Annotated in this window: 52 protein-coding genes (2 of these 52 cut by a window edge); 30 read left to right on the top strand and 22 right to left on the bottom strand. The window is 67.4% G+C overall.

Features of this window, described 5'->3' with window-relative positions; translation table 11 throughout:
- The 3 genes from polA to ASC92_RS03350 form a co-directional block, all read left to right on the top strand.
- A protein-coding gene (polA, locus tag ASC92_RS03340; protein ID WP_056510273.1) for a DNA polymerase I crosses the window boundary here: on the top strand, positions 1-2153 show its 3' portion. The gene continues 664 nt to the left of window position 1, outside the view; 2153 of the gene's 2817 nt are visible here — the last part of the coding sequence; its start codon lies beyond the left edge, outside the window; the stop codon is at positions 2151-2153.
- A 37-nt stretch (positions 2154-2190) separates the two neighbouring features.
- Positions 2191-3468: a M20/M25/M40 family metallo-hydrolase gene (locus ASC92_RS03345; protein WP_414820390.1), complete on the top strand. Its 1278-nt coding sequence runs from the start codon at positions 2191-2193 to the stop codon at positions 3466-3468.
- A gap of 125 nt (positions 3469-3593) precedes the next feature.
- Positions 3594-4496 carry a LysR family transcriptional regulator gene (locus tag ASC92_RS03350; protein ID WP_056510276.1) on the top strand — a complete coding sequence of 301 codons (903 nt, stop codon included), beginning with the start codon at positions 3594-3596 and terminating at the stop codon, positions 4494-4496.
- 54 nt (positions 4497-4550) lie between these two features.
- Here the strand turns inward: ASC92_RS03350 and ASC92_RS03355 are convergent, their stop codons facing one another.
- Complete coding sequence (locus tag ASC92_RS03355; protein WP_056510277.1) at positions 4551-5762, bottom strand: D-amino acid dehydrogenase; 1212 nt, start codon at positions 5760-5762, stop codon at positions 4551-4553.
- A 186-nt stretch (positions 5763-5948) separates the two neighbouring features.
- Here ASC92_RS03355 and ASC92_RS03360 point away from each other — a divergent pair, with 186 nt between their 5' ends.
- From ASC92_RS03360 to ASC92_RS03380, 5 genes are all read left to right on the top strand, one after another.
- Complete coding sequence (locus ASC92_RS03360) at positions 5949-6839, top strand: transporter substrate-binding domain-containing protein (protein WP_056510278.1); 891 nt, start codon at positions 5949-5951, stop codon at positions 6837-6839.
- 113 nt (positions 6840-6952) lie between these two features.
- On the top strand, positions 6953-7702 hold the full coding sequence (locus ASC92_RS03365; protein ID WP_056510280.1) for an aspartate/glutamate racemase family protein: 750 nt from the start codon (positions 6953-6955) through the stop codon (positions 7700-7702).
- Positions 7703-7805: 103 nt separating this feature from the next.
- Complete coding sequence (locus ASC92_RS03370) at positions 7806-8702, top strand: dienelactone hydrolase family protein (RefSeq protein ID WP_056510282.1); 897 nt, start codon at positions 7806-7808, stop codon at positions 8700-8702.
- A gap of 108 nt (positions 8703-8810) precedes the next feature.
- Positions 8811-9710: a ZIP family metal transporter gene (locus tag ASC92_RS03375; RefSeq protein ID WP_056510283.1), complete on the top strand. Its 900-nt coding sequence runs from the start codon at positions 8811-8813 to the stop codon at positions 9708-9710.
- Positions 9711-9828: 118 nt separating this feature from the next.
- On the top strand, positions 9829-10041 hold the full coding sequence (locus ASC92_RS03380; protein ID WP_056510285.1) for a hypothetical protein: 213 nt from the start codon (positions 9829-9831) through the stop codon (positions 10039-10041).
- A 57-nt stretch (positions 10042-10098) separates the two neighbouring features.
- Here ASC92_RS03380 and ASC92_RS03385 read toward each other — a convergent pair whose 3' ends face one another.
- On the bottom strand, positions 10099-11268 hold the full coding sequence (locus ASC92_RS03385; RefSeq protein ID WP_056510287.1) for an NAD(P)/FAD-dependent oxidoreductase: 1170 nt from the start codon (positions 11266-11268) through the stop codon (positions 10099-10101).
- Positions 11269-11390: 122 nt separating this feature from the next.
- Between ASC92_RS03385 and ASC92_RS03390 the strand changes: the two genes are divergently transcribed.
- Positions 11391-12110: a helix-turn-helix domain-containing protein gene (locus ASC92_RS03390; protein ID WP_056510289.1), complete on the top strand. Its 720-nt coding sequence runs from the start codon at positions 11391-11393 to the stop codon at positions 12108-12110.
- Positions 12111-12120: 10 nt separating this feature from the next.
- Here the strand turns inward: ASC92_RS03390 and ASC92_RS03395 are convergent, their stop codons facing one another.
- From ASC92_RS03395 to ASC92_RS03430, 8 genes are all read right to left on the bottom strand, one after another.
- A complete protein-coding gene (locus ASC92_RS03395; RefSeq protein ID WP_056510291.1) occupies positions 12121-14133 on the bottom strand; it encodes a DUF3300 domain-containing protein in 2013 nt (670 codons plus the stop codon).
- A gap of 171 nt (positions 14134-14304) precedes the next feature.
- Complete coding sequence (locus ASC92_RS03400) at positions 14305-14937, bottom strand: DUF3299 domain-containing protein (RefSeq protein ID WP_056510293.1); 633 nt, start codon at positions 14935-14937, stop codon at positions 14305-14307.
- 3 nt (positions 14938-14940) lie between these two features.
- Positions 14941-16203 (bottom strand): ABC transporter permease, encoded by a 1263-nt coding sequence (locus ASC92_RS03405; protein WP_056510295.1) that lies wholly within the window; start codon positions 16201-16203, stop codon positions 14941-14943.
- A gap of 55 nt (positions 16204-16258) precedes the next feature.
- Positions 16259-17005 carry an ABC transporter ATP-binding protein gene (locus tag ASC92_RS03410; RefSeq protein ID WP_056510297.1) on the bottom strand — a complete coding sequence of 249 codons (747 nt, stop codon included), beginning with the start codon at positions 17003-17005 and terminating at the stop codon, positions 16259-16261.
- 4 nt (positions 17006-17009) lie between these two features.
- Positions 17010-17609, bottom strand: coding sequence for a DUF2796 domain-containing protein (locus tag ASC92_RS03415; protein ID WP_157608970.1), 600 nt, complete (start codon positions 17607-17609; stop codon positions 17010-17012).
- A complete protein-coding gene (locus ASC92_RS03420) occupies positions 17606-18514 on the bottom strand; it encodes a sulfurtransferase (RefSeq protein ID WP_056510300.1) in 909 nt (302 codons plus the stop codon). The genes ASC92_RS03415 and ASC92_RS03420 overlap by 4 nt, the downstream gene beginning before the upstream one ends.
- A 40-nt stretch (positions 18515-18554) precedes the next feature.
- A complete protein-coding gene (locus ASC92_RS03425) occupies positions 18555-19472 on the bottom strand; it encodes a DMT family transporter (RefSeq protein ID WP_056510302.1) in 918 nt (305 codons plus the stop codon).
- Positions 19473-19495: 23 nt separating this feature from the next.
- Entirely contained in the window at positions 19496-20635 is a 1140-nt protein-coding gene (locus ASC92_RS03430; protein WP_056510304.1) for an aromatic ring-hydroxylating oxygenase subunit alpha, read from the bottom strand.
- Positions 20636-20910: 275 nt separating this feature from the next.
- On the opposite strand from ASC92_RS03430, the gene xseB reads away from it, so the two are divergent.
- From xseB to ASC92_RS03450, 4 genes are all read left to right on the top strand, one after another.
- Positions 20911-21177, top strand: a complete 267-nt coding sequence (gene xseB / locus ASC92_RS03435; protein ID WP_007829283.1) for an exodeoxyribonuclease VII small subunit — start codon at positions 20911-20913, stop codon at positions 21175-21177.
- Positions 21174-22094: a polyprenyl synthetase family protein gene (locus tag ASC92_RS03440; protein WP_056510306.1), complete on the top strand. Its 921-nt coding sequence runs from the start codon at positions 21174-21176 to the stop codon at positions 22092-22094. The genes xseB and ASC92_RS03440 overlap by 4 nt, the downstream gene beginning before the upstream one ends.
- A gap of 180 nt (positions 22095-22274) precedes the next feature.
- Positions 22275-24134, top strand: a complete 1860-nt coding sequence (gene dxs, locus ASC92_RS03445; RefSeq protein WP_056510308.1) for a 1-deoxy-D-xylulose-5-phosphate synthase — start codon at positions 22275-22277, stop codon at positions 24132-24134.
- Between the two features lie 109 nt (positions 24135-24243).
- Positions 24244-25326, top strand: coding sequence for a TRAP transporter substrate-binding protein (locus ASC92_RS03450; protein WP_056510310.1), 1083 nt, complete (start codon positions 24244-24246; stop codon positions 25324-25326).
- A gap of 117 nt (positions 25327-25443) precedes the next feature.
- Here ASC92_RS03450 and ASC92_RS03455 read toward each other — a convergent pair whose 3' ends face one another.
- Positions 25444-27276 carry a TRAP transporter large permease gene (locus ASC92_RS03455; protein WP_056510311.1) on the bottom strand — a complete coding sequence of 611 codons (1833 nt, stop codon included), beginning with the start codon at positions 27274-27276 and terminating at the stop codon, positions 25444-25446.
- 21 nt (positions 27277-27297) lie between these two features.
- Positions 27298-27912: a TRAP transporter small permease subunit gene (locus ASC92_RS03460; RefSeq protein WP_056510313.1), complete on the bottom strand. Its 615-nt coding sequence runs from the start codon at positions 27910-27912 to the stop codon at positions 27298-27300.
- A gap of 164 nt (positions 27913-28076) precedes the next feature.
- Here ASC92_RS03460 and ASC92_RS03465 point away from each other — a divergent pair, with 164 nt between their 5' ends.
- On the top strand, positions 28077-29363 hold the full coding sequence (locus tag ASC92_RS03465; protein WP_056510315.1) for an SUMF1/EgtB/PvdO family nonheme iron enzyme: 1287 nt from the start codon (positions 28077-28079) through the stop codon (positions 29361-29363).
- Between the two features lie 7 nt (positions 29364-29370).
- Here the strand turns inward: ASC92_RS03465 and ASC92_RS03470 are convergent, their stop codons facing one another.
- Positions 29371-30810 carry an MFS transporter gene (locus tag ASC92_RS03470; protein ID WP_056510318.1) on the bottom strand — a complete coding sequence of 480 codons (1440 nt, stop codon included), beginning with the start codon at positions 30808-30810 and terminating at the stop codon, positions 29371-29373.
- Positions 30811-30864: 54 nt separating this feature from the next.
- A complete protein-coding gene (locus ASC92_RS03475; RefSeq protein ID WP_056510320.1) occupies positions 30865-32220 on the bottom strand; it encodes an aspartate aminotransferase family protein in 1356 nt (451 codons plus the stop codon).
- 106 nt (positions 32221-32326) lie between these two features.
- Here ASC92_RS03475 and ASC92_RS03480 point away from each other — a divergent pair, with 106 nt between their 5' ends.
- On the top strand, positions 32327-33283 hold the full coding sequence (locus ASC92_RS03480; RefSeq protein WP_056510322.1) for a LysR family transcriptional regulator: 957 nt from the start codon (positions 32327-32329) through the stop codon (positions 33281-33283).
- Positions 33284-33434: 151 nt separating this feature from the next.
- On the opposite strand, the gene ASC92_RS03485 is transcribed toward ASC92_RS03480, so the two are convergent.
- A complete protein-coding gene (locus tag ASC92_RS03485; RefSeq protein ID WP_056510324.1) occupies positions 33435-34199 on the bottom strand; it encodes a FadR/GntR family transcriptional regulator in 765 nt (254 codons plus the stop codon).
- Between the two features lie 210 nt (positions 34200-34409).
- Here ASC92_RS03485 and ASC92_RS03490 point away from each other — a divergent pair, with 210 nt between their 5' ends.
- From ASC92_RS03490 to ASC92_RS03525, 8 genes are all read left to right on the top strand, one after another.
- The gene (locus tag ASC92_RS03490; protein ID WP_056510326.1) at positions 34410-35618 is read left to right on the top strand and encodes an ABC transporter substrate-binding protein; all 1209 of its coding nucleotides are present in this window, start codon (positions 34410-34412) and stop codon (positions 35616-35618) included.
- Between the two features lie 22 nt (positions 35619-35640).
- Positions 35641-36501 (top strand): branched-chain amino acid ABC transporter permease, encoded by an 861-nt coding sequence (locus tag ASC92_RS03495; RefSeq protein ID WP_056510327.1) that lies wholly within the window; start codon positions 35641-35643, stop codon positions 36499-36501.
- A 5-nt stretch (positions 36502-36506) separates the two neighbouring features.
- Positions 36507-37466, top strand: coding sequence for a branched-chain amino acid ABC transporter permease (locus tag ASC92_RS03500; RefSeq protein WP_056510329.1), 960 nt, complete (start codon positions 36507-36509; stop codon positions 37464-37466).
- On the top strand, positions 37463-38230 hold the full coding sequence (locus tag ASC92_RS03505) for an ABC transporter ATP-binding protein (RefSeq protein ID WP_056510331.1): 768 nt from the start codon (positions 37463-37465) through the stop codon (positions 38228-38230). The genes ASC92_RS03500 and ASC92_RS03505 overlap by 4 nt, the downstream gene beginning before the upstream one ends.
- Before the next feature lie 172 nt (positions 38231-38402).
- Entirely contained in the window at positions 38403-39113 is a 711-nt protein-coding gene (locus ASC92_RS03510) for an ABC transporter ATP-binding protein (protein ID WP_056510333.1), read from the top strand.
- Between the two features lie 34 nt (positions 39114-39147).
- Complete coding sequence (locus tag ASC92_RS03515; RefSeq protein ID WP_056510335.1) at positions 39148-40404, top strand: Zn-dependent hydrolase; 1257 nt, start codon at positions 39148-39150, stop codon at positions 40402-40404.
- Complete coding sequence (locus ASC92_RS03520) at positions 40401-41897, top strand: M81 family metallopeptidase (protein ID WP_056510337.1); 1497 nt, start codon at positions 40401-40403, stop codon at positions 41895-41897. The genes ASC92_RS03515 and ASC92_RS03520 overlap by 4 nt, the downstream gene beginning before the upstream one ends.
- Positions 41898-41989: 92 nt before the next feature.
- Positions 41990-42367, top strand: a complete 378-nt coding sequence (locus ASC92_RS03525; protein WP_056510339.1) for a nuclear transport factor 2 family protein — start codon at positions 41990-41992, stop codon at positions 42365-42367.
- 32 nt (positions 42368-42399) lie between these two features.
- On the opposite strand, the gene ASC92_RS03530 is transcribed toward ASC92_RS03525, so the two are convergent.
- Positions 42400-43542 carry a helix-turn-helix domain-containing protein gene (locus ASC92_RS03530; protein ID WP_056510341.1) on the bottom strand — a complete coding sequence of 381 codons (1143 nt, stop codon included), beginning with the start codon at positions 43540-43542 and terminating at the stop codon, positions 42400-42402.
- Positions 43543-43722: 180 nt separating this feature from the next.
- Between ASC92_RS03530 and ASC92_RS03535 the strand changes: the two genes are divergently transcribed.
- From ASC92_RS03535 to ASC92_RS03565, 7 genes are all read left to right on the top strand, one after another.
- On the top strand, positions 43723-44220 hold the full coding sequence (locus tag ASC92_RS03535) for a (2Fe-2S)-binding protein (RefSeq protein WP_056510343.1): 498 nt from the start codon (positions 43723-43725) through the stop codon (positions 44218-44220).
- A gap of 13 nt (positions 44221-44233) precedes the next feature.
- A complete protein-coding gene (locus ASC92_RS03540; protein ID WP_056510345.1) occupies positions 44234-46684 on the top strand; it encodes a xanthine dehydrogenase family protein molybdopterin-binding subunit in 2451 nt (816 codons plus the stop codon).
- Between the two features lie 24 nt (positions 46685-46708).
- Positions 46709-47500: an FAD binding domain-containing protein gene (locus tag ASC92_RS03545; protein WP_056510347.1), complete on the top strand. Its 792-nt coding sequence runs from the start codon at positions 46709-46711 to the stop codon at positions 47498-47500.
- Between the two features lie 67 nt (positions 47501-47567).
- On the top strand, positions 47568-48470 hold the full coding sequence (locus ASC92_RS03550) for an AAA family ATPase (RefSeq protein WP_056510348.1): 903 nt from the start codon (positions 47568-47570) through the stop codon (positions 48468-48470).
- 30 nt (positions 48471-48500) lie between these two features.
- On the top strand, positions 48501-49715 hold the full coding sequence (locus ASC92_RS03555; protein ID WP_056510350.1) for a vWA domain-containing protein: 1215 nt from the start codon (positions 48501-48503) through the stop codon (positions 49713-49715).
- Positions 49716-49748: 33 nt separating this feature from the next.
- Positions 49749-50357: a CoxG family protein gene (locus ASC92_RS03560; protein ID WP_056510352.1), complete on the top strand. Its 609-nt coding sequence runs from the start codon at positions 49749-49751 to the stop codon at positions 50355-50357.
- A 16-nt stretch (positions 50358-50373) separates the two neighbouring features.
- A complete protein-coding gene (locus ASC92_RS03565) occupies positions 50374-51396 on the top strand; it encodes an XdhC family protein (RefSeq protein WP_056510354.1) in 1023 nt (340 codons plus the stop codon).
- 220 nt (positions 51397-51616) lie between these two features.
- Here the strand turns inward: ASC92_RS03565 and mnhG are convergent, their stop codons facing one another.
- The 6 genes in view from mnhG to ASC92_RS03595 are tightly spaced (at most 41 nt apart) and all read right to left on the bottom strand, a layout consistent with a single transcriptional unit that may run on beyond the window.
- The gene (gene mnhG, locus ASC92_RS03570) at positions 51617-51973 is read right to left on the bottom strand and encodes a monovalent cation/H(+) antiporter subunit G (RefSeq protein WP_007829341.1); all 357 of its coding nucleotides are present in this window, start codon (positions 51971-51973) and stop codon (positions 51617-51619) included.
- On the bottom strand, positions 51970-52248 hold the full coding sequence (locus ASC92_RS03575) for a K+/H+ antiporter subunit F (RefSeq protein ID WP_007829342.1): 279 nt from the start codon (positions 52246-52248) through the stop codon (positions 51970-51972). Before ASC92_RS03575 ends, mnhG begins: the two co-directional genes overlap by 4 nt.
- A complete protein-coding gene (locus ASC92_RS03580) occupies positions 52245-52736 on the bottom strand; it encodes a Na+/H+ antiporter subunit E (protein ID WP_056510357.1) in 492 nt (163 codons plus the stop codon). Before ASC92_RS03580 ends, ASC92_RS03575 begins: the two co-directional genes overlap by 4 nt.
- Positions 52733-54391, bottom strand: coding sequence for a monovalent cation/H+ antiporter subunit D (locus ASC92_RS03585; protein WP_056511829.1), 1659 nt, complete (start codon positions 54389-54391; stop codon positions 52733-52735). The genes ASC92_RS03580 and ASC92_RS03585 overlap by 4 nt, the downstream gene beginning before the upstream one ends.
- A gap of 41 nt (positions 54392-54432) precedes the next feature.
- Entirely contained in the window at positions 54433-54783 is a 351-nt protein-coding gene (locus ASC92_RS03590; RefSeq protein WP_056510360.1) for a Na+/H+ antiporter subunit C, read from the bottom strand.
- Positions 54783-55982, bottom strand: the 3' end of a protein-coding gene (locus ASC92_RS03595; protein ID WP_056510362.1) for a monovalent cation/H+ antiporter subunit A. The gene runs 1740 nt beyond the window's last position; 1200 of the gene's 2940 nt are visible here — the last part of the coding sequence; its start codon lies beyond the right edge, outside the window; the stop codon is at positions 54783-54785. The genes ASC92_RS03590 and ASC92_RS03595 overlap by 1 nt, the downstream gene beginning before the upstream one ends.

Below are 55982 nucleotides of genomic sequence, written 5' to 3' on the forward strand. Positions count from 1 at the left end.
AGGTCAAGGGCGCGGCCGGTGAAAACTTGCGCAAGGCCCTCGACAAGCTGCCGATGAGCAAGCGCCTCGTCACCATCCGCACGGACTGCGATCTCGATGGCCACGTTGTCGGCCTGCCGTCGCTGGACGGCCTGCCCGTCGGCGCGCCGCAGACCGCTGAGCTCAAGCCCTTCTACGAGAAGTTCGGCTTCAAGAGCCTGGTCAAGGCGCTCGAAGCGCAGGAAGTTCCGCCCGAGCTGATCGAGGAGAGCCTCAAGAAGAAGGCCGCCTCCAGGGCCGATAGCGATCAGGGCGGCCTGTTCGACGAGCCCTCCGGGCTCGAAGCGCTGGAGGCCGCTTCCCCCGCGAGCAACCTCAAGTACGACACGATCACGACCTGGGCGCAGTTCGACGCCTGGCTCGCCAAGCTCGAGGCCGCCGAACTCGCGGCCATCGACACCGAAACCACCTCGCTCGACGAGATGGTCGCGCAGATCGTCGGCGTGAGCTTCAGCGTCACGCCTGGCGAAGCGGCCTACATCCCGCTGACCCACAACTACCCCGATGCGCCCGAGCAGTTGCCGATCGACGAAGTGCTCGCCAGGCTCAAGCCCTGGCTCGAGAACGGCGCCAAGAAGAAGCTCGGCCAGCACATCAAGTACGACCGCCACGTGCTCGCCAACCACGGCATCGAGGTGCAGGGCTACGCGCACGACACCATGCTGCAGAGCTACGTACTCGAAGTGCACCGGCCGCATGGCCTGTCGAGCCTGGCCGAGCGCCACCTCGGCCGCAGCGGCATCTCGTACGAAGACCTGTGCGGCAAGGGCGCGCACCAGATCCCGTTCAGCCAGGTCGACATTGCCAAGGCCGCCGAGTATTCGTGCGAGGACAGCGACCAGACGCTCGACGTGCACAACACGCTGTGGCCCCAGCTGGAGAAGAACGAAAAGCTGCGCTTCGTCTACCAGCTCGAAATGGATTCGAGCGAGGCGCTCTACCGCGTCGAGCGCAACGGCGTGCTGATCGACGCACCCACGCTCGCCGCGCAGAGCCACGAACTCGGCACGCGCATCATGGCGCTCGAGCAGGAGGCTTACGACATCGCCGGCCAGCCCTTCAACCTCGGTTCGCCCAAGCAGATCGGCGAGATCTTCTTCACCAAGCTCGGCCTGCCCGTGGTCAAGAAGACGCCGAGCGGCGCACCCAGCACCGACGAAGAGGTGCTCGAGAAACTGGCCGAGGACTATCCGCTGCCGGCCAAGATCCTCGAACACCGCGGCCTGTCGAAACTCAAGGGCACCTACACCGACAAGCTCGGCCAGCTCGCCAACCCGCGCACCGGCCGCGTGCACACACACTATGCGCAGGCCGTGGCCGTCACGGGGCGCTTGAGCAGCAACGATCCGAACCTGCAGAACATCCCGATCCGCACGCCCGAAGGCCGCCGCGTGCGCGAGGCCTTCGTGGCGCCGGCGGGCAGCGTGATCGCGAGCGCCGACTACTCGCAGATCGAGCTGCGCATCATGGCCCACATCAGTGGCGACGAGTCGTTGCTGCGCGCCTTCACCGAAGGCATCGACGTGCACCGCGCCACGGCTGCGGAGGTGTTCGGCTCCACGCCAGACCAGGTGTCGAGCGAGCAGCGCCGCTATGCCAAGGTCATCAACTTCGGGCTGATCTACGGCATGAGCAGCTTCGGCCTCGCGCGCAACCTCGGCATCGAAACCAAGGCCGCGGCTTCGTACATAGAGCGCTACTTCGCGCGCTACCCGGGGGTGAAGGCCTACATGGACGAGACCAAGGCGCTTGCCAAGGAGCAGGGCTATGTGGAGACCGTGTTCGGCCGCCGCCTGTACCTGCCCGAGATCAATTCGCCCAACGGCCCGCGCCGTGGCGGCGCCGAGCGCGCGGCCATCAACGCGCCGATGCAGGGCACGGCGGCCGACCTCATCAAGCTCAGCATGGTGAAGGTACAGAACGTGCTTGACGAAGAAAAGCGCGGCACCCGGATGATCATGCAGGTGCACGACGAACTGGTGTTCGAAGTGCCCGAGGCGGAGATCGAATGGGTGCGCACCGAGATCCCGCGCCTCATGGCCGGCGTGGCCGCGCTGAAGGTGCCGCTGCTGGCCGAGATCGGGGTCGGTCCCAACTGGGACAAGGCGCATTGAAGAAGACGAAACAACCACCCGGGAAGAACGCACGCACATGATCGAATTTCCACACCGCAGGATCCTGCTCGCCGTCGTCTGTGCCGCCTGCTTCGGCACGGCCTTTGCCGCACCGGATGCCGGCGTCGCATCGCTTGCCGCCAAGGAAAAGCCCGCGCTGCTCGACACGTTGAAGGAGCTGGTCTCCATCGAATCGGGCAGTCGCGACCTCGACGGGCTCGAAAAGATCTCCAACCTCGTTGCCGCGAAGTTCAAGGCGCTGGGCGGCGAGGTCGAACTGATCGATCCGAGCGCCGAGGCCTACCGCATGGAAGACACGCCCGAGAAGATCGGCCGCGTGGTGCGCGCCACCTTCAAGGGCACGGGCAAGAAGAAGATCCTGCTGATCGCGCACATGGACACGGTCTACACCGTGGGCATGCTCGACAAGCAGCCGTTCCGCATCGAAGGCGACAAGGCCTACGGCCTGGGCATTGCCGACGACAAGCAGGGCGTGGCGGTCATCACGCACATCGTGTCGATGCTGCAGGCGATGAAATTCAAGGAGTACGGCACGCTCACCGTGCTGATCAACGGCGACGAGGAAATCAGTTCGCCCGGCGCGCGCTCGCTCATCACGCGCATGGGCGGTGAGCACGATGCGGTGCTGTCCTTCGAGGGCGCCTACGTGAAGGAAGACAAGCTTTCGCTCGCCACGGCGGGCATCGCCTCGGTCACGCTGCACGTCACGGGCAAGGCCTCGCACGCGGGCTCGGCACCCGAGCTGGGCGTGAACGCACTGTACGAGCTGTCGCACCAGATCCTGCAGATGCGCGACCTGTCCGACCCGGCCACGGGCCTGAAGATGAACTGGACCATCTCCAAGTCGGGCAGCAACCGCAATGTGATTCCGGCCGGCGCCACCGCGGCCGCCGACGTGCGCGTGCTGAAGGTCAGCGACTACGACCGCATCGAGCAGCAGGTGAACGAGCGCGTGAAGAAGCAGCTCATTCCCGAGGCCAAGGTCGAGATGAAGTTCGAGCGCCGCCGTCCGCCGCTCGAAGCCACCGACGCTTCGCGCGCCCTGGCCCGCCATGCGCAGCAGATCTACAAGGACGAGCTTGGCCGGCCGCTGGGCGCCGACGACAAGGCCGCTGGCGGCGGCACCGACGCGGCCTTTGCGGCGCTGAAGACCAAGGCGCCCGTCATCGAGCGCTTCGGCCTGCAGGGCTTCGGCGCGCACTCGGCCGATGCCGAATACGTGCTGATCGATTCGATCGAGCCGCGCCTCTACCTCGGCACGCGCATGGTGATGGACATCGCGCGCGCGAAATGAACTCGCCCCCCGTCTTCGCGCACTTCGTGTCGCTTCGCCAACCCCCTACCGGGGGCAACACCGGTGGCCCGGCGAAGCCGGTTCCACGGTGTTCCGCGAAGAAGTCATCGAGCCGCTGATTCATCATGCGCCTGCGTCACATCGAGGTCTTCAACGCGATCATGCTCACGGGCAGCGTGAGCGCGGCGGCGCGGCTCATCAACATCACGCAGCCGGCGGTGAGCCGCACACTGCAGCATGCCGAGCTGCAACTGGGCTTTCCGCTGTTCCAGCGCGCCAAGGGCCGGCTCACGCCGACCACCGAGGCACTCACGCTGTACCCGCACATCGAGCGCCTGTTCGCGCAGCTCGACGAGGTGCAGCGGCTGGCCGCCAACCTGCGCACCGCGGGCGACACGGGCGAGCTGCGCATCCTCAGCGTGCTGGCGCTGAGCTACGACATCCTGCCGCGCGCGCTCAAGGCGTTTCGCGAAAAGCATCCGGGCTATGCGATCACCGTCGAGTCGCTGCACTCGCCGCAGATCATGTCGGCGCTGCTGCTGCAGGAGGCCGACGTGGGCTTTGCGTTCAGCCCCGCGGTGCACCCCTCGCTCACGCAGGAGACGCTGGCGGACAGCCGCATGGTCTGCATCGCGCCCAAGGGCATGCTGCCGCGCGCGCTGGTGCGCAACGGTTCGGTGGCGTTGCACGACCTCGTCAACCGGCCGGTGATCGGCCTCGACAGCCGCGACCCCGTCGGCACGAGCCTGAGCCAGGCCTGCCGGCAGGCGGGCGTGGGCTTCCAGCAGGCGGTGGTCACGGTGCAGACCTATCACGCGGCGCTGGCCATGGCGCACCACGGCATCGGCGTGGCGCTGGTCGATGGCTGCACGGCGCGCTCGGCGGACCGCGAGAAGGTCGACGTGCTGACGCTGGAGCCGCACATTCCGGTGCCGATCCGTGCGCTGCGCTTCGCGGCACGGCCCGATTCGGTGGCGGTGCGCGGCATCACCCGCTGCATGCAGCAGGCGATTCAGGAAAACATATAGGGCCTGTTCACACTATGCAACGTGACCCCTTGCATAGTGTGAACAGGCCCTAGCTCAGGCCTGCAAGTCCTGTGCGATCTGCAGCGCCGAGCCGAACGCCAGCGTGAACCCCAGCGCGCCGTGGCCCGTGTTGAACAGCATGTTCGACGGTGCGCCCGGCAGCCGCCCGATGATCGGCAGCCCCATCGGCGTGGCGGGCCGCATGCCGGTCCACGGATGCAGTTCTTCCAGCCGGCTCGCATGCGGGAAGAGAGCGCGCGTCGCGGCCGCCAGCGTCTCGATGCGCGTGGCCGGAATGCTCGCGTCGTGCCCCACGAGTTCGGCCATGCCCGCCACGCGCAGGCGCGAGCCGATGCGCGCGAACACCACCTTGCGCGCGCTGTCGGTCACGTTCACATGCGGCGCGGCGCCGGGCGCAGGATCGACGTCGACCGTGATGCTGTAGCCCTTGAGCGGATACACCGGCAGGTAGGCGCCCAGTGCGCGGCCGAGCTTGTGCGAGGCCGAGCCCAGCGCCATCACGAAAGCATCGGCTTCCACGTCGCCGTTGCTGGTTCGTGCCGCGGCGATGCGGTCTTCGCTGCGCGCAAAACCATTCACGTCGGCGCCGAGCATGAAGCGCACGCCGCGCGCACTCAGTGCGCGCATCAGTTCGGCGCACACCTTGAGGCAGTCGGCCGCACATTCGCTCGGCGTGTAGACGGCGCCCGCCATCTGGCCACGGTAGCCGGCGAGCGCGGGCTCGATGGCGATGCATTCGTCGGGCGTCACTAACCGCTGTTCGCTGCCCATGGCGCGCTGCAATTCGAGCTGCGCGCGCGCACCCTCGAGCGACGCCGAGTTGCCATACAGCACCAGTTTCCCAGTAGCCGAGAAATCGCAGTCGGGCGCGATGTCGGCCTGCATCGCCTCGAACCCGGTGCGGCTCGATGCGGCCAGCGCCAGCAGCCTGGCCGTCGTGTCGCGCGAAGTCTGCGCGTTGCAGGCGGCAAGAAAGGCCATGCCCCAGCGCCACTGCAGCGGATCGAGCTGCGGCCGCAGCTTGAGCGGCGAGGTGGGCGACAACAGCAGCTTGGGCAACTGCTTCCAGATTGACGGATCGGCCAGCGGCTGCACGTACGAATAGCTGAGCTGCGCGCCATTGCCGCCGCTTGCACCCGCGCCGGGGCCGGCACGGTCGATCACGGTGACCTGATGGCCCTGGCGTTCGAGCTGCCAGGCGGTGGCCAGGCCCACGATGCCGGCACCGAGCACACACACATGCATGGAGGCAACTTTCCGGAGGTTGAGATCAGAGCCAAGACTGTAGGAGGACGCGGCCCCGGCCGGAAATGCCAAAAGAAGCCTCGCCCATAACCTTTGGGCATGGGTCGGATTTCTATTGGAATTGTCGTTTTGCGTCACTCCTTCCTACACTGGCCGCCTGTTCAATCCAACCGAATGAGGGCACGAATGAAACTTTCCGTCCTGATGGCTTCGATGGCCGCCGCGGTGCTTTTCACCGCCACGGGCGCACAGGCCGCCGACACGCTCGCCAAGATCGCCGAGTCCGGCAAGATCACGCTCGCCTACCGCGAGTCGTCGGTGCCCTTCAGCTATCTCGATGGCCCCAACAAGCCGATCGGGTTCTCGGTGGAACTCTCCAACGCCGTGGTCGAAGCGGTGAAGAAGAAGCTGAACAAGCCGAACCTGCAGGTCGCGCTGATGGCGGTCACCTCGCAGAACCGCATTCCGCTGATCACCAACGGCACCGTCGACCTGGAGTGCGGCTCCACCACCAACAACAGCGCACGCGGCAAGGACGTGGCCTTCGCCATCAACCACTTCTATACCGGCACGCGCCTGCTGGTGAAGAAATCTTCAAAGATCAAGGACTACGCCGACCTCGCGAAGAAGACCGTGGCGAGCACCACCGGCACCACCAACGCGCTGGTCATGCGCAAGTACAACACCGAGAAGAACCTGGGCATGGACATCGTGCTCGGCAAGGATCACGCCGATGCGTTCCTGCTGGTGGAGAGCGACCGCGCCGTGGCCTTCGCCATGGACGACATCCTGCTGTTCGGCCTGATCGCCAACGCGAAGACGCCGGCCGACTTCGAGGTGGTGGGAGAGTCGCTGCAGGTCGAGCCCTATGCCTGCATGCTGCCCAAGGACGACCCGGCCTTCAAGAAGCTGGTGGACGACACCTTCGCCGGCATGATGAAGAGCGGCGAGTTCGAGAAGCTCTACACCAAGTGGTTCATGCAGCCGATCCCGCCGAAGAACGTGCCGCTGAACCTGCCGATGAGCGATCAGCTCAAGGAAAACCTCAAGGCAATGAGCGACAAACCCGCTACTTGAGCTCGCCCCCAGGCTGCGCGCACTTCGTGTCGCGCACGCCTTCCCCCTACCGGGGGCAATACCAGCGGCCCGGCAAAGCCGGTTCCGCGGTATTCCTGAAAAAGAGAAAGATCATGGCTTCGACGAACGTTGTAGGCATCTTGGGGGGCATGGGCCCCGCGGCGGGTGCCGACTTCGTGCGGCTCTTCGTGCAGGCCTGCGCGCAGCAGATGCGTGCGCGCGGCGAACCGGTGCGCGACCAGTCCTTTCCCGAGCACTGGCTCGCGCAGGTGCCGGTGCCCGACCGCACCGACGCGCTGGCTTCGGCCGAGCAGGGCGCGCATCAGCCGCTCGAACCGATGCTGCAGGCGCTGGGCCGCCTGGCCGCGCTTGGCAGCAGGGCCGTCGCCATTGCATGCAACACCGCGCATGCCTGGCACGCCAACCTGCAGGAGCGCTTTCCGCAGGTCGAATTGCTGCACATGGCGCGCGAGACGGCGCGCCACGTGGCCGAGCAGGGCGCGGCCGGCGTGGCGCTGATGGCCACCGAAGGCACCTACCGCGTGCGGCTCTATGAACAGGCGCTGGCCGAAGCGGGCCTGGGCTGCCACGTGCCGCTGCCCGAGGAGCGCCGGACCATCATGCGGGGCATCTTCGACGGCGTGAAGGCCGGCAACATGCCGCTCGCCGAGCAATGCTTCTCCGAGGTGGCGCTGCGGCTCGCCGAACGCCACGGCCCCGTCACCATCATCATGGGCTGCACCGAGGTGCCGCTGGGGCTGCAAGGCTCTGCGGCCGTGGCCGGGTTGGACCTTGTCGATCCCGCGCAGGTGCTGGCCGCTGCGCTGGCGCGCCGGGCGTACGCGTCGCACCAACCCCACTGAATTTCCGGGCTTGGAGGGGCAGGGCCGATTTCGCCTACATTGCGGCGTGCGTTTTCCGTGGCGCCACGCCCCATTGTTCGACGATTCAACTGGAGCCCTTCCCATGTCCCTCGACGACAGCCGTTCCGACTTCGACTCGCTTCGCCCCGGCGAGAGCACCGGCCAGGGTGCCACGCGCCGCACCGCGCTCAAGGCCGCCATTGGCGTGGGCTACGCGGCCGCCGTGTTGCCGGTGATGGCACAGACCGCCATCAACACCACGGCCGAAGGCCTGAAGGCCGGCCCCATCAAGTACACCGTCAACGGTTTCGAGGTTCCCGGCTACGCGGCCGCGCCCGAAGGCAAGACCGGCCTGCCGGTGGTCCTGGTGATCCAGGAAATCTTCGGCGTGCACGAGTACATCGCCGACACCTGCCGCCGCTTCGCCCAGCTCGGCTACCTGGCCATCGCCCCCGAGCTGTATGCGCGCCAGGGCGACCCGCGCGGCTACACCGACATTCCGAAGCTGCAGGCCGACGTCGTCAGCAAGGTGCCCGACGCGCAGGTCATGGCCGACCTCGACGGCGCGCTGGCCTATGCCAAGGCCAACGGCGGCGACACCGGCAAGGCCGGCATCACCGGCTTCTGCTGGGGCGGGCGCATCGTCTGGCTCTATGCCGCCACCGGCAAGGTCAAGGCGGGCGTGGCCTGGTACGGCCGGCTGGTCGGGCAGGCCAGCGGACTGACGCCGAAGCACCCGATCGACGTTGCCGCCGGCCTGCAGGCGCCGGTGCTCGGCCTGTACGGCGGAAAAGACCAAGGCATCCCTCTTGACACGGTTGATAAGATGAAAGCAGCTCTGGCCACCGGAACCCCGGCGGCCAAAGCGTCGAGCTTCGTCGTGTATCCCGAAGCAGGCCACGCATTCCATGCCGACTACCGCCCCAGCTATGTCAAGAGCGCGGCGGAAGACGGCTGGCAACGCGCCACAGCCTGGTTCAAAGCCAATGGCGTCGCCTGAAGACGGCGCCTTGTAGCCACCCCGCCGAAGGCCGTCCGCGTGACGGCCTTTCTCTTTTTATGAACGGTATGCGGCCCTGACGGCCGCTCTTCTTGCGCAAGCCCAGCTATGAATTTGATAGTCATCATCGCGGCGACCCTGGTTGCCGGTATCGGGAGCGTCTGGCTCGCGGCCCTGTTGTTGAAGGTGGGTGTGCGCAGCGGGTCGGGCGGCGTGAACCCGCAGCACCTGCTGAGCCTGGCGGCGGGCGCGCTGCTGGCCACCGCGTTCATGCACCTGCTGCCCGAAGCCTTCGAAAGCCGCATCGAGCCGGCGCTGCTGTTCGCCGTGCTGCTGTTTGGGCTGGTGTTTTTCTTCCTGCTCGACAAGGCCGAGCTGTGGCACCACGGGCACGAGCATCACCATGGCGAGGAGAAGGTCGGGCACGACGGGCACGACGGGCACGAACATGGCCACGAGCACTCGCACGCTCATGCGCACGACCACGGGCCCCGCACCGGCGGCTGGGCCGTGCTCACCGGGGACAGCGTGCACTGCTTTGGCGACGGCATCCTGATCGCCTCGGCCTTCACCGCCGACCTGCGCCTGGGCCTGGTCGCCGCCATCGCGGTGCTGGCGCACGAAGTTCCGCATCACATCGGCGACCTCGTCGTGCTGCGCCAGAGCTCGGCCAACCAGCGCGCGGCGCTGGTGAAGGTATCGCTCGCCGGCACCATGACCGCACTAGGCGGCATCGCGGGCTGGTGGCTGGTCGATCAACTGCACAGCTGGCTGCCGTACTTCCTGGTGCTGGCTGGTAGTAGCTTTGTCTACGTGGCGCTGGCCGACCTGATTCCGCAACTGCAAAAGCGCCTGCCGGCGCGCCAGACCGCCGCGCAGATCCTGTGGCTGGCCGCGGGCATCGTGCTGGTCACGCTGGTGAGCCGGCTGGCACACGGCGAGCATGGGCACGACCATGGCCACGACGACCCGGGCCACGGGGAGCACGGTCACGTGCACAAGGACTGACGGTCCGCCAGATCCTGCAGGAAACTTCCCGACACCGATGCTGCGCGCCGGATGAACCGCAACGGTCGAAACAGGCGCACCATAGGGGGGCTGTCAGAAATCTGCCGAGGAAACGATCATGAACACCATCGACGCCACCGCGCGATCCGCTGCGCCCGCCGAAGACGACGAGGACGACACGCCCGCCGATGACTTCGAGGAGCAGGATGACGACGTATCCGACGACCTGTCGGAGGAAACGGGCATCGACCTCACCGATGCGAGCGAGCTCGATGCCGACAACGTGCCGGCCGACGAGGAATTCGATCGCGTCATGAACGCGCCTGATTAGGCTCGACGCAAGGCTTCACTCACTCTTCATCCACCTTCTCGAGAGGGCGATACCGGATCAGGCAGTGGCCGCAGTGGCGGGGGCGCGCAGTCGCTGCGGGCCCAGCATCTCTGCCGTGAGGCCGAAGGACGCGATGCGCTCCGGCAGCGGCAGTCCGCGCGCCAGCGCGGCACAGGCTTCGCCCATCGCGGCCGAGGTCTGTATGCCGTAGCCGCCTTGCGCCGCCACCCAGAAGAAACCCGGCACGCCGGGCTCGAAGCCACCGACGAGGTTGCCGTCGGCCACGAAGGAGCGCAGGCCGGCCCAGGTGCGCGTGGGGCGGCGGATGGCGAGCGTGGTCGCTTCCTCGATGCGGTGCATGGCGATGGCGATGTCCAGTTCTTCGGGCTGAACGTCCTGCGGCTCGACCGGATCGGCATTGGCCGGCGAGCCGAGCAGCATGCCGGCGTCGGGCTTGATGTACCAGCCCTCGTCGGCGCCGAACACCAGGGGCCAGTGCGCGACGCTCTGGCCCTCGGGCGGCGCGAAGATGAAGGCCGAGCGCCGGCGCGGCTCGATGCCCAGCGGCGGCACGCCCGCCATGCGCGCGATGGTGTCGACCCATGCGCCCGCTGCGTTGAGCACCACGGGCGCTTCGTATACGGCGCCGCCGGCTTCCACGCGCCAGCGCTTGCCCACGCGCTCGATGGCCGTCACGCCGGCATCGCACACCAATTGGCCGCCGGCCCGCCGCATGCCGCGCAGGTAGCCCTGGTGGATGGCGTGCACGTCCATGTCGGCCGCATCGGGTTCGTACACCGCGCCCAGCACCTGTTCGGGCCGCAGCGCCGGCACCATCTCGCGGGCCTGCTCGCCGCTCAGGCGCGTGGCGCCCGTGTTCATAGCGCGCAGCACCCCCCAGTGGGCATCGAGCTCGGCCATATGCTCGGCGCCCGCGACCATCATGGCGCCGCGCGGCGTGAGCAGCGGGTGCTCGGCGAAGCCTTCGGGCGGATGTTCGAGGAAGGCGCGGCTCGCCATGGTGAGGGCGCGCACCTGCGCCGTGCCGTAGCTTTCCATGAAGAGGGCGGCAGAACGGCCAGTGGAGTGATAGCCGGGCTGCGACTCCCGTTCGAGAAGGATCACGCGGGCATGCGGTGCGAGCCAATGGGCTGCCGAAGCCCCGGCGATGCCGCCGCCGATCACCAGGAAGTCTGTCACGACGGGCGTTGGGGTGGTGGAAATCATGGCGAAAAGTGTAGATGGAAATTTGCGTATACGCAAATTCTGCGCCTCGCATGACGCGGCTTGGCAGGGGGGCGCGCGGACCGGCTGGCAAAATCCGTCCGCATCACCAGAGAAAGCCACGCGTGAAACCACACACAGGGACCAGGACGGGAACGAAGCCGAAGGCAGAGCCGCCCACGCTGGACCGCACCACTCTCGGCCATCGCCTGCGCACCGCGCGCAAACGCTTCGGCTGGACGCTGGCACAGCTGGCCGAGCGCTCGGGCGTGTCGATCACCACCATATCGCGCGCCGAGCGCGGCCAGCTCGCGCTGGGCTACGAGAACTTCACCGCACTGGGCCGCGCGCTCGAGATGGACATGAACGCGATGTTCGCGAGCACCGGCGTCAAGCCCGCGAAGCTCGACGGGCCAGTGGTCACGCGCGCGGGCAAGGGTGTGGTGTACCGGGGCCTGTCCATCGCCTACGAGTTCCTCGGCACCACGGCGGCGGGCAAGCAGATGAGCCCCATCGTCGGCACCGTGCACGCGCGGCGCATCCAGGGGCCGGAAGACTTCGTGCGGCATGCGGGAGAGGAGTTCGCCTATGTGCTGTCGGGCGAGATCGACGTGCACTTCGACAACGGCGAAGTGGTGCGCCTGGCGCGCGGCGACTCGCTGTATTTCGACAGCCGCCTCGGGCATGCGTATGTGAGCGTGAGCCGGCAGCTCGCGCGCATCGTGGGCATGACCATCGGTGAAAGCGGGCACATGCAGTCTGCGCGCGAGGCGCCGGCGCTGAAGGCGCCACGCAAGACAGCACCTGCGAAGAAGACGGCGGCTCGCGGTAACGGCTCGCGGTAAGCGCTGAACGCTACTGCTGCTGTCCAGGTTCGTTCGGCCGGCGCTTCGCCGCCGCCGCCGCGGCGGCAGCCATGCGCTGTTGCTGCTGGGCCTGTTGTTGCTGGTGCTGTTGCATTTGTTGCTGCCGCACCTGGGCCTGTTGCGCCTGCTGCTGTTGCGCTTGCTGTTGGCGCTGCATCTGCTGTTGTTGCTGCTGCGCCTGTTGTTGTGCGCGGGCTTGCTGTTGCTGCATCTGCTGCTGGCGTTGCTGTTGCATTGCCTGTTGCTGTTGCTGTTGCTGCTGCTGCTGTTGCTGTTGCTGTTGCTGTTGCTGTTGCTGTTGCTGTTGCTGTGCGCGCACGGCCTGCTGCTGTGCCTGTTGTTGAGCTTGCTGCTGTCGGCGTACCTGTTCCTGCTGGGCTTGTTGTTGCTGCTGCCGAGCCTGGTTCTGTGCCTGTTGCTGTTGTTGCTGCGTCGCTTGCTGGTGCTGGATCTGCTGTTGCTGTCGCTGGGCTTGTTGTTGCGCCCGGGCCTGTTGTTGTTCCTGCTGCTGCTGCATCTGCTGGCGCCGTGACTGCTCGAGTTGGGCCTGCTGCTGCTGTGCCTGCGGATTGCTGCCACGTGCCTGCGGTTGCGCTTGCTGTGCTTGCTGGCGGCGCATCTGGTCTTGCTGCTGTTGCTGCTGATGGGCTTGGCGTGCCTGCTGTTGTTGCTCGCGCGCCTGTTGGCGTTGCTGCCGCGCTTGCAACTGCTGTGCCTGCTGCTGCGAACGCTGCTGGGCTTGTTGCCGCTCCTGTTGCTGTTGCATCAGGGCTTGCTGCTGCCGGGCTTGTTGTTGCTGCTGTTGTTGTGCGAACGCGGCCTGTTGCTGTTGTTGTTGACGCTGCTGCTGTTGTTGTTGCTGCTGCGCAAGCAGGGCTTGCTGTTGCTGCTGTTGTGCGGGGCTCGGACCCGCCGCGAAGTTCGGCGGCGCCCCCGGCGGCAGTCCGCCGCGCGGCCCGCCATTGTTGTTGTAGACGCTGCGCACGTTGTTGACCACCGTGGTCGAGCGCGAGATGTAGGTGCTGTTGTTGTAGACCACGGCCGGCCGCGCAAAAGCTGGCTGCACCGCGGGCGCGCGGTCGCGGTCACGCCCGCGCGGCGCGCCCCAGTTCATGTTCCATGCGTGCCAGCCCCAGTCGTGCCGCTCCAGCGCGGCACCCACGACCACGCCGGTTCCGAACGCGATCGCGCCGGCGGCCGCCATCTGGCCGCGGCTGTAGCCCGGCGACACCACCTCGACCGGCGGCGCATAGGCATAGCCCGGATAGATCGGTTGCGGCGCGCCGTAGATGACCTGGGGGTCGTAAGCCGGCACGTACACCACGTCAGGCTGTACCGGCTCGATGGTGATGAACTCCTGCGGGGGCTCGATGACAGCGGGGCCTGCATACACGGGCTGCATGTCCGGTGCGGGCGCGTAGTTCGGCGGCGGCGCGGCGCTGGCCACGCGCAGCTTGTCGTTGTTCCTGAGCCGGCCCGCCTTCGATGCGCGCTGGCGCATGACCTGGATCGCGTTCATCACGTCGGCCGGGTCGTTGTAATAGGCCTGTCCGAGCGCCTGGGTCCACGGGATGTTGCCCGCCATCTGGTCGATGACGGGGCGGAATGCGGTGAGCGACTTCACGCTAGGATCCCAGGGCTGCTGGTTGGCCGCGTCGGCCAGCGGGCCGGCCTTGAGGTTGCGGTTCTGCGCGAGCCAATCGTGCGCGGCGGTGATCTGCTGGGGGTAGGTGGCGCCGGCAAGGATCTGCGCGACGAGCTTGTCGGGATAGAGCGCGATGGGCGCGACCATCTCGTAGAGCTGCTCGGCCGAAGGCGGCGTGTAGGCGGCCTGCACCGGCGCGGCGGCCGGCGTCTGCGGCACCGAGGGCGCCGGCATGGTGGTCGCCGGGTCGGCGGCGGCCGTGGGTGTTGGAGGGGTCTTGTCGCAACCTGCGAGGACGAGGGCGCCGATGCACAGCGAAATCGTCAGCAGACGCGGGGCGATGGGGTGATGTGTCATCTAAGGTTCCATGAAGCCCGCCCGTGGCGTGCCCGGAACTCTTTCAACGGTGCGCGGCAACAGGCGATGACAAAGCCTGCGCCCCGGATGCAACGGCGTGTGTCGGTTCCGTGCGGTCAAGCCTGTCGGCGCAGAACCACACGGCCAGGAGGCCGCTGCCTTGCGGCTCGGCTACTTGGCGCCGCCCGTGTACTTGGTGACGCTGGTGGCGCTCACGTGATAGCCGCTCACGCCCATCATCGAGTCGTTGCGCAGGGTCTGCAGCTTGCCTGTGACCCACACCGTGTCCATGGCGCGGAACTTGGCGCCCTTCTGCGGCACCACGTGCAGGATCTGGTTGGCCGGCGGCGGCGGTGTGTGGATGCAGGCGCCGAAGTAGGGCACCAGCAGGAACTCGGTGACTTCGCCCTTGGCTTCCTCGAGCGGCACGATGAAGCCGGGGATCCTGACTTCGGTGCCGTTCATCGCGGGATTGGTCGGCGCGTTGTTCGACACCTCCTGCATCTTCATGAGCAACTCGTTGGCGCGCGGGTCGCCGTCGTCGAGCGCGCTCAGGTCCATGCCCTTGAACTCCTTGGCCGGGTCCCAGTCCTTGGGCACCAGTTCTTCCCAGGTGATCTGGCGCGGCTGGCCCGCCGCGGCCTTGGCGGGCGCCGCGGCCTTGCCGCCCAGCGGGTTGGCGGCGGTGGTGTCCTTGGGCGCGGGCTCCGCGGCCCAGGCGGCAGCGGCAAGGCCGGCACCGGCGATCAGCATTGAAAGCCGGATGAAAGCCTGGCTTGTGGACGTCGTGTGTGCGATGGGCATGGTTCAGATCCTCGGTGAGAGGCCGTCGGCGAGAGAGAGGCGGTAGGCGCGAATGCCAGGCAAGAGGCTTGCCAGCCATCCGGCGGCCAGCAGGCTTGCCAACAGCAGCCATTCGTTCAGTGTAGGTTCCGAGAGGCTCAGTGTCAGTCCGAACTGCGACTGCAGCCATGGCGAGAGCAGGGCGATGCCGAGCACCGCCATCACCACGCCGAAGGCCACGCCCAGCACGGTGACCATCGCGCCCTCGAGCGCGAGCAGCGTCAGCACGTGGCGCAGGCCCGCGCCCACGGCGCGCAAGACCGCAAGCTCGCGGCGGCGTTCGTTGAGGCCGGCCATCACCACCGAGACCAGTCCCGCGAGGCTGACGAGCGCGACCAGCGCGGACATCAGCAGCAGCGCGTTCTCGCCGATGCCGATCACGCTCCACAGCTCGTCGAGCGCCACGCCGGGCAGGATGGCCATCAGCGGTTCGCCGGTGTAGGTGGAGATCCAGCGCTGCACGCCGAAGACCGCGGCGCGGTTCTTCAGGCCCACCAGCGCAGCCGTCACGTTCTTGGGCGTGAGGTCGAACTTGCGCACCTGCTCGGCCGGAATGTGCACGCCCGGCATCGGCGCGCCGCCCACCCATTCGAGGTGGATGGCTTCCATCGCCGCGAGGCCGATGTGCACCGTGCGGTCGACCGGCGTGCCGGTGCGCGCGAGCACGCCGACCACGGTGAAGGGCTTGTCCGCATGCTCGGCCACGTTAAGTTCGCCGCTGCCGTGGGCGAGGGTGATCTTCTGGCCCACGTGGTAGCCGAGCTTGTCGGCCACTTCGGCGCCAACCACTGCATCGAACAGCTCGCTGAAGGGCTTGCCTTCGCGCAGCTTCAGCGTTTGCCTGTCGCCGTAGCGGAAGTGCGTGAAGTAGTCGGTGGAGGTGGCCAGCACCGCGAAGCCTCGGTGCGAATCGCCGAGCGACAACGGCACCACCCAGTCGACACCCGGGTGCGCGGACAGCGCCTGCACGCTCTTCCACGAGATGTTGTTGGTGGCCGCGCCGATGCGGAACACCGAGTACAGCAGCAGCTGCGTCGAGCCGGTGCGCGCGCCGACGATCAGGTCGGTGCCCGAGACGGACGACGAGAAGTTCTCGCGCAGCTCGGTGCGGATGCGTTCGACACCCAGAAGAAGAAAGGTCGACAGCGCGATCGAGAACACCGTGAGCGCGAGCGTGAAGCGGCGGTTCCAGGCGCTGTGCCAGGCAATGGAGAAGAGTGCCTTCATTGGCAAACCTCCGCGCGTCGCGCTACGGTGTTCGCCTTGGGAGCGGCCCGGCGGCTCATGCGTCCGCCGCCATTGCGCTGGTGGCGGCGCGGTTGATTTCCGGCAGCAGCACGTGCCGCGCAAAGCGCTGCGCGATGCGCTGGTCGTGGCTCACGAACACGAGCGCGCTGTGGTGCTCGGCGCAGGCTGTCAGCAGCACGTCGAGGAAGGCTTCGCGCCGGTCTTCGTCGAGCGCGGAGGTGGGCTCGTCGGCAATCACCACCTCGGGCTGGCCGATGAGCGCGCGCGCGGCGGCCACGCGCTGCTGCTGCCCGACCGACAGCTGAACGGCCTGGCGCTTCCACAGGTTGCGGTCGAGGCCCATCTGCTCGAGCAGGTGCTCGGCCTCGTCGTGCGAGCTGCCGTTGCGCGACGCATTGGCCTCGCGCCGCTGCGAGAAGCGGCAGGGCAGCAGCACGTTGTCGATCACGCTCAGGTACGGCAGCAGGTTGAACTGCTGGAAGATGTAGCCCACATGGGCCACGCGGCTGCGGTCGCGTGCGGCGCCCGAGAGCTTCGACCAGTCGTGCCCGAGCAGCGTGACGCGGCCTTCGTCGGCGACCAGCACGCCGGCCAGCAGCGACAGCAGCGTGCTCTTGCCGCAGCCGCTCGGGCCGTGCAGGAACACCGATTCGCCCGCGGTGATGCGAAAGGCCTCGATGTCGATGCACGGTTTCTTCACGCCGGGCCATGCGAAGCGCAATGCTTCGGCTGCGAGCACGACGCGCAAGGGCGACGGCTCGGCCTGCAGGGAGGTACTCACAGCCTTACTTGCCCCAGCTCAGGCGGGCGGGCTGGGTGGCTTGCGCACCGGCAGGGCGCTTCAGCTGGCGCTTGAACTGTCCCTGCGCCGTGGCAATCTGCGAGTCGATCTGGCGCAGGCCCTTGAACGCGCCGAACAGGTTGAGGTCGATGAACTTCGCGGCAGCCGCATTGGTGCAGTTGAAGGAGAAGGTGGCATCGAGGTCGGCATGGCCGGCGGGCTCGTTGGGGTCGGGGTTGCCCAGGCCCAGCGCACCGGAGCGCAGGTCGACCGGACCGAGCTTGCAGTTGGCGGCGGGGTCGACGATGAAGAGCTTGTCGGCCGCGCGCAGCTGGGCGACAGCCTCTTGGACGAGCTTTTTCTCGGCATCGGTCTTGGGTGCGCGTTCGAAGCCGACGATGTTGTCGAGTGGGGACTCCATGTCGATCACCACCGTGGGGCCGTCGACGGCCACGTCGAGCTTGAGCTGGCCGTGCACGTGGGCGTGCTGCTGCTGGGCCTGCGCGGTGAGGAACGGGGCTGCCGCGAAGAGCGCGGCGGCGATTGCGAGTCCCGTGGTGCGTTGGAAGCTCCGGAAGCGTCGACTCGTCGTCATCAATGTCATGGTTCAGCGCCTTGCCGGGTCGGCAGCCCCGGCGTGTTGCTCCATTCGCTCCAGCTGCCGGCATAGAGCGCGGTCGTCCCGAACCCCGCGATCTGCATGGCGAGCAGATTCGGCACGGCGCTCACGCCGCTGCCGCAATGGTGGACGACGGTCGCCGCGTCGCGTCCCGCGAGCAGCGCTTCGAACTCGGCACGCAATTGCGATGCCGGCTTGAATTTGCCGTCGGGGCCGAGGTTGTCGGCGAAGGGCCGGTTGAGAGCCCCGGGGATGTGACCGGCAATCGGGTCCAGAGGTTCCACCTCGCCGCGGTAACGTGCGCCGGCGCGTGCGTCGATCAGGTTCTGGTCAGGCTGGCCGAGCCGGCGCACCACGGTGTCGGTGGTCACGAGCTTCGCGACGGGCTCGCCCACGACGAAGTTCGACTGGAAGCGCGCGGGCTCCTCGCGGCCGGTGACTTCGCCGCCCGCGGCCTGCCAGGCCTGCAGGCCGCCGTCGAGCACGGCCACGGCCTCGTGGCCCATCCACTTGAGCATCCACCACAGGCGGCCACAGTAGTTGGCGCCGTTGCGGTCGTACACCACGGCCTGCATGCCGTTGGCGAAGCCGATGCCCGACAGCCACGCCGCGAACTTCTCGCGGCTGGGCAGCGGGTGGCGCCCGCCCGATGCGGGCACCCCGTCTTCCTGCGCTACCACCACCTCGCCGTGTGCGCCCGGGGCGCCGTGCCTGGCACTGAGGTCGGTGTCGAGGTTGGCGTACAGCGCACCCGGAATGTGCGCGGTGGCGTACTGCTGTGCGCCGGCTTCGGGCTTCATGAGGTCGAAGCTGCAGTCGAACACCATCAAGGGCGTGTCGCCCGCTTGCAATTGCTGGAGTTGTTCGACGGAGATGAGGGTGGTGTACATGGCGTGTGCTCCTTCGAAATCGAGAATGTCGTTGTGCCGTTCAGTGCTCTTCGGCCGGCGCCTTGGGCACCGCCCGCTGTCGCAACACGGTTGCGGCAATGCCGCTCACGATGATGAGCGCCATCCCGGCCCAGCCAGTGGCATCGATGCGGTCGTTGAACAGCACCACGCTGTAGAACGCAGCGAACACGATGCCCGAATACTGCAGGTTGGCCACCACCAGCGTACCGGCAGCAGTCTTGGCGGTGGCGTAGGCGCGGGTCATGCAGAGTTGTCCGAGGGCGGCCAGCAAGCCGATGGGCAGCAGCCACAGCGCATGCTGCCACGTCCATGCACCGCCGTCCGAAAACCCGGTGGCCGCCGTGGCAATGCCACCGGCCACGGCGGAGCCGACCGCGAAGTAGAAGACCGTGCGCAGCTCCGGCTCGCCGATGCGCGACAGCGCCACCACCTGCATGTAGGCAAAGGCGGCCGTGAGGCCCGACAACAGGCCCAGCATGCCCGCAAAGCCTTCGTTGGCATTGACGCTGGGCTTGAGCATCAGCACCACGCCCGCGAAACCCGCCAGCACGGTCAGCACCAGCGCGCCCTGCAGCGGCGGGCGTTCCACGCGGCCATCGCGCCCGGGCACCGGCACCCAGGCCAGCAACGAGCCCCCGACGAGGAAGGCCGCGACCCACACGCTGCTCATGTAGTTGAGCGTAACGGCGGTGGCCAGCGGCATGTGGGCGATGGCATAGAACCACGCGCCCAGCGAGACCACGCCGATGGTGCTGCGCCAGGCGTGCATGCCGGGGTAGCTGGTGGCCAGGGAGACGCCGCGGTTGCGGGCCAGGAGCCAAAGGAAGACGATGCCGATGAGGCCACGGCCCAGCACCATCTCGCCGCTGTTGAACCACGCCGAGGCCACCTTGACGACCACGCTCATCGTGGCGAACAAAAAGGCGCCGAGCACCATCCAGAGTGCTTGCACTGTTCGGCTCAGGCGTTCTGCATCGCGCTGCGATACCACTCGTGGAACTGCTGCATGCCGTCTTCCATCGGGCTCTGGTAGGGGCCGGTCTCGTTGTCGCCGCGCAGCATCAGCGCACGGCGGCCGGCGTCCATGCGCTCGGCGATCTCGTCGTCTTCCACGCAGGTTTCCATGTAGGCGGCCTGCTGGGCCTCGACGAACTCGCGTTCGAACGCGACGATTTCCTCAGGGTAGAAGAATTCGACCATGTTGAGCGTCTTCGTCGGGCTCACCGGGTGCAGGGTCGACACCGTGAGCACGTGCGGATACCACTCGACCATCACGTGCGGGTAGTAGGTGAGCCAGATGGCGCCGTACTTCGGCGGCTTGCCGTCGCGGTACTTGAGCAGCTGCTCTTGCCACTTCTGGTAGATCGGGCTGCCCGCGCGGCCCAGGCGGTTGGCCACGCCCACCGTCTGCACCGAATAGCGGGGCTTGAACTCCCAGCGCAGGTCGTCGCAGGTGACGAAGCTGCCCAGTCCCGGATGGAACGGGCCGACGTGGTAGTCCTCGAGGTAGACCTCGATGAAGGTCTTCCAGTTGTAGTTGCACTCGTGCAGCTCGACGCGGTCGAGCGCATAGCCGCTGAAATCGAGATCGGCCTGCGGCCCGAGGCCGGCCATGTCGGCCGCCACGTCGGGACCCGAACCGTCCGGATTCTTCTCGAACAGAAGGCCGTTCCATTCGGTCAGCGGGTAATTGTGCAGGTTCAGGCAGGGGTCCTGCTCGAAATGCGGAGCGCCGATCAACGTGCCGGTGGTGCGCGAATCGCTTGCGGCGTAGGTCCAGCGGTGCAGCGGGCAGACGATGTTGCCGCCGGCCTGGTTGTCGAGCTGGCCCCGGCCCTGGAGGATCAGGGCCTGGCGGTGGCGGCAGACGTTGGAGATCAGTTCCACGCCCTTGGGCGTGTGAACCAGCGCGCGGCCCTGGTGCTCCTGCGGCAGCGTGTGGAAGTCGCCCATTTCGGGCACGGCCAGGCGATGGCCGACATAGCGGGGCCCTCGCGAAAAAAGGTTCTGCATTTCGCGGGCGTAGAGCGCCTCGTCAAAATACGCGGAAACTGGAAGTTGGCTCGCGGCCTGCTGCAGTTGAAGACTTAAATCAGACATGGAGGACCTGACCAAGCTCCCCACAGGGAGAAAAAAGAAAAGAACGGAAAGGTGCCGTCCGGGAGGCTCGACGGCCCGAAGAGTGTGTTGACGTCGCCAACGAGAGAAGTTCGCATTGTACCCGGGGCATCTTTTGTCTCCCCGGCTCTTCACCCGGCTTGGCTGTGTGCAATCGGGCTGCGCTCGAGGGCGGGCGCGACTCGTCCGGAGGGACGGCCGCCCGGTTGTTCTGCTCACAGTCCTAAAATGCCCGGTTTCACCCACGTTTCGCTTGCATGCCCAAGGTGCCTCCCCCTTCCTCGTCCAGCCCGGCGGCAACGCCCGATACGGGCCCGCTGCCTGCCAGTTACGAAGCCGGACTCCAGGAACTGGAGCAACTGGTGGCGGAGCTCGAGTCGGGCCAACTGCCCCTCGACCAGCTGCTCGTGAGCTACCAGCGCGGTGCGGCGCTGCTCGCCTTCTGCCGCGACAAGCTGCAGGCGGTCGAAGACCAGATCAAGGTGCTCGATTCGGGCAGCCTCAAGGTCTGGACGCCTGAATGAGCGCCGCCGCGCTGAACTCCAGCCATTGGGACGCCCGCACGCTCGCCGGCTGGAGCGACCCCCATCTGGTGAACGTCGAAGCGGCCTTGTCGCGCTGGGTCGGCGTGGATGCGCCCGTGCTGCTGGGCGATGCCATGCGCTACGCCGTGCTCGATGGCGGCAAGCGCCTGCGGCCGCTGCTGGTGCTCGCAGCCAGCGAGGCCGTTGGCGGCAACCAGGCCGCTGCCCTGCGTGCGGCCTGCGCCACCGAGCTGATCCACGCCTATTCGCTGGTGCACGACGACCTGCCGTGCATGGACAACGACGTGCTGCGCCGTGGCAAGCCCACCGTGCACGTGAAATTCGGCGAGGCCGACGCCCTGCTGGCCGGCGATGCACTGCAGGCCCTGGCCTTCGAGCTGCTCACGCCCGACGGCGACGAGATTCCCGCTGCCACGCAGGCCCAACTGTGCCGACTGCTCGCTCGCGCTGCGGGCAGCCAGGGCATGGCCGGCGGCCAGGCCATCGACCTGGCCAGCGTCGGCATTGCATTGAATGAAGCACAGCTGCGCGAAATGCACCGCCTGAAGACCGGCGCGCTGCTGCAGGGCAGCGTCGAGATGGGCGCTGCCTGCGGTTCCCTGACCACATCGGCACTGGCCGCGCTGCGCGACTATGGCGCGGCCATCGGCCTGGCGTTCCAGGTGGTCGACGACATCCTCGACGTCACGGCCGACTCGCACACCCTGGGCAAGACCGCCGGCAAGGACGCCGCGGCCGACAAGCCCACCTACGTGTCCTTGCTGGGCCTCGACGGCGCGCGCGCCCAGGCCCGCCAGCTGCTGGCTGACGCGCTGGCCGCGCTGGCACGCAGCGGCCTGCCCGACACCGCAGCGCTGCGCGCTTTGGCCCACATGGTGGTCGATCGCGATCGCTAGGATGAAACTTACCCCCAGTCTTCGCGCACTTCGTGTCGCTTCGCCAACCCCCTTCCAGGGGGCGACACCAGCGGCCCGGCAAAGCCGGTTCCGCGGTGTCTCCCGACTGAATCGCGGCAGTTTCGTGTGTCGCGGGCCGCACGAAGCGTGATCGAACACTGAGAAAAGAAAATACCTCCCATGGCTGCTCCGCTGCTTCCAACACTCCACGACCCTTCGCCGATCCGCAAATACGACCGGGCCCAGCTGCGCCAACTGTCCGACGAGGTGCGCGCCTGTGTGCTCGACAACGTCTCGCGCACCGGCGGCCACCTGAGCTCCAACCTCGGCACGGTCGAACTCACGGTCGCGCTGCACCACGTGTTCAACACGCCGCACGACCGCCTGGTGTGGGACGTGGGCCACCAGACCTATCCGCACAAGATCCTCACGGGCCGGCGCGAGCGCATGCCTACGCTGAGGCAGATCGGCGGCATCTCGGGCTTTCCGCAGCGCAGCGAGAGCGAGTTCGACACCTTCGGCACCGCCCATTCGTCGACCAGCATCTCGGCCGCGCTCGGCATGGCCATGGCCGCCAAGCAGAAGGGCGAAAACCGCCATGCCGTGGCCATCATCGGCGACGGCGCGCTCACGGCCGGCATGGCCTTCGAGGCGCTGAACAACGCGGGCGTGTGCGACTGCAAGCTGCTCGTCATCCTGAACGACAACGACATGTCGATCAGCCCGCCGGTGGGCGCGCTCAACCGCTACCTCGCGCAGTTGATGAGCGGCAACTTCTACGCCGCTGCCAAGAACGTCGGCAAGAGCATGCTGCGCAATGCGCCGCCGCTGTTCGAGCTGGCCAAGCGACTGGAACAGCATGCCAAGGGCATGGTCGTGCCGGCCACGCTGTTCGAGCAGTTCGGCTTCAACTACGTGGGCCCGATCGACGGCCATGACCTCGACTCGCTGGTGCCCACGCTCGAGAACCTCAAGCACCTCGAGGGCCCGCAGTTCCTGCACGTGGTCACGAAGAAGGGGCAGGGCTACAAGCTGGCCGAAGCCGATCCGGTGGCCTACCACGGCCCCGGCAAGTTCGATCCGCAGGTGGGGCTTGTCAAGTCCGCCGCGGTGGCGAGGCAGACTTTCACGCAGGTGTTCGGCCAGTGGCTCTGCGACACGGCCGCTGCCGATGGCCGCCTGGTGGGCATCACGCCCGCGATGCGCGAAGGCTCGGGGCTCGTGGAGTTCGAGAAGCGCTTTCCCGAGCGCTACTACGACGTCGGCATCGCCGAGCAGCACGCCGTGACCTTCGCAGCCGGCCTGGCCTGCGAGGGGCTGAAGCCGGTGGTCGCGATCTACTCGACCTTCCTGCAGCGCGCGTACGACCAACTGATCCACGACGTGGCGATCCAGAACCTGCCGGTGGTGTTCGCGCTCGACCGCGCGGGCCTCGTGGGTGCCGACGGCGCCACGCATGCGGGCGCGTACGACATTCCGTTCCTGCGCTGCATTCCGAACATGAGCATTGCGTGCCCGGCCGACGAGCGCGAATGCCGCCAGCTGCTGACCAGCGCCTACGAGCAGAACCACCCGGTCGCCGTGCGCTATCCGCGCGGCGCGGGCGCCGGCGTCACGCCGCACCTCGCGCTCGAGGCCTTGCCCTTCGGCAAGGGCGAGATCCGCCGCGAAGGCAGGCGCATTGCCATTCTCGCGTTCGGTACGCTGCTGTATCCCGCGCTCACCGCGGCCGAGCCGCTCAACGCCACGGTGGTCAACATGCGCTGGGCCAAACCGCTCGACGTCGAGCTGCTGTTGAAGGTCGCGGGCACGCACGACGCCATCGTCACACTGGAAGAGGGTGCCACCATGGGCGGCGCGGGCAGTGCGGTGCTCGAGGCGCTGCAGGCTGCCAACATCCAGAAGCCGGTGCTGCAGCTCGGCCTGCCCGACCGCTTCATCGAACACGGCGATCCGGCGAAGTTGCTGGCGAGCATCGGGCTCGATGCGCCCGGCATCGAAGCCTCGATCCGCGAGCGCTTCGTTTCGGGCGCAGGGTAAACCCCCGCCGAGCCCTGTAAGCGCGTTTTTACAATCAAGAAGACTTACACAGTCCCCAACGCGGTCACAAGCCGCGTTTTGTTTTTTCCAAGAACTCGGAGAGCTATCAATGGATCGTCGTTCCCTCATCAAAAACGCCGGCATCGCGGGCGTTCTGGCCGCTGGCATTGCGCCGGCCGTTCACGCGCAAGCCGCGATTCGCTGGCGCCTGGCGTCGAGCTTTCCCCGGTCCCTGGACACCATCTTCGGCAGCGCCGAGATGCTCTCGAAGACGGTCAAGGCGCTGTCGGGCGGCAAGTTCGAGATCTCGGTCCATCCCGCAGGTGAACTGATGCCCGCGTTCGGCGTGGTCGATGCGCTGCAGGCCGACACCCTCGAGATGGCGCAGACGGCGGCCTACTATTTCACCGGCAAGGACCCCATCTTCGCCTTCAGCTGCGCAGTGCCGTTCGGCCTGACCGCGCGCCAGACCGACTCCTGGAAGGAGTACGGCAACGGCCGCAAGCTGCTCGACGCCTTCTTCGCGCAATACAACTTCCGCACCGCCAGCGCCGGCAACACCGGCACGCAGATGGGCGGCTGGTACCGCAAGGAAATCAAGGCGGTCGAAGACCTCAAGGGCCTCAAGATGCGCATGGGCGGCGGCGTGTTCGGCGAGGCGATGGCCAAGCTGGGCGTGGTGTCGCAGAACATGCCCGCGGGCGACGTGTACCAGGCGCTCGAAAAGGGCACGCTGGATGCGGCCGAGTTCGTCGGCCCCTACGATGACGAGAAGCTGGGCTTCAACAAAGTCGCCCCGTACTACTACTACCCCGGCTGGTGGGAAGGCGGAGCCGATCTCGAGTTCTTCATCAACAACAAGGCGTTTGCCAAGCTGTCGGACGAGAACAAGGCCATCCTCGATGCGGCGACCAAGGTTGCCGCGCGCGACATGATCGCCAAGTACGACGCCTTCAACCCGGTCGCGCTCAAGCGCCTCGTGGCCGCCAAGACCCAACTGAAGCCGTTCCCCAAGGCCGTGATGGACGCGGGCTTCAAGGCCTCGATGGAAGTGTTCGCCGAGCATGAAGCCAAGTCGGCGGACTTCAAGAAGATCCACCAGGACATGCGTGCATTCCAGCGCGACCAGATCCTGTGGAACCGCTTCTCGGAGTACCCGTTCAACCAGTACATGAACTCGGTCAAGATCTGAGCATCCGCTGCGCGGCCGCCCTTCGCGGTCAGCCAGCAAAAAGGCCGGCCTGCTTTCGCAGGCCGGCCTTTTTTCATGAGCCTTCCGGGGCTTGGCGAGCCCCGGCTTCGCGCCACCTCAGGGCTTCTGCGGCTTCAGCGCGTCCTGCATGGCTTTCATGGGATCGCTTTCGCCGCTTTCGGCGGGCGGCTCCGGCGTGGCCGGCGCCGCACCGGTGCCCGCACTGGGCGTGCCCGGCTCGACCTTCGGAGCGGATTCTTCCGGCGTGCCGTAGGGGTCGGCGGGCGTGGCGTCGCCTTCCGGCTTGAGGCTGTCGCGCATCTGCGCGCCGATGTCGTCGAGGTTGACCTTGACTTCCTTGTCGAGGCTGCCCGTCACGATCTGCGGGAAGGCGATGAGTACGCCGACCATCGTGAGCTGGATCAGCACGAACGGGATCGCGCCCCTGTAGATCTGCATCGTCGTCACCGGCTCCATGACCTTCTGGGTCACGCGATCGACGTACTGTTTTTCAGGCGCCACCGAGCGCAGGAAGAACAGCGCGAATCCGAACGGCGGGTGCATGAACGAGGTCTGCATGTTCACCGCGAGCAGCACGCCGAACCAGATCAGGTCGATGCCAAGCTTGTGTGCCACCGGCGCCAGGAGCGGCACCACGATGAACGACAGCTCGAAGTAGTCCAGGAAGAATGCCAGGAAGAACACCAGCACGTTCACCGCGATCAGGAAGCCCACCGGTCCACCCGGCAGCGACGAGAGCAGGTGCTCGACCCAGATCGGGCCGTCGGCGGCCTGGAACACCAGGCTGAACACCGTAGCGCCGATCAGGATGAACATCACGAAGCTCGACAGCTTGGTGGTCGAGGCCAGCGCCTGCTTCAACAGCGAGAAGCTCATGCGCCGGCGCACCCAGGCCATGACCAGCGCGCCCATGGCGCCCATGGCGCCGCCTTCGGTGGGCGTTGCCACGCCCAGGAAGATGGTGCCCAGCACCAGGAAGATCAGCAGCAGCGGCGGGATCAGCACGAAGGTCACCCGTTCGGCCAGCCGCGACAGCAGGTTGAGCTTCAGGCCCTTGTTGATCAGCGCGATCACCAGCGCCACGAACACGCCGCCGCACATGGCGACCACCACTTTCTCGTCGGTGGCCACGAAGGTCACGGGCTCGCCCTGGAACCATGTGTGCACCGCTTCCATGTTGCGCGCCAGCCAGGCGGCCACCAGCGCCGACAGGGCGGTAAGGGCCACCAGCGACACGTAGCCGCCGCTGCCGTTGGGTTCGCGAAAGGTGCGCGCCTCGGCCGGCAGCGCGGGCACTTGCGCCGGCTTGAAGATCGCGAGGAACACGACGTAGAGCACGTACAGGCCCATCAGCATGAAGCCGGGAAGGAAGGCGCCCTTGTACATGTCGCCGACGCTGCGGCCGAGCTGGTCGGCCATGATGATCAGCACCAGCGAGGGCGGGATGATCTGCGCCAGCGTGCCGGAAGCCGCGATGACACCGCTGGAAAGCCGCCGGTCGTAGCCATAGCGCAGCATGATCGGCAGCGAGATCAGGCCCATCGAGATGACCGAGGCCGCGACCACGCCGGTGGTGGCCGCCAGCAGGGCGCCGACGAAGATCACCGCCAGCGCCAGGCCGCCGCGCATCGGGCCGAACACCTGGCCGACCGTGTCGAGCAGGTCTTCGGCCATGCCGCTTCGCTCGAGGACGAGCCCCATCAGCGTGAAGAAGGGCACCGCCAGCAGCGTGTCGTTGGCCATGATGCCGATCAACCGCTGGGGCAGCCATGCCATCACCGACGACTGGAACACGCCGAGCTCGATGCCGACGAGACCGAAGAACAGGCCGCAGGCCCCGAGGCTGAATGCCACGGGGAAGCCTAGCAGCAGGAAGCAGATCAGCCCCGCGAACATGATCGGGGCGAAATTGGCAACAATGAATTCCATGGTGTTTGTCTGCTTGGCCGTTCAGTGTTGCGGTTTTGCGGCCTTGGCGGCATCCGCCTCGGCTTGCAGGCGCAGGGCTTCGATGAGTTCGGCCTCGGCTGTCTTGTCCGTCAGCCGGCCCATCGGGTCAGGCCCTTCCCCGCGCAGGAATGCGATGCGTTTGATCAGTTCCGACCAGCCCTGCAGCAACAGCAGCACGAAGCCCACCGGCAGCGCCGCCCACACGGGCCAGCGGATCAGCCCGCCCGAGTTGCCGGACATCTCGCCCGACTGATACATCTGGATCACCACGGGCGTCGACAGCCACAGCACCGCGATGCAAAGCGGCGTCAGGAAGAAGGCGAAGCCGATGATGTCGATCCACACCTGCTTGCGCTTGGACAGGCGGCTGTTGACCACGTCGATGCGCACGTGCTCGCGGTGCAGCAGCGTGAAGCCTGCGGCGATCAGGAACGACCACGCGAACAGGTACCACTGCACTTCGAGGAACGCGTTGGAGCTGGTGTTGAACACCTTGCGCACGACCGCGTTGAGGGCGCTGATCGCCGTGGCGGCCAGGATCAGCCAGATGGCGTATTTGCCCACCTGGGCATTGAGCCAGTCGATGGCCCGGGACAGCTTGAGCAAGCCTTGCATTACATCTCCATTTTTGTATTGGATGCCTCCCGATACGACGGCACCCGACGCACTGGCCTTGTGTGCCAGCGGGTCGGGTGCGGGAGGCGGGACGAATTCTATCGATGTAATGGAAAGTGTCTTTCGGGGCGTACCCGGGGACCGGCGCGTGGCCATAATGGCCGATGGCCCAGACACCACGCCCACTTCCGGCTCCCGCCGCGGCGACGTCTCAGTCGATCGATTCTCCCGACATCTCTCGGGCGGGCCGCGACCTGCTTTCGCTGGCGCTGATCGATGCGCGCAACCATACCCTGCACCTGCTGTCGCTCTATGAGCAGACGCTCGGCGAGGGCATGCCGGTGCCCCCCGCGCCGGATGTCGTGCCGCCGGTCTGGCTGGCCGGCCACATCGGCTGGTTCGCCGAATGGTGGATCGGTCGCAACACCCAGCGCGCCTTCGGGGCCGACTGCCCGGTGCGGCCCACGCGCCTTGCTGCCATCGACCCTGGCGCCGACGGCTGGTGGAATCCGGCGCAGAGCGCGCCGCAGCGGCGCTGGACGCCCGACATGCCCGACCTCGCGCAGACCAAGGCCTACCTGCTCGAAACACTGGAGAGCACGCTCGAGCTGCTCGACAACGCGGCCGAGACCGACGCCGGCCTGTACTTCTATCGCCTCGCGCTGTTCCACGAAGACATGCGCGGCGAGCAGTTCGTGGTGATGGCGCAGACGCTGGGGCTGCCGCTGGGCTTCGAGCAGGTGCCCATCGCCGTCACGCGCGAGCCGCTGCTGCTGCCGGCCACGCGCTGGGAGCTGGGCATGCCCGAGAGCGGCTTCGCCTTCGCGCAGGAACGTGCGGCGCATCGCGTCGACGTGCCCGAGTTCGAGATCGACGCGCAGCCCGTCACCTGGAACCAGTACATCGAATTCGTCGACGACGGCGGCTACGACCGCGAGGAGCTGTGGTCCGGCGAAGGCTGGCGCTGGCTGGCCGCGCAGGTCGAGGGCCGCCGCGGGCCGCGCCACGTCGAGCAGATCGGCGCGGCGCGCAGCGGCACCGGCGGTTCGGTGCTGCAACAGCGCTTCGGCGCGACGGTGCGCGCCGCCGGCCATCACAGCGCGGTGCACCTGAGCTGGTGGGAGGCCGACGCCTGGGCACGCTGGGCCGGGCGGCGCATCGCGACCGAGGTCGAATGGGAGATCGCGGCGCACACGGCCGCGCGGCGCGGCTTCCGCTGGGCCGATGTGCATGAATGGACGGCGGGCACGCTGCAGCCGTGGCCCGGGTATCGGGCCGACCCGTGGAGCGCGGGCGGCGAGTTCGATCCGGCCGCCGCTTTCGGCCGCGCACGCGTGCTGCGCGGGGCTTCGTTCGCGACGCGTGCGCGCCTGCGTTCGCCGCGCCGCCGCGGCTTTGCGCTGCCGGAACGAGACGACGGCTTCGTCGGCTTTCGCACCTGCGCGCTGTAGCGCACGCTCAGCGTTCGCCGCCGGCTTCGGATGACAGCGGCGGCGCCACTTCCTCCAGCGGCTTGCGCTCCGCGTCGACCGCATGGCGCAGGGCCAGCAGCCCCGCGATGATGACCAGCGCCGCCCCGATGCCGTAGCCCACCATCACCGCACCCCGACTGCCGGTCTCGATCAGCAGGCCGAACAGCAGCGGCGCAGCGAAGCCGCCCGCGCCCATGCCGACCGCATAGAAGATCGCGATGGCCATGGCCCGCATCTCCAGCGGAAACACCTCGCTCACCGTGAGGTACGCGGAGCTCGCCGCCGCCGACGCCAGGAAGAACACCGCCGACCAGCACAGCGCCTGGCTGCGTGCGTCGAGCCAGCCCATCATGAAGGCCCAGCCCGTCAGCGCGAGGCCGGCGCCCGCGAGCACATAGGTCAGCGCAATCATCCGTCGCCGCCCGATGCTGTCGAACAGCGGCCCCAGCAGCAGCGGCCCGAGCACGTTGCCCAGCGCGAACGGAAAGATGTAGAGCGCCACGTCGCCTTCGGACACGCCATAGAAGCGCGTGAGCACCAGCGCGTAGGTGAAGAAGATCGCGTTGTAGAAGAAGGCCTGCGAGATCATCAGCGCCAGCGCGACCACGCTGCGCTGCGGGTAGCGCCTGAGCAGCACGCGCGCTACTTCGCGCATTGGCGGGCTGTTGGGGCGCGCGGCCGTGTAGTTCACATGGCCTTGCGGCGCGGGCAGCGGTCCGTGCTGCGCTTCGACCTCGGCCTCGATCCGTTCGACGATGCGCCTGGCTTCATCGGCCCGCCCGTGCGCAACCAGCCAGCGCGGGCTCTCGGGCACGTGGCGCCGCACCAGCAGGATCGCCACCGCCAGCACTGCGCCCAGCGCGAAGCCCGCGCGCCAGCCCCACACCGGGCCGATCACGCGCGCGTCGAGCAGTACGAGGCTCAGCGCCGCGCCCAGCGCAGCACCGATCCAGAAGCTGCCATTGATCGCGAGGTTGACGCGCCCGCGCACGCGCGCCGGAATGAGTTCGTCGATGGCGGAGTTGATGGCTGCGTACTCGCCGCCGATACCCAGCCCCGTGACGAAGCGGCACAGCGCGAAGAAGGCGAAGTTGGGAGAGAACGCGGTGGCCAGCGTGCCGATGGTGTAGACCACCAGCGTGACGAGAAACAGCTTCTTGCGCCCGAGCCGGTCGGTGAGCCGCCCGAAGAGCAGGGCGCCGAGCACCGCGCCCGCCACGTACACCGAGCCCGTGAGGCCGATCTCGCCGGCCGTGAGCCCGAGCGTGTCGGGCCGCTCGAGCACCGCGCCGATGGAGCCCACGAGCGTGACTTCGAGGCCGTCGAGCACCCAGGCCACGCCCAGTGCGATCACCACGCGCCAGTGCCAGCGGGACCATGGCAGGCGGTCGAGGCGGGCGGGGATGTCGCTGCGCAATACCGTCATTGCGCCGATTATTGGAAGGCGGCCGACGCGCCGCCTGTAGGACCCGGCCTCCGATCAGGCCGTCTCGGCCAGCGCGTCGGCCAGCGCGTTGACCATGCGGTCGATCTCGGCCTTTTCCGCGATGAAGGGCGGCGCGAGCTGGATGGTGTCGCCGCCGTAGCGCACGTAGAAGCCCTTCTTCCAGCAGTTCATCGCGATCTCGTACGGACGGCGCGCGGGTTCGCCAGGCAGCGCAGCAATGGTGATGCCCGCGGCGAGGCCGTAGTTGCGGATGTCGGCCACGTGCTTGCTGCCCTTCAGGCTGTGAACTGCGTTCTCGAAGTGCGGCGCCAGCGCCTGCACGCGGCCGATCATGTCTTCCTTCTGCAGCACGTCGAGCGCGGCGATGCCCGCGGCGCAGGCCACCGGGTGCGCGCCGTAGGTGTAGCCGTGCGGGAACTCGAGCATGTAGTCGGGGCCGCCTGCCGCCATGAAGGTGTCGTAGATGTCCTTGTTCGCGACCACGGCGCCCATCGGCTGTGCGCCGTTGGTGACCTGCTTGGCGATGTTCATGATGTCGGGCGTCACGCCGAAGGCTTCGGCACCCGTGAGCGCGCCGCAGCGGCCGAAGCCGGTGATGACCTCGTCGAAGATCAGCAGGATGTTGTTCGCGGTGCAGATGTCGCGCAGGCGTTTCAGGTAGCCCTTGGGCGGAATCACCACGCCGGCCGAGCCCGCGAAGGGTTCGACGATAACGGCCGCGATGTTCGAGGCGTCATGCAGCGCGATCAGGTCGAGCAGGCGGTCGGCCAGCTCGGCGCCGTTCTCGGCCATGCCGCGCGTGAAGGCGTTCGATGCGAGCTGCGTGTGCGGCAGGTGGTCGGCCTCGACGCCCTGGCCGAACAGCTTGCGGTTGGCCGCGATGCCGCCCACCGAGATGCCGCCGTAGTTCACGCCGTGGTAGCCCTTCTCGCGGCCGATCAGGCGCGTCTTGCTCGCCTGGCCCTTGGTGCGCCAGTAGGCACGCGCCATCTTCAGCGAGGTGTCGGCGGCTTCGGAGCCCGAGCCGGTGAAGAACACATAGTCGAGGCCCGCGGGCGTCAGTTCCTTGATCTTGTTGGCCAGCTCGAACGAGAGCGGGTGGCCGAACTGGAAGGCCGGCGAGTAGTCGAGCTTGGCGATCTGGCGGCTCACCGCCTCGGTGATCTCGGGGCGGCCGTGGCCCAGGCCCGAGCACCACAGGCCGGAGAGGCCGTCGAAGATCTTGCGGCCGTCGGCGTCGGTGAAGTAGGCGCCCTTGGCCTCCACGATGATCCGCGGATCGGCCTTGAAGCTGCGGTTGCCGGTGTAGGGCATCCAGTGCGCGTCGAGCCAGGCGGCGTCGGTGCGCAGGGCGGGCGTCGGTTCGATGGCGGGCGTGGCGAGGGTCATGGCGCTTCCCGCACGAGGCGGGCTCCGGGGGTGATGGGATGTGCCGATTGTTCGCAGAGCCTTCAGTGTGGAGAATGGCGCAATATCAATGTTCACTTGGCAGTTAATGCAAGTAAAAGAGAAGGGCCAGAACAGTGCCCAGAGCACCCGCAGCCGCGCCGTTCTGGGGCAGCTCAGCGACATGGACCTGCGCCTGCTCAAGGTGTTCAAGAGTGTGGTCGATTGCGGCGGCATGGCGGCGGCAGAGCTGGAGCTGAACATCGGCACCTCCACCGTGAGCCGCCACGTGAAAGACCTGGAGACGCGGCTCGGGCTGGTGCTGTGCCGGCGCGGGCGGGCCGGCTTCGCGCTCACGGCCGAGGGGCAGCGCGTGTACGACGAGACGCTGCGGCTGCTGGCCTCGGTCGACGCCTTCCGCGGCAGCATCGACGACATCCACAACCGCATGGGCGGGCAGCTGGACGTGGCGCTGTTCGACAAGACCGCGACCAACCCGAAGGCGCGCATCGGCGAGGCCATCGCGCGCTTTACCGAGATCGCACCGGAAGTGAACCTCGCGGTGCATGTGGGCTCGATCAACGCGATCGAGCAGGGCGTGCTGGAGGGCAACTTCCAGATCGGCATCATTCCGGCGCACCGCACGTCGAAAAGCCTGGTGTATGCCGACCTGTTCGACGAGACCATGCTGCTGTATTGCGGCAAGGGGCACCCGCTGTTCGGCAGCCCGCACGCGAAGCTCACGTGGTCGAAGCTGGGCGCGCATCATTTCGCCGGGCTGGGCTATCACTCGCCGAACATGGAGCTGAGCCACCGCGCGAGGCTGTCGCGCAAGGCGACTGGCTTCGACCAGGAGGCGATAGCGACGCTGATTCTTTCGGGGCGCTTCCTTGGCTTCCTGCCAGACCACTACGCGCAGGTGTTCGAGCAGCGCGGGCTCATGAAGGCGGTGCTGCCGGCGCGCTTCAACTATGCGTGCCGGTTCGTGAGTCTTTTGCGCCGTTCGCCGAAGCCTTCACGGGCGGTGTTGGCGTTTCAGGAGTGTCTGGAGAGGGCGCATGCGTGAATCGCGGCGGCGCTCACGCCGACGCGGTGACTTTTTTCGCGAATGTCCCCCGCTTCGCTCCTCCTTTATTTCGCGAAAAAGGCCCCCGCATCGGCGGGATCATTCAGAGCACTGGTTGATCGGCCAGCACAAGCGCTGCGCCCTGAAAAATCTAACGCTGCCCGCTTGGCAGCAACAGATGCTTCGCCCCGATGTGCGCCTCCATCTCGTGCATGTGCTGCTCGGCATCGACCATGTGTTCGGTCATCAGGCGCCGCACTTCGTCGGCATCTTCGCGCCGGTAGGCGGCCAGCAGTTGCGTGTGGTAGTCCACGTTCGTCTCGCCGAAGTGGTGATGGTCCAGCGCCTTCTTGTAGACCACGAGGTCGCGCAGCAGATCGTTGAGAAACCGGCACATGAAGGAGAGCACCGGATTGGGGCAGGCCTCGGCCAGCATGGTGTGAAAGGCCAGTTCGGCCTCGCGCTGGGTGCGCAGCTCGTCCTCGTTGGTCGGCTCGATGGTGCACAGCCGGATGTTTTCTTCCAGCTTCTCGAACTGTTCCGTCGTCAGCTTGCCGACCACGCTCACGGCCAGCTCGGGCTCCAGCGCCTTGCGCAGCTGATAGATGTGGTGTCCGTCGAGGTGGTGAAAGTGCAGGAAGTTGCGCAGCGGCTCCGACGCATGCTCGACCGACACCTGCTGCAGGTAGGCCCCGCCGCCGGGACCGGTGCGGATGGAGATCAGGCCGCGCACCTCCAGCGCCTTCAGTGCCTCGCGCACGGTGCTCTTCGAATAGCCGAAGAGCTCGATCAGTTCCTTCTCGTTCGGTAGCCGGTCGCCGGGCTGCTTGCGCTCCGCCACGATCCAGCGCTTGACGTCTTCGACGATGACGTCCGAGAGCTTTTGCCGCTTCGGGCGGTTCTCTCCCACTCTCATTGAAACGCTCCATGCCCATCGGGAGATGCGCGGGGTGCGCAACAGCGCGCGATCTTAAACGGCGTCATTCGGGAGTTCGATCTGGTTTTGGGCACAAGGCTTGCTAACGGGTTTTTACCAGCATATTAATCCTATTTATCCGCTTAAATTTGCCGGCGCTTGCCCCACTGCTTCCTTTTTCCTACCCCTCACCACGACCGGAGTTCCTCCATGCAACGCAGACAACTTCTTCTTCAACTCGCCGCCCTCTCGGCTGCCCCCGCCTCGCTCCTGGCCGGCCGCGCCGCGTTCGCCCAATCGGCGGACGCGATCCGCTTCGGCTGCCCAGTGCCCATGTCGGGCGCGTTCGCTGCCAATGGCAAGTTCGCCGACCTGGGCATGAAGCTGGCCATCGAGCAATACGGCAGCGTGCTCAAACGTCCGCTGGCCTACACGGTGCTCGACACCGAAGGCAAGCCCGCCACCGCCGTGCGCAAGGTGCAGGAAGCCTCGCAGCAGCAGGGCGCGAAGTTTTTCGCGGGCGGCATCCTGTCGTCCGAAGCGCTGGCCATGGGCAAGGAGGCCGAGAAGGCCGGCGGCCTGTTCATCACCACCGCGGGCGCCGACGAGATCACCGGCAAGGACTGCAACCCCGCCACCTTCCGCTGGTCGGTGCCCACCTTCGGTGCCATCGAGCAGACGGTGCGCCCGCTGATCGCCACCATGCCGAAGGCCAAGCGCTGGTACACCATCACGCCGCAGTACGTGTTCGGCGAGGGCCTGCTGGGTGCGGCCAAGAACATCTTCCAGGAGAAGGGCATCGAGCACGTGGGCAACAGCTACCACTCGCTCAACGAGAAGGAGTTCAGCGGCTACCTCACCAACGCGATGGCCGCCAAGCCCGACGTGCTGCTGCTGCTGAACTTCGGTGCGCAGTCGTCGGCTGCGCTGCGCCAGGCAGTGAGCTTCGGCATGCACAAGAACATGACGATCCTCATCGCCTGGGCCTCGGGGCTCGAGCAGTTCGACGAGCTGGGCGCCGACCTATGCGACGGCGTGTACTTCGGTGCGCAGTACTGGCACACGGCCGACACCACGCTCAACAAGGACCTGGTGAAGCGCACGGCCGACAAGCTGAAGATCGTGCCCAATTACAGCCTCGCGGGCTCGTACATCTGCACCAAGATCCTGATCGACGGCATCGCGCGCGCAGGCTCGGTGGACCAGAAGGCGGTGATCGCCGCGCTTGAAGGCATGAAGTTCGACGGCCTCACGGGCACGGAAGAAATCCGCAAGGCCGACCACCAGGTCATCAAGGACTACTACCTGCTCAAGGGCAAGGCCAAGTCGAAGATGAAGAACCCTGCCGATTACGTCGACGTGGTGAGTTCGGGCAAATCGTTCCTGCCCGTCGACAAGACCGGCTGCAAGCTGGCCTGACGCAACGCAAGCCAACGAGCCCATGACCGTCTACCTGCTCCAGACCATCAACGGAATCGGCATCGGCATGCTGTATTTCCTGCTGGCCGTTGGCTTGTCCATCGTGTTCGGCCTTCTTCGCTTCGTGAACTTCGCGCACGGCGCTTTCTATCTGCTGGGGGCCTACCTGTGCTACCAGGCCATGCAGTGGGGCCTGGACTTCTGGGTCGCGCTGGTTGTGGTGCCGCTGGCCGTGGGCGCGCTGGGCTGGCTGGCCGAGAAGCTGCTGCTGCGCCGCGTATATGCCAAGGCGCATGAGTTCCACATCCTCGTGACGGTGGGCCTCGCGCTTGCGGTGCAGGAGATCGTGATCGTGTTCTGGGGCCCGCTGGGCAACAGCGTGGCCACGCCCGATCTGCTGCAGGGCGTGGTCACGTGGGGCGCCTTCGTCTATCCCAAGTACCGGCTGTTCGTGATCGGCTTCACCGCCGTGCTCGCGGTGCTGCTGTGGTGGGTGCTCGAAGGCACGCGCCTGGGCAGCGCGGTGCGCGCGGGCAGCGAATCGACCGAGATGGTGTCGCTGCTCGGCATCAACGTGTTCCGGGTGTTCAGCCTGGTGTTCGCGCTGGGTGCGGCCACGGCGGCGCTGGCCGGCGTGCTGGCCGCGCCGATCCGCGGGGCCGAGCCGTTCATGGGCGTCGAGGCGCTGAGCGTCGCCTTCGTGGTGGTGGTGATCGGCGGGCTCGGCAGCTTCGGCGGCGCGCTCGTGGGCGGGCTGCTCATCGGCATCGTGCAGAGCCTCATGAGCACCATCTGGCCGCCGGGGGCGAGCCTGATGATCTACATCGCGATGGCGGCCGTGCTGCTGCTGCGCCCGCATGGCCTGCTCGGCCGAAAAGGATGAACGCCATGCCGAGAAAAATCACTTTCCTTCTGGCACTGATCGCCGCGCTGGGCCTGCCGCTGGTGCTGCGCTCGGGCTCGCTCGCGAGCGAGGTGCTGATCTATGCACTCGCGGCCCTGGGCTGCAACCTGCTGCTGGGCTACACGGGGCTGCTGTCCTTCGGGCAGGGCATCTTCTTCGGGCTGGGCAGCTACACCATCGCGATCCTGCTCACGCGCCTGCACCTGCCGATGCCGCTCGCCTTGCTCGCGGCCGTGGCCATGGGCGCGCTCGGCGCGGCGCTGGTCGGCTGGGTCGCCATCCGCCAGCGCGGCACCTACTTCGTGATGCTCACGCTGGCCTTCGCGCAGATGTTCTATTTCATCGCCTACACCGCGACCGACCTCACGGGCGGCGACAACGGCCTGCTCGATGTGCCGCGCCCCGGTTTCATGGACACGCCGTGGAAGTACTACGCCTTCGTCGCGGTGATCTTCCTGATCGCGTTCGGGCTGCTGCTCAAGGTGACCGACTCGGTCTTCGGACGCACGCTGCTGGCCATCCGCGACAACGAGGACCGCGCCGCCGCCGTGGGCTACGACCTCAAGCGCTTCAAGCTGCTGGCCTTCGTGATCTCGGGCGCCGTCACCGGCCTGGCGGGCGGGCTGCACGCGATGATGACCGGCATCGCGCCGCTGTCGAACGCCGAGTACCACACGAGCGAGATGATCCTGGTCATCACCGTGATCGGCGGCACCGGCAACCTGTTCGCCTCGGTGCTGGGCTCGGCCTTCTATGTGCTGCTGGCCGACTGGCTCTCCACGCTGTGGCCGCGCTGGCTGTTGTTGCTCGGCCTGCTGCTGATCGGCGTGAGCATCGGCATGCAGCGCGGGCTCTGGGGGCTGGGCGAGGGCGCGTGGCGCCGCATCTTCCGCAAGACATCGGCTGGCGCCAAAGTGCCTGCGGCCCTGGGAGAAAAAGCATGACGGACATCCTCATCGAAGCCGTCGGCGTCACCAAGCACTACGGCAAGTTCGCTGCACTCGGCGGCGTCGACCTGAAGATCAGGCGCAATACCGTGCACTCGGTGATCGGCCCGAACGGCGCGGGCAAGACCACGCTGTTCCACATGCTCACCGGCACCGGCACCACCACGGGCGGCCGCATCCTGTTCGACGGCCACGACGTGACGCGCGAACCCGACCACCAACGCGTGCAGCGCGGCATGGCGCGTTCGTTCCAGGTCACGGCGCTGTTCACGAGCCTTTCGGTGCGCGAGAACCTGCGGGTGGCGGCGCAGGGCGTTTCGCCGCGCCAGGCCATGAACTGCTGGCGCGCGCCGGTCGGCGAACTGGCCTGCACGCAGACGGTGGACGAGGTGCTGCAGCGCGTCGGGCTCGAACGGCTGGCGAACACGCCGGTCAGCGAGCTGTCGCACGGCCAGCAGCGCCGCCTCGAAGTGGGCATGGCGCTGGCCGCGAGGCCAAAGGCGATCTTTCTCGACGAGCCGACCTCGGGCATGGGCATCGACGACCTCGACGACATGAAGCAGCTGATCCGCAGCCTGCGCGACCGGCACACCGTGGTGCTGATCGAGCACAACATGAACATCGTGATGGACATCTCCGACACCGTGACCGTGATGCAGCTGGGCCGCGTGCTCGCCGAAGGGCTGCCGGGCGACATTCGCTCCGATGCGCGCGTGCGCACGGCCTACCTGGGCAACATGATCACCGGAGGAAAAGCATGAGCGCCGTCTCTTGCTCCCTCTCCCCCTGGGGAGAGGGTGGGGGTGAGGGCATGGGCCTTCGCAGGTGTGCTGCCTTTGCCATCGCCGTCGGCCCTCACCCCAACCCTCTCCCCGAGGGGAGAGGGAGCAACAGCCGCACCACGAGCGGCCATCCAAGAACAGAGGTTCGCCAATGACCCATTCCATCCTCGAAATCGAGGCGCTTCACGCGCACTACGGCAAGAGCCATGTGCTGCAGGGCGTTTCGATGCGCGTTGGCGACGCCGAACTGGTCACGCTGCTGGGCCGCAACGGCGCGGGCAAGTCGACCACGCTCAAGAGCATTGCAGGAGCGGTCACGCCTACCGGTGGGCGCGTGCGCTTCCAGGGCGCGGACATCGCGGGCATGCCGCCGCACCGCATCGCCGCACGCGGCGTGTGCCTGGTGCCCGAGCACCGCGGCGTCTTCAAGCTGCTGACGGTGGAAGAAAACCTGCTGCTCGGCCTGCGGCGCGAATCGCCCTGGCAGCTGGCCGACATCTACCGCATCTTTCCGCGCCTCAAGGAGCGGCGTCGCAACGGCGGCGGGCAGCTCTCGGGCGGCGAGCAGCAGATGCTGGCCATCGGCCGCGCGCTCATGAACCATCCGCGCCTGCTGATCCTCGACGAGCCGGTCGAAGGCCTTGCGCCGGTGATCGTCGAGGAGATCGTCGCGCAATTGAAGACCATCAAGGCGGCCGGCGTGGCCATCCTGCTGGTCGAGCAGAACCTCGAAGTCTGCGTGCAGCTGGCCGACCGCCACTACATCGTGGAGCAGGGCGTGATCGTCCACGAGGCCGACAACACAGCCTTCATGGCCGACCATGAAGTGAAAGACCGCTACCTGGGCGTGGGCCTCGCCTGAGGCTTCCCGCAACCCCCTTCCTTATCGCAAAGCCATGAACTCACACACCGAACTCCGCATCGACGGCCAGCGGCTCTGGAACTCGCTGATGGAACTGGCGCAGCTCGGCGCCACCAAGAAAGGCGGCGTCTGCCGCATCGCGCTGACCGACCTCGACCGCCAGGGCCGCGACCTGTTCACGCGCTGGATGCGCGAAGCGGGTTGCGAAGTGCGCGTGGACGCCATCGGCAACATCTTCGCGCGCCGCGCCGGCCGCAACAACGCGCTGCCGCCCATCACCACCGGTAGCCACATCGACACGCAGCCCACGGGCGGCAAGTTCGACGGCAACTATGGCGTGCTCGCGGGGCTGGAGGTGATCCGCAGCCTGAACGACGCGAAGATCGAAACCGAAGCGCCGCTCGAAGTGGCGGTGTGGACCAACGAGGAGGGCTCGCGCTTCGTGCCCGTGATGATGGGCTCCGGCGTGTTCGTCGGTGCCTTCACGCTCGAGCATGCGCTGGCGCAGCGCGACAACGACAGCGTGAGCGTGTCCGACGCGCTTGCCGCCATCGGCTACGCGGGCAGCACGCCTGCATCGGCCACCGCATCGCCGGTGGGCGCGTACTTCGAGGCGCACATCGAACAGGGCCCGGTGCTCGAAGCCAACGAGCGCGTGATCGGCGTGGTCGAAGGGGCGCTGGGCCAGCGCTGGTACGACGTGGTGGTGCAGGGCATGGAAGCGCATGCCGGCCCCACGCCGATGGAACTGCGCAAGGACGCGCTGCTGGCTGCCTCCGAGCTCGTGATCGAGGTCAACCGCATTGCGCTGGCGCACGCGCCGCATGCGCGCGGCACGGTCGGCTGGATCGACAACTATCCGAACTCGCGTAACGTGATCCCGGGCCGCGTGAAGCTCAGCGTGGACCTGCGCGCGGCCGACGACGTGGTGCTGTCGGCCATGGATGCCGAGCTGAAAGAAGCGGTGCAGCGCATCGCGACGAAGGGCAAGGTCGAGATGTCGGTGGAGCAGGTCGTCTACTTCCCGCCGCAGCCTTTCACGCCCAAGCTGGTGTCCGCCGTGCGCGAGGCCGCGCAGGCGCAGGGCATGAGCTGGATGAACGTGATCAGCGGTGCCGGCCACGACGCGGTGTACCTTGCGCGTGTCTGCCCCACGGCGATGATCTTCGTGCCCTGCCTCGACGGCATCAGCCACAACGAGATCGAGGACGCGCAGCCCGACCACCTCGAAGCCGGCTGCAACGTGCTGCTGCAGGCGATGCTGCAAAGCGCGGGAGTGGCGTCGTCATGAAGGTGCTGATCGCACGTCTCAACCACGAGACCAACACCTTCTCGCCCGTGCCCACGCCGCTCGCGGCTTTCGGTCCCGATGGCCCGACCTTCGGCGAACAGGCCTACCGGGACAACAAGGGCATGCGCACGGCGATGTCGGCCTTCATCGACCTGGCCGAGCAGGCCGGCGCGACGGTGGTCACGCCGGTGTCGGCCTCGGCCAATCCGAGTGGGCCGGTCGATGCGCAGGCCTACACCACACTCACGCAGTGCATCGTCGAAGCGGCGCCGGGTTGCGACGCCATCTTGCTCGACCTGCACGGCGCGATGGTCGCGCAGAACAGCACCGACGGAGAAGGCGACCTGCTCGTGCGCCTGCGCGCGGCGGCGCCGGGCGCGCCCATCGGCGTGGCGCTCGACCTGCATGCCAACGTCACGCCCGCGATGGTGGAGAACGCCGATGTCATCGTCGGCTTCAAGACCTATCCGCACATCGATATGTACGAAACCGGCGAGCATGCCGGTCGCCTGCTGTTCGACCTGCTGGTCGGGCGCAGCAGGCCGGCGATGCGCTGGCGCCAGTTGCCGCTGATGGCGCACACGCTGCGCAGCGCCTCGTTCACCGGTGCGATGCAGCGCGCCATCGAGGCGGCGCGGGAAGCCGAGAAATCGTCGGAGTCGCTCGCGGTGTCGATCCTGGCGGGCTTTTCGCTGTCGGACATCGAGGCGCCGTGCATGAGCGTGATCGTGGTCGACGCGCAATCGCCCGAACGCGCGCAGGCCACGGCCGACCGCATCGCGATGCAGATGTGGAGCGAGCGCGAAGCCTTCATCTACCGCAGTGAACCGCTGGCGGAATCGGTGGCCCGCGCAAAGCTCATCGCCGAGGGCGCCACGCGCCCGGTGCTGCTGCTCGATCATGGCGACAACTGCATGTCCGGCGGCAGTTGCGACACCATGGACGTGCTGCAGGAAGCGCTGGCGCAAGGGCTGCACGGCATCGGCGTGGGGCCGCTGTGCGACCCCGAAGCGGTGGCCGAACTGATTGCGGCGGGGGAGGGCGCGGAGGCGACCGTCGCACTCGGCAACAAGGTCTCGCTGGAAGGCATAGGCTTGAAGAAAACGCCGGTGCGCCTGACGGGCACCGTGCGCACCATCAGCAACGGCGAGTACGTGATCACCGGTCCCACCTACACCGGCCAGCGCAGCAGCATGGGGCGCACGGTGCTGTTCGACATCGGCGCTGCGCGCATCGTGGTGACCGAGCGCACGCAGGAGCCGTGGGACATCGGTGTCTTCGAGTGCGCGGGGCTCGATCCGCGCAAGGAGCGCTTCCTGCTGCTCAAGTCGCGCATGTACTGCCGGCCGGTGTTCGAGCCGCTGTCGGCCGCGCTGGTGGAGTGCGACAGCCCGGGTGTGACCAGTTCGGACTACGGCCTGTTCCCGTTCAGCAAAGTGCGCCGGCCAGTGTTTCCGCTGGATGCGAACGCCTCGATGGACCTTGCCGCATAACCTGCCACGTCATCGACGCGAATCGCGTGCGGCGCGACCATTCCTTCACCCCGCGATGTTGCGGGTCGAACCCCTCGAAAGGAATCGTCATCATGAACACCGCCGCACACGATGCCACCGCGATCGCCCAACGCTACATCGCCGTCTGGAACGAAACCGACGCCACGCGCCGCGCCGCGCTGATCGAAGCCGGGTGGGCCGCCAACGCGCACTACGCGGACCCGATGGCGCAGGCCAGCGGGTATGAGCAGATCAGCGCGCTGGTCGGCGCGGTGCACCAGCGCTATCCGGGCTTCCGCTTCAACCTGCTGGGCAAGGCGGACGCGCATGGCGACCACCTGCGCTTCTCGTGGACGCTGGGGCCGAGCGGGGCGGAAGACCTGATCCAGGGCACCGACTTCGCCCAGCTGGATGCCGGCAAGCTCCGTTCGGTCACGGGCTTCCTGGACAAGGTGCCCGTGGGTGCCTGAATGTGAAGAAGCAGGAAAGCTGAGCGCCGCGCTCAGTCCGGCATGCCGGCCGAGCGGCCGCGCCACAGCTTGCGGTAGACGGTGGCACGGCTGATGCCCAGGGCCCGCGCGGCTTCCGCCACGTTGCCGCGCGCGTCGGCCACCGCCTTTCGGATCAGCTCGGTTTCGACGTCGCGCAATCGCGGGCGGGTGCTGGATGCGGGAGCGCCTTCGGGGCTGCCGCCGCCGCGCCGGGGCCGCGCCTGCACCCGCAGGCCCGACCAGAGCGGCACTTCGAGCACTGCGTCGCCGCGCCGGGCCACGTCGAACATCATGTGCAGGGGCAGCGCGAACAGGTCGTTGAAATTCAATGCGTGTTCGCAGCGCGCCAGCGGCTGGTGCAGCATCTGTCGGGCCGCCGCATTGGCGCCGGTGATGCCGCCGCCAGCGTCGATGCACAGCAGCCCCTCGGTGGCCTCGCTGCTCGGGCTGCCCGGCCAGGCCAGGTGCAACAGCAGTTCGCAGGGCTCGCGGATCAGCAGCATGTTCTCGATGCTGCGCGCGGACAGGGTGGCCAGGTGGCGCAGCTCCGGGCGCTCGACCACCTGCACGCCGGTCAGGTCGAGCATGCCGATGCAGTCGCCCCGGGGACCGAAGAGCGGGGCGCCGGCGCAGCTGTAGACGCTGGTGTCGTCGAAGAAATGCTCGCCGCGGTGCAGCCACACCGATTCCTGCTCGGCCAGCGCGGTGCCGATCGCGCTGGTGCCGATGGCGCGTTCCGACAGGTCGACGCCGACGCGCGCGATGTCGCGCGCATGGCGACTGGCGGCGTCGACGCCGCCGGGCAGGTTGCCCACGTCGATCACGACGCCGTCGGCATTGGTCAGGATGGCGAAATAGCGGGTGTCGGCGATGGCGCGCGAAAGCCGGTCGATCACCGGCCGGGCCGCCGAAACCAGCGCCCGGTTGCGTTCGGCGACGTCGCAGCCGGCAGCCCGGCTCACCGGATCGAAGCTGACCCGCTGCTGCGGCCGGCGGCCGGCCTCGATGCAGCGCTGCCAGGAACGGGTGATCCACGAATCGACGCACGCGGCGCCGCGCGCACGAGGAGGCGACTCGCCTTCGATCAGTTCGCGGCGGGCTTGGGCAATGGCCAGGGAACGCTCAGGAGGTGGCGAAACGACAGTGGCGGGCATCGTGGTTTTTCGCGCGTGTGGGGCGGCTTTTTCCCGGCCTGCCGGACGGCAAGCTGTTTCATTTTGAGAATTTCGCGCACTCTGTGCAAGAGTCGAGGGTTTTGCCTAGGATAGTGCGAAAGGTGGGCATCCAAGATGCTTTTTGCTGAACCAGCCATCACCTTTCACGGAGACAGCCAAATGCAGGTCGCTTTCAAGGTCAACGGCCGTCAGGTCACGGTCGACGCTCCTCCCAATACTTTCCTCGTCCACGCCATCCGCGAGCACCTCCACCTCACCGGAACCCACGTCGGCTGCGACACCGCCCAGTGCGGCGCCTGCACCGTCCACGTCAACGGCAGGGCAGTCAAGTCGTGCAACATCCTGGTCGCGCAGGCGACGGGCGCGGACATCACTACCATCGAGGGCATCGCCGAGGCCGACGGCACCATGCACCCCATGCAGGCTGCATTCAAGGAATGCCACGGCCTGCAGTGCGGCTTCTGCACCCCGGGCATGGTCATGAGCGCCATCGACCTTTGCACCCACCATCCCAAGTCGAGCGAGTCGGAAATCCGGGAACTGCTCGAGGGCAACCTGTGCCGCTGCACCGGCTACCAGAACATCGTGAAGGCTGTGAAGATGGGCGGCGAGGCCATGGTCTCGGGCACGCCGGTCAAGACAACCGTCACGGCGTGAAGGGAGCAACATCATGGGTGCTTCCGACTTCTCGAACCTGCCCCACATCGGCGAAGCCCTGCGGCGCAAGGAAGACTATCGCTTCCTGACCGGCGCCGGCAACTACACCGACGACATCACGCTGGCCAACCAGAGCCATGCGGTCTTCGTGCGCTCGCCGCATGCCCACGCCGCCATCAGGTCGATCGACATCGCCGAGGCGCTGAAGATGCCCGGCGTGGTCGGCATCTTCAGCGGCAAGGACATCGAAGGAAAGATGGGCGGGCTGCCCTGCGGCTGGCTCATCAACAACCCCGACGGCACCCCCATGAAGGAGCCGATGCACCCGATCCTTGCGATCAACAAGGTGCGCTACGTCGGCGACCACGTCGCGATGGTGGTGGCCGAGACGGTCGAGCAGGCCCGGAACGCCGCCGAAGCGGTGGTGGTCGACTACGAGGTGCTGCCCGCGCTCGTGAGCGTGGCCGACGCGGCGAAAAAGGCGAGCGGCGTCACGCTGCACGACGAGGCGCCCGACAACCAGTGCTACAAGTGGGCGCTGGGCGACAAGGCGGCGGTCGATGCGGTGTTCGCCAATGCCGCGCACGTCACCAAGCTCGACCTGGTCAACAACCGCCTGATTCCCAACCCGATCGAGCCGCGCGTGGCTATCGGCAGCTACGCTCGCGGTACTGACGACTACACGCTCTACGTGTCGAACCAGAACCCGCACGTCGAGCGCCTGCTGATGACGGCCTTCGTGCTGGGCCTGCCCGAGCACAAGGTGCGCGTGATCGCACCCGACGTGGGCGGCGGCTTCGGCTCCAAGATCTTCCTGTATGCGGAAGACGTGTGCCTGACGTGGGCGGCCAAGCAGCTCAACCGCAACATCAAGTGGACGGCCGACCGTTCGGAATGCTTTCTGTCGGACGCGCACGGCCGCGACCACGTGAGCCACGCCGAGATGGCGATGGACAGCCAAGGCAAGTTCCTCGCGCTGCGCGTGCACACCGACGCCAACCTCGGCGCCTACCTGTCGACCTTCTCGACCGCGGTGCCGACCATCCTCTACGCCACGCTGCTGGCAGGGCAGTACACGACGCCGCAGATCTACGTCGAGGTGGATGCCTGGTTCACCAACACCGCGCCGGTCGACGCCTACCGCGGCGCGGGGCGGCCCGAGGCCACCTACCTGCTGGAACGCCTCGTGTCGCGCTGCGCCTGGGAAATGAACCTGGGCCAGGACGAGATCCGCAAGCGCAACTTCATCACCGCCTTTCCCTATCAGACACCGGTCGCGCTGCAGTACGACACGGGCGACTTCCACGCCTGCATGGACAAGGCCCGCGTGCTGGCCGAGGTCGACGGCTTCGCCGCGCGCAAGGCGGCGACCGAGGCCGCAGGCAAGCTGCGCGGTATCGGCTACTCGAGCTACATCGAGGCCTGCGGCATCGCGCCGTCGAACATCGCGGGTGCGCTCGGCGCGCGCGCCGGCCTGTTCGAATGCGGCGAGATCCGCGTGCACCCGACCGGCAGCGTGACGGTGTTCACCGGCTCGCACAGCCACGGCCAGGGCCATGAAACCACCTTCGCGCAGGTCGTGGCGGCGCGGCTGGGCATTCCGGTCGAGAACGTCGACGTGGTGCACGGCGACACCGGCCGCGTGCCCTTCGGCATGGGCACCTACGGCTCGCGCTCCATCTCGGTGGGCGGCGCGGCCATCATGAAGGCGCTCGACAAGATCGAGACCAAGGCCAAGAAGATCGCCGCGCACCTGATGGAGGCAAGCGACGCCGACATCGAGTTCGCCAACGGCGAGTTCACGGTCAAGGGCACCGACAAGAAGATCCCGTTCGGCCAGGTGGCGCTCACGGCCTACGTGCCGCACAACTACCCGCTCGACAAGCTGGAGCCCGGCCTGAACGAAACCGCCTTCTACGACCCGACCAACTTCACCTTCCCCGGTGGCACCTACATCTGCGAAGTCGAGATCGACAAGCAGACCGGCGAGGTGCGCGTCGACCGCTTCACCGCCGTGGACGACTTCGGCACCATCATCAACCCGATGATCGTCGAGGGCCAGGTGCACGGCGGGCTGGTGCAAGGCATCGGCCAGGCGCTGCTGGAAAACTGCGTCTACGACAACGAAACCGGCCAGCTGCTCACCGGCAGCTTCATGGACTACGCCATGCCGCGCGCCGGCGACTTCCCGCAGTTCAAGCTCGACACCGTGTGCACGCCGTGCACGCACAACCCGCTGGGCACCAAGGGCTGCGGCGAGGCGGGGGCCATCGGCTCGCCGCCCGCCGTGATCAATGCCGTGCTCGACGCGCTGGCGCCGCTGGGCGTCAAGGACTTCGACATGCCCGCCTCGCCCAGCCGCGTCTGGGAAGCGATCCAGAAGGGCAGCGGCAGCGCCGCGAAAGACGCGATGCCGCAGGAGCCTTCGCTTGCTGCGAGCACCCAAGGCCGTCCGGCCCCCTGAACAACAAAGAAGGAACCACACACCATGTACGCCTTCACACTCGAACGGCCCACTTCCGTGGCCGATGCGGCCAAACTCGTTGCCGCAGGCGCCAAGCCGCTGGCGGGCGGCCAGACCCTGCTGGCTTCGATGAAGCTGCGGCTCTCGGCTCCCGAACAGCTGGTGGACCTGAGCGGCATCAAGGAACTCACCGGCATCGCGAAAAACGGCAACGCCATCACCATCGGCGCCATGTCGCGCCATCTCGACGTGGCGAACAACGCCGACGTGAAGGCCGCCTTCCCGGCGCTGGCCGACCTGGCCGCACGCATCGGCGACCGGCAAGTGCGCGCGATGGGCACCATCGGCGGCTCCGTGGCCAACAATGACCCTGCCGCCTGCTATCCCAGCGCGGTGCTGGGCTCCGGCGCGACGGTCATCACCTCGAAGCGCGAGATCGCGGCGGACGATTTCTTCCAGGGCCTGTTCACCACGGCACTCGAAGAGGGCGAACTGATCACCGCGATCCGCTTTCCCATTCCGAAGCGTGCCGTCTACGAAAAGCTGCGCCAGAAGGCGTCGAACTTCCCGCTGGTCGGCGTGTTCCTTGCGCAATACGACAGCGGCGTGCGCGTGGCGATCACCGGCGCGGGCAACGGCGTGTTCCGTCATGCGGGGCTCGAGGATGCGCTCAACAAGAGCTTCACGGCGGCCGCTGCCGCAGCCGTGAAGATCGACGCGAGCGATCTCAACAGCGATTTGCATGCCTCGGCTGCGTATCGCGCGAACCTGATCAGCGTGCTGACGCAGCGCGCAGTCACCAAGGCCCTGGGCTGAAGAAGCCGGGGTTGTTGTTCGCTCAACGGAAGACGCGACAGCCTCGTGTCTTCCGCTACGCTTCGCCATGATCTTCCCGACCATCGATTCCCTCTCCGAAGGTTTGGTGCAGGCCGGCTACTTCGCCGATCGGCGGCTGGCCACGGCTGTGTTCCTCGCGCTCAAGCTGCAGCGCCCGCTGCTGCTCGAAGGCGAACCCGGCGTCGGCAAGACCGAGCTGGCGAAGGCGCTGTCGACCGCGCTGAACCGCGAGCTGCTGCGCCTGCAGTGCTACGACGGCCTGGAGCAGCGCGAAGCGCTCTACGAATGGAACTACGCCGCGCAGTTGCTGCACATGCGCGCCGCCGAGGCCACCGGCGCGGCGCGCGACGTGGAAGCCGAGGTCTACCAGCCCCACTACCTGATTCGCCGTCCGCTGCTGCAGGCGCTGCAGACGCCGCTGCCCGGCGCCGTGCTGCTGATCGACGAGGTGGACCGCGCCGACGAGCCTTTCGAGGCCTTCCTGCTCGAATACCTCGGCGAGTACCAGGTGAGCATTCCCGAACTGGGCACGGTGCGCGCCGTGGTGCCTCCCGTCACCATCCTCACGAGCAACCGCACGCGCGAACTCAACGACGCGGTCAAGCGGCGCTGCCTCTATCACTGGCTCGACTACCCGGAGCGCGAGCGTGAGCTGGCCATCGTGCGCGCGCAGGTGCCGCAGGCCGGCGAGAAGCTGTCGGCGCAGGTGGCGGCCTTCGTCGCACGGCTGCGCGATGCACCCTTCGCCAGCGCCTTCCAGCGCGCGCCCGGCATTGCCGAGAGCGTCGAGTGGGCGAGGGCGCTGATCGCGCTCGACACCGTCGAGCTCGACCCGGAGGTAGTGGTCGACACCGCCGGCATCCTGTTCAAGCAGCGCGACGACGTGGCCGCGCTCACGCGGGAGCTGGCATCGGACCTGCTCAAACCCGAGGAGCCGGTCGCGCGCTGAGCGCGTCCCTGTTCCAGACAGCGATTCCGCATGGCCGGCATCCAGCAACTCGGCGACGTCCGCAGCGGAAAGCTCGCCGGCAACATCACCGCCTTCGGCCGTGCGCTGCGCCGTGCCGGCGTGCGTACCGATGCCATGCGCATCGCGCTGGCTGCCGAAGCGGCCGCGCTGGTGGGCGTGGAAGACAGGCTCGACCTGAGCGCCGCGATGGAAGCCGTGATGGTGAGCCGCGAGCAGGACCGCATGGTGTTCCGCGAACTCTTCGACGCCTGGTTCCGCGACCCGGAACTGGCCAACAAGCTGCTCGCGCAGATGCTGCCGAGCGCCGAAGGCAAGGCCGAGCCCTCGAAGCGCCGGCCGCGCGTGCGCGAGGCACTCACCGCGCCGCGCAGCCCCGCCAGGCCGGCCGAGCCGGCAAAGCCCGACCGCGAGATCGAGTTCGACGCCGCCATGACGTCGAGCGATCGCCAGCGCCTGCAGCATGCGGACTTCAACGCGCTCGGCGCTTCCGAATACCGCCTCGTCGAGCGGCTCGCGCGCGACATCCGGTTGCCGATTCCCGAACTGCCGTCACGCCGCCTGCGCGTGGCCGGCGACGCGGGCCAGCAGCATGCGCGCATGCACTGGCCGGGCGTGCTGCACGAAGCGGCGCGCACCGGCGGCGAGATCCTGCGGCTGCCCAGGCTTGCGCGGCGTCAGCAGCCCCTGCCGCTGCTGGTGCTGGTCGATGTGTCGGGCTCGATGGAGCGCTATGCGCGGCTACTGTTGGCGTTTCTTCATGCTGCGACCCGCCGGGCGGGGCGCCGCGACGTGTTCGCCTTCGGCACCCGCTTGACGGACCTGACCCCCGCCTTCCGGCTCACCGACACCGATGCCATGCTCGATGCGGCCAGCCTCGCCATCGACGACTTCGCGGGTGGCACCCGGCTCGGCAGTTCCCTGACCGAACTGCGCCGCACCCATGCCCGCCGCCTGACCGGCCGCCGCACGCTGGTGCTGGTGATCAGCGATGGCCTCGACACCGGCGAGCCATCGCTGCTGGAGCAGGAGCTTCTGTGGCTCAAGCGCCATTCGCGCCGCCTGCTGTGGCTCAACCCCTTGCTGCGCTTCGAGGGCTACGCCCCTCTGGCGCGTGGGGCCGGCGTGTTGCACCGGCAAGCAGATGCGATGCTGGCGGTTCACAATCTCAGCGCACTCGAACAGCTCGCCGCGAGCCTGGCCGCCTTGATGCGGTCCGGCCGCTAGCGTTGCCCAGGAAGGAAGCAAAAGGAAACCACCATGGAAATGCTCGGAAACCGCCGCCTCGGCATCACCCAACAACAGGCCTGGGAAGCGCTCAACGACCCCGAGACGCTGAAGAAATGCATCCCCGGCTGCGACAAGTTCGAGCTCACGGGCGACAACCAGTACAGCGTTGCGCTCGCGCTCAAGATCGGTCCGGTCTCGGCCAAGTTCAACGGCAAGGTGGTGCTGTCGGACATCGTTGCGCCCGATGGCTACAAGCTCACCTTCGAGGGGCAGGGCGGTGTGGCGGGCTTTGCGAAGGGCTCGTCGAGCGTCACGCTCAAGCCGGTGGCCGAAGCGGAGGCCGCGACGCCGCCGGTTGCCGGCTGCGAACTCGACTACACCGTGCAGGCACAGGTCGGCGGCAAGATCGCCCAGCTGGGCCAGCGCCTGATCGACGGCGCCGCCAAGTCGACCGCAGACGATTTCTTCAAGCGCTTCGAGGCCGAGATGCAGAGCCGCTATGGCCCCCCGCCTGCGCCGCTCGAGGAGGCCGCCAGCGCCGAGGCGCCGGCCGAGAAGGCCGGCATGATGTCCGGACTCATGAAGAAGATCGGCCTCGGCAAGAAAGACGACACCGCCGCGACCGGCGACGCCGGCTGAGGGAGCGAACCGATTTATGGAAAATCTCGACGTCATGGTGCTGCGCACGCTGCGTGACTGGCGGCGTGCCGGCAAACGCGCGCTGCTGACGACCGTCGTGCGCACCTGGGGCTCGTCGCCCCGGCCGGTGGGTTCGATCATGGCCCTGGCCGAAGACGGTGCGGTGGTGGGATCGGTCTCCGGCGGCTGCATCGAGGACGACCTGATCGCGCGCTACAGCCACGCCCACGGCAAGGGCGAAGACGTGCCGCTGGGCGCGCCGCCCGCGCTCGTGAAGTACGGCATCACCGCCGACGAGGCGCACCGTTTCGGGCTGCCTTGCGGCGGCACGCTGGAGTTGCTGCTCGAATACGCGCCCGACGCCGGCTCGCTCGACCTGCTGGTCGCACAGCTGGAACAGGGCAAGCTCATGCAGCGCACGGTGACGCTCGCCACCGGCGCGGTGCGGCTCGCCGAAGCGACGGCACCCGACGAGCTCACGGTGAACGACACCGAGCTCACCAACACCTTCGGCCCCGAATACCGCATGCTGCTGATCGGTGCCGGCCAGCTCGCCGAATACCTCGCCACGATGGCCAAGTTCAGCGGCTTTGCGGTGACGCTGTGCGACCCGCGCGCCGAGTACCGAACGGCGTGGTCGCTGTCCGGCGTGCACATCACGACCGAGATGCCGGACGACGCGGTGCTGGCCTTCAAGCCCGACCGCCGCAGCTGCGTGGTTGCGCTCACGCACGACCCGAAGCTCGACGACCTGGCGTTGCTCGAGGCGCTGCAGAGCGAGGCCTTCTACGTCGGCGCCATCGGCTCGCGCCGCAACGCCGACGCGCGGCGCGACCGCATGATCGAGCATTTCGACCAGACTGACGAATCGCTCGCACGGCTGCGCGGGCCGATCGGCATCTACATCGGCAGCAAGACGCCGCCGGAGATTGCGGTGAGCGTGATGGCGGAAATTCTTGCGGTGAAGAATGCGGTGACCCTGCCGCGTGAAGTCGAAGTGGCGCGGGCCAAGGAGATGCAGCAGTTGCTGCCTAGCTGAGGTCATTCGGGGTGCGTGCACAGGCCACCGGGTACTCCCCTCCGCGAATGTCCCCCGCTTCGCTCCTCCTTTATTTCGCTGCGGGGAGCACCCGGTGCCCTGTACACGCTCGCGCCGATGGGGTGCCTTGCGCAGCGAAATAAAGGAGGAGCGAAGCGGGGGACATTCGCGGAGCAAGGCACCCCGTCGGCGTGAGCGCGCCCCGAACAGAGGCCTTGCCTCAGCCCGACTTCGCCTCAGGCGGCACATCCCCACCCTTCTGCCGCTCGCGGAACAGCGCCGCGCGCATCAGGAAGATGGTGGTGATCGGCGCAGTCAGTGCGATGAACAGCACGATCAGCACCGCGTGCAGGAACAGGCTGAAGCCCTGCACCGAGAAGTACACGATGGTGGCCACGGTCATGCACCACACGCCTACCGTCGCGCCCAATGTGGGCGCATGGATGCGGCGGAAGAAGGTGGGTAGCCGGATCAGGCCGAAGGAGCCGATGGCTGCGAAAGCTGCACCCAGTACGGCGAACACGGCGGTGACGATCTCGGCCCACAGCGGCAGCGGGCCTGCGATGAAGTCCGTCATTCGATCACCTCTCCGCGCAGCAGGAACTTGGCCATCGCCGTGGAACCCACGAAGCCGAACAGCGCGATCAGCATCGCTGCCTCGAAGTAGACATTGCTCGCGTAGACGATGCCCAGCACCAGCATCATCAGCATGCCGTTGATGTACAGGCAGTCGAGCGCCATCACGCGGTCCTGCGCGCTCGGGCCGATCAGCAGCCGCGAGAGCGCGCACAGCATGGCCACGGCCAGCAGGAAGAGCGCGAATTTCAGGGCCCAGAAGAGGATGGGTGTCATGACTCGAAGATCTCCATCAGGGGGCGTTCGTAGCGCTGCTTGATCAGCGCAATGAAGGCGGCCTCGTCGTCGAGGTCGAACACGTGGATCAGCAGCGTGCTGCGGTCGAACGACACTTCGCCCCAGGCCGTGCCGGGCGTGAGGCACATGATCATCGCCAGCACCGCGAGCCCGTTTGGGTCGCGCATGTCGAGCGGAATCTGCACGAACTTCGAGCCGATGCGCGAGGTGCGCCGCGTGAGCAGCAGGCGGGCCACGTCGTACGCCGACTTCAGCATGTCGAAGGTCACGACGAAAGACAGCCGCAGCGCGACGCCAGGCCGGCGCATGCGCACCGCCGCCGGGCGCAGGCCCTCGGTGAGCAACGGCACGGCGATGGCGAGGACCACGGCTGCCAGCAGCGTGGCCGCGTCGAGCGACTGGTTGAGCAGCAGCCAGACGACGAACAGCGCGAACGACAGCGGCGGGGAAGGCAGAAGGCGCTTCATGGGGGCGCGCCTTCCTTTTTCTTCACCGGGTTCGGTATCTGCCTGGCGCCCAGCACCGCATTGCGGTAGGCCGTGGGGGTCTTCAGGCCTTCCGCCGTGGCCCTGGCGTGCTGCATCACGGGCTCGGCCCACACGGTCAGCGCCACGCAGGCGGCGAGAAGTCCGGCCACCGGCAGCACTTCGAGCGCGGGCAGCGAAGGCATGGTGGGGTGGAGCTGCGTCCAGAAATGGCGGATGCCGGTGCGGCTCAACGCGATCAGCGAGAGAAAACCAGAGACGATCAGCAGCGCGAGGAAAATCCAGCTGGCGGTGCCGAGCGACTTTGCGCCGAGCAAGCCCGAGAGCATCGCGAACTTGCCGATGAAGCCCGACAGCGGCGGAAGGCCCGCGAGCAGCAGCGTGCAGCCCATGAAGCTCAGGCCGAGGAAGGCCACGCCGGCGGGAATCGCGCGGCCGTAAAGAGCCTGTGCTTCGTCGTCGAGGTTCACGTTGTCGAGCGCGCGCAGGTCTTCGGCGAGGAAGGGCGCGTTGCCGGCCGCTTCGTGCGGCGCGACGCTCATGCCGGCGTTGCGCCAGCGTTCGATCATGTCGGTCAGCAGGAAGAAGGCACTGACCGCGAGCGTGGAACTCAGCAGGTAGTACAGCGCTCCTGCCCACACGGCCGGCCGTCCGAGTCCGAGCGCCGCGAGCAGGGTGCCGGCCGACACCAGCACGCTGAAGCCCGCGAGGTTCGACAGCCGCTGGGTGCCGACGATGCCGAGGGCGCCGACGAAGAGCGTGGCAAGGCCGGCACCGACCAGCGCGGCCTGCCCGAAGGCGGCCGAGTCGCCGGTGTCGGGCGCGAAGAGCACGGTCCACAGCCGCAGGATCGTGTAGATGCCGAGCTTGGTCAGCAGCGCGAACACCGCGCCCACCGGCGACACCGCCGCGCTGTAGGCAGGCACCAGCCAGAAGTTGAGCGGCCATGCGCCGGCCTTGGCGAAGAAGGCGGTCGCGAGGATGGCCGCCGCCGCATGCACCAGCCCGCGGTCGCCCGGCGCGAGTTCGGCGATGCGCACGCCGAGATCGGCCATGTTGAGCGTGCCCGTCACGCCGTACAGGATGGCCGCACCGATCAGGAACAACGACGAAGCCGCGAGATTGATCGCGACGTACTGCAGCCCCGCCTGCACACGCAGCCGGCCCGAACCATGCAGCAGCAGGCCGTACGAAGCCGCGAGCATCACTTCGAAGAAGACGAACAGGTTGAACAGGTCGCCCGTGAGGAAGGCGCCGTTGAGGCCCATGAGCTGCAGCTGCAGCAGCGGATGGAAATGCACGCCCGCACGGTCCCAGCGCGAGGTCGAGTAGATGGACGCGGCAAAGGCGATGACGCCGGTGAGCACGACCATCATGGTCGAAAGCCGGTCGGCCACCAGCACGATGCCGAAGGGCGCGCGCCAGTTGCCCGGCAGGTAGACGCCGATGGAGCCGGGGCCGCCGCCGGTGTCGGCCGCGTTGACCCAGCGCAGCAATGCAAGCGCCGCGAGCAGGCCGACGAGGCCCGACACCACGCTCAGGGCCGACTTGGTGCGCCGCCGGCGCTCGCCCAGCAGCAGCATGAGCGCGGCCGTGAGCATGGGCACGAGGATCGGCACCGCCACCAAATGCGGCATGCTGAACTCGAGCAGCCTGTCGAGCAGGTGGAAGATTTCCTTCACTCCGCCTCCTGCCGCTCTTCACCGTCCACGTGGTCGGTGCCGGTGAGGCCGCGCGAGGCGAGCATCACCACGAGGAACAGCGCAGTCATCGCAAAGCCGATCACGATGGCCGTAAGCACCAGGGCCTGCGGCATCGGGTCGGCCGTGTTGGCCAGCGTGGCGGTGAAGCCCTTGACGAGCACCGGCTCGCTGTCGACCTTGAGCCGGCCCATGCTGAAGATGAAGAGATTGACCGCGTACGAGATCAGCGTCAGGCCCATGATGACCTGGAAGGTGCGTGGGCGCAGCAGCATGTACACGCCCGAGCCGGTGAGCACGCCGATGGCGAGTGCGAGCACGATTTCCATCAGCGAGCTCCCTCTGCGGCGGCCTTGGCTTCGGCCTCTTTCTCTACCTGCTCGTCGGCCCAGCGGTGGCTTCTTATCGACTGGTGGGCCAGCCCGGTGAGGATCAGCATGGTGGCGCCGAGCACCAGCGCGAACACGCCGATGTCGAAGAAGAGGGCACTCGGCACATGCACCTCGCCCAGCAGCGGCAGGTGCAGATGCGCGGTGTGCGTGGTCAGGAAGGGGTAGCCGAACAGCACCGCGCCGCTGCCGGTGGCGAGCGCGAACAGCAGGCCGATGGCGATCCAGCGGCGCGGATAGATGCGCAGGTGCTCTTCGACCCATTCGGTGCCCGAGACGATGAACTGCAGCACCAGCGCGACCGACATCACCAGCCCCGCGACGAAGCCGCCGCCCGGCGCGTTGTGGCCGCGCATGAAGAAGTAGGCCGACACCAGCACCGCCAGCGGCAGCAGCAGCCGCACCAGAACGGCAGGCACCATCAGGTAGCCGACGGCGGTGTCGTTGGCGCGACGCGGGTTCAGCAGGTCGCTGCCGCCGTCGTCGACCTGCTGGCGCTGCTGCACCGGCAGCGCCATCGATTCGATCGCAGGGCGGAAGCGCCGCAGCAGCGCATACACCGTGAGCGCGACCACGCCGAGCACGGTGATCTCGCCGAAGGTGTCAAAGCCGCGGAAGTCGACCAGCATCACATTGACCACGTTGGTGCCACCGCCCTCGGTGAGCGCACGTTCGAGGAAGAAGGGCGAGATGCTCTGCGGGAACTCGCGCGTCATCACGGTCCAGGCCAGCGCCGCCATGCCGCCACCGGCGATGGCGGCCACCAGCAGGTCGCGCCCGCGCCGGCCCCAGGGCCGCAGGCGTGCGCGCGCCGGCTGCACGGCGTCCTTGCTGCGCATCGGCAGCCAGCGCAGGCCCAGCAGGATCAGCACGGTGGTCACGGCTTCGACCACCAGCTGCGTCAGCGCGAGGTCGGGCGCGGAGAACCAGATGTAGGTCACGCACGAGACCAGTCCGGCGCCCGAAGCCAGCATCAGCGCCGCCAGCCGGTGGAACTTGGCCAGCCACGCGGCGGCCAGCGCGCAGGTGCCGCCGATGATCCAGGTCATGGCGAACATCGGCGAGAAGGGCAGCAGCTCGCGCGTGCCGGGCGCGGCGGGCGCGGTCCACAGGGAAGCCGCAGCGCCCGCGACGGCCAC

Origin of the sequence: Variovorax sp. Root411 (assembly GCF_001425205.1) — a bacterium.
Taxonomy (GTDB): domain Bacteria; phylum Pseudomonadota; class Gammaproteobacteria; order Burkholderiales; family Burkholderiaceae_C; genus Variovorax.

Excerpts from the sequence above, each read along its gene's own strand:
- ASC92_RS03345 (WP_414820390.1), top strand. The coding sequence starts at position 2,191 with ATGATCGAATTTCCACACCGCAGGATCCTGCTCGCCGTCGTCTGTGCC.
- ASC92_RS03350 (WP_056510276.1), top strand. The coding sequence starts at position 3,594 with ATGCGCCTGCGTCACATCGAGGTCTTCAACGCGATCATGCTCACGGGC.
- ASC92_RS03355 (WP_056510277.1), bottom strand. The coding sequence starts at position 5,762 with ATGCATGTGTGTGTGCTCGGTGCCGGCATCGTGGGCCTGGCCACCGCC.
- ASC92_RS03360 (WP_056510278.1), top strand. The coding sequence starts at position 5,949 with ATGAAACTTTCCGTCCTGATGGCTTCGATGGCCGCCGCGGTGCTTTTC.
- ASC92_RS03365 (WP_056510280.1), top strand. The coding sequence starts at position 6,953 with ATGGCTTCGACGAACGTTGTAGGCATCTTGGGGGGCATGGGCCCCGCG.
- ASC92_RS03370 (WP_056510282.1), top strand. The coding sequence starts at position 7,806 with ATGTCCCTCGACGACAGCCGTTCCGACTTCGACTCGCTTCGCCCCGGC.
- ASC92_RS03375 (WP_056510283.1), top strand. The coding sequence starts at position 8,811 with ATGAATTTGATAGTCATCATCGCGGCGACCCTGGTTGCCGGTATCGGG.
- ASC92_RS03380 (WP_056510285.1), top strand. The coding sequence starts at position 9,829 with ATGAACACCATCGACGCCACCGCGCGATCCGCTGCGCCCGCCGAAGAC.
- ASC92_RS03385 (WP_056510287.1), bottom strand. The coding sequence starts at position 11,268 with ATGATTTCCACCACCCCAACGCCCGTCGTGACAGACTTCCTGGTGATC.
- ASC92_RS03395 (WP_056510291.1), bottom strand. The coding sequence starts at position 14,133 with ATGACACATCACCCCATCGCCCCGCGTCTGCTGACGATTTCGCTGTGC.
- ASC92_RS03400 (WP_056510293.1), bottom strand. The coding sequence starts at position 14,937 with ATGCCCATCGCACACACGACGTCCACAAGCCAGGCTTTCATCCGGCTT.
- ASC92_RS03405 (WP_056510295.1), bottom strand. The coding sequence starts at position 16,203 with ATGAAGGCACTCTTCTCCATTGCCTGGCACAGCGCCTGGAACCGCCGC.
- ASC92_RS03415 (WP_157608970.1), bottom strand. The coding sequence starts at position 17,609 with ATGACATTGATGACGACGAGTCGACGCTTCCGGAGCTTCCAACGCACC.
- ASC92_RS03420 (WP_056510300.1), bottom strand. The coding sequence starts at position 18,514 with ATGTACACCACCCTCATCTCCGTCGAACAACTCCAGCAATTGCAAGCG.
- ASC92_RS03425 (WP_056510302.1), bottom strand. The coding sequence starts at position 19,472 with ATGGTGCTCGGCGCCTTTTTGTTCGCCACGATGAGCGTGGTCGTCAAG.
- ASC92_RS03430 (WP_056510304.1), bottom strand. The coding sequence starts at position 20,635 with ATGTCTGATTTAAGTCTTCAACTGCAGCAGGCCGCGAGCCAACTTCCA.
- xseB (WP_007829283.1), top strand. The coding sequence starts at position 20,911 with ATGCCCAAGGTGCCTCCCCCTTCCTCGTCCAGCCCGGCGGCAACGCCC.
- ASC92_RS03440 (WP_056510306.1), top strand. The coding sequence starts at position 21,174 with ATGAGCGCCGCCGCGCTGAACTCCAGCCATTGGGACGCCCGCACGCTC.
- dxs (WP_056510308.1), top strand. The coding sequence starts at position 22,275 with ATGGCTGCTCCGCTGCTTCCAACACTCCACGACCCTTCGCCGATCCGC.
- ASC92_RS03450 (WP_056510310.1), top strand. The coding sequence starts at position 24,244 with ATGGATCGTCGTTCCCTCATCAAAAACGCCGGCATCGCGGGCGTTCTG.
- ASC92_RS03455 (WP_056510311.1), bottom strand. The coding sequence starts at position 27,276 with ATGGAATTCATTGTTGCCAATTTCGCCCCGATCATGTTCGCGGGGCTG.
- ASC92_RS03460 (WP_056510313.1), bottom strand. The coding sequence starts at position 27,912 with ATGCAAGGCTTGCTCAAGCTGTCCCGGGCCATCGACTGGCTCAATGCC.
- ASC92_RS03465 (WP_056510315.1), top strand. The coding sequence starts at position 28,077 with ATGGCCCAGACACCACGCCCACTTCCGGCTCCCGCCGCGGCGACGTCT.
- ASC92_RS03470 (WP_056510318.1), bottom strand. The coding sequence starts at position 30,810 with ATGACGGTATTGCGCAGCGACATCCCCGCCCGCCTCGACCGCCTGCCA.
- ASC92_RS03475 (WP_056510320.1), bottom strand. The coding sequence starts at position 32,220 with ATGACCCTCGCCACGCCCGCCATCGAACCGACGCCCGCCCTGCGCACC.
- ASC92_RS03480 (WP_056510322.1), top strand. The coding sequence starts at position 32,327 with ATGCAAGTAAAAGAGAAGGGCCAGAACAGTGCCCAGAGCACCCGCAGC.
- ASC92_RS03485 (WP_056510324.1), bottom strand. The coding sequence starts at position 34,199 with ATGAGAGTGGGAGAGAACCGCCCGAAGCGGCAAAAGCTCTCGGACGTC.
- ASC92_RS03490 (WP_056510326.1), top strand. The coding sequence starts at position 34,410 with ATGCAACGCAGACAACTTCTTCTTCAACTCGCCGCCCTCTCGGCTGCC.
- ASC92_RS03495 (WP_056510327.1), top strand. The coding sequence starts at position 35,641 with ATGACCGTCTACCTGCTCCAGACCATCAACGGAATCGGCATCGGCATG.
- ASC92_RS03500 (WP_056510329.1), top strand. The coding sequence starts at position 36,507 with ATGCCGAGAAAAATCACTTTCCTTCTGGCACTGATCGCCGCGCTGGGC.
- ASC92_RS03505 (WP_056510331.1), top strand. The coding sequence starts at position 37,463 with ATGACGGACATCCTCATCGAAGCCGTCGGCGTCACCAAGCACTACGGC.
- ASC92_RS03510 (WP_056510333.1), top strand. The coding sequence starts at position 38,403 with ATGACCCATTCCATCCTCGAAATCGAGGCGCTTCACGCGCACTACGGC.
- ASC92_RS03515 (WP_056510335.1), top strand. The coding sequence starts at position 39,148 with ATGAACTCACACACCGAACTCCGCATCGACGGCCAGCGGCTCTGGAAC.
- ASC92_RS03520 (WP_056510337.1), top strand. The coding sequence starts at position 40,401 with ATGAAGGTGCTGATCGCACGTCTCAACCACGAGACCAACACCTTCTCG.
- ASC92_RS03525 (WP_056510339.1), top strand. The coding sequence starts at position 41,990 with ATGAACACCGCCGCACACGATGCCACCGCGATCGCCCAACGCTACATC.
- ASC92_RS03530 (WP_056510341.1), bottom strand. The coding sequence starts at position 43,542 with ATGCCCGCCACTGTCGTTTCGCCACCTCCTGAGCGTTCCCTGGCCATT.
- ASC92_RS03535 (WP_056510343.1), top strand. The coding sequence starts at position 43,723 with ATGCAGGTCGCTTTCAAGGTCAACGGCCGTCAGGTCACGGTCGACGCT.
- ASC92_RS03540 (WP_056510345.1), top strand. The coding sequence starts at position 44,234 with ATGGGTGCTTCCGACTTCTCGAACCTGCCCCACATCGGCGAAGCCCTG.
- ASC92_RS03545 (WP_056510347.1), top strand. The coding sequence starts at position 46,709 with ATGTACGCCTTCACACTCGAACGGCCCACTTCCGTGGCCGATGCGGCC.
- ASC92_RS03550 (WP_056510348.1), top strand. The coding sequence starts at position 47,568 with ATGATCTTCCCGACCATCGATTCCCTCTCCGAAGGTTTGGTGCAGGCC.
- ASC92_RS03555 (WP_056510350.1), top strand. The coding sequence starts at position 48,501 with ATGGCCGGCATCCAGCAACTCGGCGACGTCCGCAGCGGAAAGCTCGCC.
- ASC92_RS03560 (WP_056510352.1), top strand. The coding sequence starts at position 49,749 with ATGGAAATGCTCGGAAACCGCCGCCTCGGCATCACCCAACAACAGGCC.
- ASC92_RS03565 (WP_056510354.1), top strand. The coding sequence starts at position 50,374 with ATGGAAAATCTCGACGTCATGGTGCTGCGCACGCTGCGTGACTGGCGG.
- mnhG (WP_007829341.1), bottom strand. The coding sequence starts at position 51,973 with ATGACGGACTTCATCGCAGGCCCGCTGCCGCTGTGGGCCGAGATCGTC.
- ASC92_RS03575 (WP_007829342.1), bottom strand. The coding sequence starts at position 52,248 with ATGACACCCATCCTCTTCTGGGCCCTGAAATTCGCGCTCTTCCTGCTG.
- ASC92_RS03580 (WP_056510357.1), bottom strand. The coding sequence starts at position 52,736 with ATGAAGCGCCTTCTGCCTTCCCCGCCGCTGTCGTTCGCGCTGTTCGTC.
- ASC92_RS03585 (WP_056511829.1), bottom strand. The coding sequence starts at position 54,391 with ATGCCGCATTTGGTGGCGGTGCCGATCCTCGTGCCCATGCTCACGGCC.
- ASC92_RS03590 (WP_056510360.1), bottom strand. The coding sequence starts at position 54,783 with ATGGAAATCGTGCTCGCACTCGCCATCGGCGTGCTCACCGGCTCGGGC.